General features: G+C 34.4%; 57 protein-coding genes and 1 pseudogene (2 of these 58 cut by a window edge). 18 read left to right on the top strand and 40 right to left on the bottom strand.

Annotation, left to right across the window (positions count from 1 at the left end; all coding sequences use genetic code 11):
• The 5 genes from BLT22_RS04825 to BLT22_RS04805 form a co-directional block, all read right to left on the bottom strand.
• Window positions 1-798: the 5' portion of an ion channel gene (locus BLT22_RS04825; RefSeq protein WP_091761230.1), read on the bottom strand. 195 nt of this gene lie to the left of the window's left edge; the window shows 798 of its 993 coding nt (coding positions 1-798); its start codon is at window positions 796-798; its stop codon lies off the left edge, out of view.
• 79 nt (window positions 799-877) lie between these two features.
• Window positions 878-2,431, bottom strand: coding sequence for a histidine kinase N-terminal 7TM domain-containing diguanylate cyclase (locus BLT22_RS04820; RefSeq protein ID WP_091761228.1), 1,554 nt, complete (start codon window positions 2,429-2,431; stop codon window positions 878-880).
• Window positions 2,432-2,634: 203 nt separating this feature from the next.
• Window positions 2,635-3,522: a glycine betaine ABC transporter substrate-binding protein gene (locus BLT22_RS04815; RefSeq protein ID WP_091761226.1), complete on the bottom strand. Its 888-nt coding sequence runs from the start codon at window positions 3,520-3,522 to the stop codon at window positions 2,635-2,637.
• A 104-nt stretch (window positions 3,523-3,626) separates the two neighbouring features.
• Entirely contained in the window at window positions 3,627-4,526 is a 900-nt protein-coding gene (locus tag BLT22_RS04810) for a glycine betaine ABC transporter substrate-binding protein (RefSeq protein WP_087057645.1), read from the bottom strand.
• Between the two features lie 490 nt (window positions 4,527-5,016).
• Window positions 5,017-6,000 (bottom strand): NAD(P)H-quinone oxidoreductase, encoded by a 984-nt coding sequence (locus BLT22_RS04805; protein WP_091761224.1) that lies wholly within the window; start codon window positions 5,998-6,000, stop codon window positions 5,017-5,019.
• A gap of 246 nt (window positions 6,001-6,246) precedes the next feature.
• On the opposite strand from BLT22_RS04805, the gene BLT22_RS04800 reads away from it, so the two are divergent.
• Window positions 6,247-6,681, top strand: coding sequence for a GNAT family N-acetyltransferase (locus BLT22_RS04800; RefSeq protein WP_091761258.1), 435 nt, complete (start codon window positions 6,247-6,249; stop codon window positions 6,679-6,681).
• A gap of 82 nt (window positions 6,682-6,763) precedes the next feature.
• Here BLT22_RS04800 and BLT22_RS04795 read toward each other — a convergent pair whose 3' ends face one another.
• The 9 genes and pseudogenes from BLT22_RS04795 to BLT22_RS04755 all read right to left on the bottom strand — a co-directional run bounded on the left by BLT22_RS04795 (window position 6,764) and on the right by BLT22_RS04755 (window position 15,187).
• Window positions 6,764-7,705, bottom strand: a complete 942-nt coding sequence (locus BLT22_RS04795) for an NmrA family NAD(P)-binding protein (protein ID WP_091761222.1) — start codon at window positions 7,703-7,705, stop codon at window positions 6,764-6,766.
• A gap of 121 nt (window positions 7,706-7,826) precedes the next feature.
• A complete protein-coding gene (locus tag BLT22_RS04790) occupies window positions 7,827-8,720 on the bottom strand; it encodes a LysR family transcriptional regulator (RefSeq protein WP_091761219.1) in 894 nt (297 codons plus the stop codon).
• 13 nt (window positions 8,721-8,733) lie between these two features.
• Window positions 8,734-9,426 (bottom strand): annotated as a pseudogene (locus BLT22_RS04785) (aspartate/glutamate racemase family protein).
• Between the two features lie 117 nt (window positions 9,427-9,543).
• Complete coding sequence (locus BLT22_RS04780; RefSeq protein WP_091761217.1) at window positions 9,544-10,158, bottom strand: P-loop nucleotide/nucleoside kinase family protein; 615 nt, start codon at window positions 10,156-10,158, stop codon at window positions 9,544-9,546.
• Window position 10,159: 1 nt separating this feature from the next.
• A complete protein-coding gene (locus BLT22_RS04775; protein ID WP_091761214.1) occupies window positions 10,160-11,026 on the bottom strand; it encodes a class II fructose-bisphosphate aldolase in 867 nt (288 codons plus the stop codon).
• A 19-nt stretch (window positions 11,027-11,045) separates the two neighbouring features.
• Window positions 11,046-11,450: a hypothetical protein gene (locus BLT22_RS04770; RefSeq protein WP_091761212.1), complete on the bottom strand. Its 405-nt coding sequence runs from the start codon at window positions 11,448-11,450 to the stop codon at window positions 11,046-11,048.
• A gap of 18 nt (window positions 11,451-11,468) precedes the next feature.
• The gene (locus tag BLT22_RS04765; protein ID WP_091761210.1) at window positions 11,469-12,758 is read right to left on the bottom strand and encodes a PTS sugar transporter subunit IIC; all 1,290 of its coding nucleotides are present in this window, start codon (window positions 12,756-12,758) and stop codon (window positions 11,469-11,471) included.
• A 22-nt stretch (window positions 12,759-12,780) separates the two neighbouring features.
• Window positions 12,781-13,089 carry a PTS sugar transporter subunit IIB gene (locus BLT22_RS04760; protein ID WP_091761208.1) on the bottom strand — a complete coding sequence of 103 codons (309 nt, stop codon included), beginning with the start codon at window positions 13,087-13,089 and terminating at the stop codon, window positions 12,781-12,783.
• Window positions 13,090-13,105: 16 nt separating this feature from the next.
• Window positions 13,106-15,187 (bottom strand): BglG family transcription antiterminator, encoded by a 2,082-nt coding sequence (locus BLT22_RS04755; RefSeq protein ID WP_091761206.1) that lies wholly within the window; start codon window positions 15,185-15,187, stop codon window positions 13,106-13,108.
• A gap of 219 nt (window positions 15,188-15,406) precedes the next feature.
• Between BLT22_RS04755 and BLT22_RS04750 the strand changes: the two genes are divergently transcribed.
• The gene (locus BLT22_RS04750; protein ID WP_091761204.1) at window positions 15,407-15,910 is read left to right on the top strand and encodes a kinase; all 504 of its coding nucleotides are present in this window, start codon (window positions 15,407-15,409) and stop codon (window positions 15,908-15,910) included.
• Window positions 15,911-15,968: 58 nt separating this feature from the next.
• Here the strand turns inward: BLT22_RS04750 and BLT22_RS04745 are convergent, their stop codons facing one another.
• The 4 genes from BLT22_RS04745 to BLT22_RS04730 form a co-directional block, all read right to left on the bottom strand.
• Window positions 15,969-16,640, bottom strand: a complete 672-nt coding sequence (locus BLT22_RS04745; protein ID WP_087057632.1) for a DUF6320 domain-containing protein — start codon at window positions 16,638-16,640, stop codon at window positions 15,969-15,971.
• Window positions 16,637-18,049: a condensation domain-containing protein gene (locus BLT22_RS04740; RefSeq protein ID WP_091761201.1), complete on the bottom strand. Its 1,413-nt coding sequence runs from the start codon at window positions 18,047-18,049 to the stop codon at window positions 16,637-16,639. Before BLT22_RS04740 ends, BLT22_RS04745 begins: the two co-directional genes overlap by 4 nt.
• A gap of 32 nt (window positions 18,050-18,081) precedes the next feature.
• Window positions 18,082-19,005 (bottom strand): alpha/beta hydrolase, encoded by a 924-nt coding sequence (locus BLT22_RS04735; protein WP_091761199.1) that lies wholly within the window; start codon window positions 19,003-19,005, stop codon window positions 18,082-18,084.
• Between the two features lie 240 nt (window positions 19,006-19,245).
• Window positions 19,246-20,433: an NAD(P)-dependent oxidoreductase gene (locus BLT22_RS04730; protein WP_091761197.1), complete on the bottom strand. Its 1,188-nt coding sequence runs from the start codon at window positions 20,431-20,433 to the stop codon at window positions 19,246-19,248.
• Between the two features lie 115 nt (window positions 20,434-20,548).
• Here BLT22_RS04730 and BLT22_RS04725 point away from each other — a divergent pair, with 115 nt between their 5' ends.
• Window positions 20,549-21,169: a DapH/DapD/GlmU-related protein gene (locus BLT22_RS04725; RefSeq protein ID WP_091761195.1), complete on the top strand. Its 621-nt coding sequence runs from the start codon at window positions 20,549-20,551 to the stop codon at window positions 21,167-21,169.
• A 76-nt stretch (window positions 21,170-21,245) separates the two neighbouring features.
• Here the strand turns inward: BLT22_RS04725 and BLT22_RS04720 are convergent, their stop codons facing one another.
• From BLT22_RS04720 to BLT22_RS04700, 6 genes are all read right to left on the bottom strand, one after another.
• Window positions 21,246-21,890: a DUF998 domain-containing protein gene (locus BLT22_RS04720; RefSeq protein WP_091761192.1), complete on the bottom strand. Its 645-nt coding sequence runs from the start codon at window positions 21,888-21,890 to the stop codon at window positions 21,246-21,248.
• 23 nt (window positions 21,891-21,913) lie between these two features.
• Entirely contained in the window at window positions 21,914-22,177 is a 264-nt protein-coding gene (locus tag BLT22_RS04715) for a hypothetical protein (protein ID WP_091761190.1), read from the bottom strand.
• Between the two features lie 28 nt (window positions 22,178-22,205).
• On the bottom strand, window positions 22,206-22,442 hold the full coding sequence (locus tag BLT22_RS12430) for a class I SAM-dependent methyltransferase (RefSeq protein WP_218127237.1): 237 nt from the start codon (window positions 22,440-22,442) through the stop codon (window positions 22,206-22,208).
• 36 nt (window positions 22,443-22,478) lie between these two features.
• Entirely contained in the window at window positions 22,479-22,805 is a 327-nt protein-coding gene (locus BLT22_RS12425; RefSeq protein ID WP_218127236.1) for a methyltransferase domain-containing protein, read from the bottom strand.
• A 33-nt stretch (window positions 22,806-22,838) separates the two neighbouring features.
• The gene (locus tag BLT22_RS04705) at window positions 22,839-23,702 is read right to left on the bottom strand and encodes an alpha/beta fold hydrolase (RefSeq protein WP_091761185.1); all 864 of its coding nucleotides are present in this window, start codon (window positions 23,700-23,702) and stop codon (window positions 22,839-22,841) included.
• A 101-nt stretch (window positions 23,703-23,803) separates the two neighbouring features.
• Window positions 23,804-24,373, bottom strand: coding sequence for a TetR/AcrR family transcriptional regulator (locus BLT22_RS04700; RefSeq protein WP_072693593.1), 570 nt, complete (start codon window positions 24,371-24,373; stop codon window positions 23,804-23,806).
• 150 nt (window positions 24,374-24,523) lie between these two features.
• On the opposite strand from BLT22_RS04700, the gene BLT22_RS04695 reads away from it, so the two are divergent.
• Together BLT22_RS04695 and BLT22_RS04690 are read left to right on the top strand one after the other, a co-directional pair.
• Window positions 24,524-26,590: an efflux RND transporter permease subunit gene (locus BLT22_RS04695; RefSeq protein WP_091761182.1), complete on the top strand. Its 2,067-nt coding sequence runs from the start codon at window positions 24,524-24,526 to the stop codon at window positions 26,588-26,590.
• A 16-nt stretch (window positions 26,591-26,606) separates the two neighbouring features.
• Entirely contained in the window at window positions 26,607-28,985 is a 2,379-nt protein-coding gene (locus BLT22_RS04690) for a YhgE/Pip domain-containing protein (protein ID WP_091761178.1), read from the top strand.
• Between the two features lie 79 nt (window positions 28,986-29,064).
• Here BLT22_RS04690 and BLT22_RS04685 read toward each other — a convergent pair whose 3' ends face one another.
• The gene (locus tag BLT22_RS04685) at window positions 29,065-30,030 is read right to left on the bottom strand and encodes an ABC transporter substrate-binding protein (protein ID WP_091761174.1); all 966 of its coding nucleotides are present in this window, start codon (window positions 30,028-30,030) and stop codon (window positions 29,065-29,067) included.
• On the bottom strand, window positions 30,027-30,773 hold the full coding sequence (locus tag BLT22_RS04680; RefSeq protein ID WP_091761170.1) for a polysaccharide deacetylase family protein: 747 nt from the start codon (window positions 30,771-30,773) through the stop codon (window positions 30,027-30,029). Before BLT22_RS04680 ends, BLT22_RS04685 begins: the two co-directional genes overlap by 4 nt.
• An 85-nt stretch (window positions 30,774-30,858) precedes the next feature.
• Between BLT22_RS04680 and BLT22_RS04675 the strand changes: the two genes are divergently transcribed.
• From BLT22_RS04675 to BLT22_RS04665, 3 genes are all read left to right on the top strand, one after another.
• A complete protein-coding gene (locus BLT22_RS04675) occupies window positions 30,859-31,572 on the top strand; it encodes an ABC transporter ATP-binding protein (protein WP_091761167.1) in 714 nt (237 codons plus the stop codon).
• Window positions 31,569-32,303, top strand: a complete 735-nt coding sequence (locus BLT22_RS04670; RefSeq protein WP_091761165.1) for an ABC transporter permease — start codon at window positions 31,569-31,571, stop codon at window positions 32,301-32,303. Before BLT22_RS04675 ends, BLT22_RS04670 begins: the two co-directional genes overlap by 4 nt.
• A gap of 92 nt (window positions 32,304-32,395) precedes the next feature.
• Window positions 32,396-32,599 (top strand): hypothetical protein, encoded by a 204-nt coding sequence (locus tag BLT22_RS04665; protein ID WP_087057026.1) that lies wholly within the window; start codon window positions 32,396-32,398, stop codon window positions 32,597-32,599.
• 84 nt (window positions 32,600-32,683) lie between these two features.
• Here the strand turns inward: BLT22_RS04665 and gloB are convergent, their stop codons facing one another.
• Both gloB and BLT22_RS04655 read right to left on the bottom strand, forming a co-directional pair.
• Window positions 32,684-33,385: a hydroxyacylglutathione hydrolase gene (gene gloB / locus BLT22_RS04660; RefSeq protein WP_091761163.1), complete on the bottom strand. Its 702-nt coding sequence runs from the start codon at window positions 33,383-33,385 to the stop codon at window positions 32,684-32,686.
• Window positions 33,386-33,487: 102 nt separating this feature from the next.
• Entirely contained in the window at window positions 33,488-34,198 is a 711-nt protein-coding gene (locus BLT22_RS04655) for a hypothetical protein (RefSeq protein ID WP_091761161.1), read from the bottom strand.
• A gap of 305 nt (window positions 34,199-34,503) precedes the next feature.
• Between BLT22_RS04655 and fabV the strand changes: the two genes are divergently transcribed.
• Window positions 34,504-35,700, top strand: a complete 1,197-nt coding sequence (gene fabV, locus BLT22_RS04650; protein ID WP_176935331.1) for an enoyl-ACP reductase FabV — start codon at window positions 34,504-34,506, stop codon at window positions 35,698-35,700.
• Between the two features lie 79 nt (window positions 35,701-35,779).
• On the opposite strand, the gene BLT22_RS04645 is transcribed toward fabV, so the two are convergent.
• Window positions 35,780-36,088: an MGMT family protein gene (locus BLT22_RS04645; protein WP_087057023.1), complete on the bottom strand. Its 309-nt coding sequence runs from the start codon at window positions 36,086-36,088 to the stop codon at window positions 35,780-35,782.
• A gap of 244 nt (window positions 36,089-36,332) precedes the next feature.
• On the opposite strand from BLT22_RS04645, the gene BLT22_RS04640 reads away from it, so the two are divergent.
• Window positions 36,333-37,664, top strand: coding sequence for a dihydrolipoyl dehydrogenase family protein (locus tag BLT22_RS04640; protein WP_091761159.1), 1,332 nt, complete (start codon window positions 36,333-36,335; stop codon window positions 37,662-37,664).
• Window positions 37,665-37,886: 222 nt separating this feature from the next.
• On the opposite strand, the gene BLT22_RS04635 is transcribed toward BLT22_RS04640, so the two are convergent.
• Both BLT22_RS04635 and BLT22_RS04630 read right to left on the bottom strand, forming a co-directional pair.
• On the bottom strand, window positions 37,887-39,344 hold the full coding sequence (locus BLT22_RS04635; RefSeq protein ID WP_091761157.1) for a DEAD/DEAH box helicase: 1,458 nt from the start codon (window positions 39,342-39,344) through the stop codon (window positions 37,887-37,889).
• Window positions 39,345-39,423: 79 nt separating this feature from the next.
• The gene (locus tag BLT22_RS04630) at window positions 39,424-39,972 is read right to left on the bottom strand and encodes a hypothetical protein (RefSeq protein ID WP_091761156.1); all 549 of its coding nucleotides are present in this window, start codon (window positions 39,970-39,972) and stop codon (window positions 39,424-39,426) included.
• A 435-nt stretch (window positions 39,973-40,407) separates the two neighbouring features.
• Here BLT22_RS04630 and gloA point away from each other — a divergent pair, with 435 nt between their 5' ends.
• Both gloA and BLT22_RS04620 read left to right on the top strand, forming a co-directional pair.
• Window positions 40,408-40,788, top strand: a complete 381-nt coding sequence (gene gloA / locus BLT22_RS04625; RefSeq protein ID WP_087057019.1) for a lactoylglutathione lyase — start codon at window positions 40,408-40,410, stop codon at window positions 40,786-40,788.
• Window positions 40,789-40,948: 160 nt separating this feature from the next.
• Window positions 40,949-41,623 carry a hypothetical protein gene (locus BLT22_RS04620; RefSeq protein WP_091761155.1) on the top strand — a complete coding sequence of 225 codons (675 nt, stop codon included), beginning with the start codon at window positions 40,949-40,951 and terminating at the stop codon, window positions 41,621-41,623.
• 200 nt (window positions 41,624-41,823) lie between these two features.
• Here the strand turns inward: BLT22_RS04620 and BLT22_RS04615 are convergent, their stop codons facing one another.
• From BLT22_RS04615 to BLT22_RS04605, 3 genes are all read right to left on the bottom strand, one after another.
• Window positions 41,824-42,363: a YcxB family protein gene (locus BLT22_RS04615; RefSeq protein WP_091761154.1), complete on the bottom strand. Its 540-nt coding sequence runs from the start codon at window positions 42,361-42,363 to the stop codon at window positions 41,824-41,826.
• Between the two features lie 29 nt (window positions 42,364-42,392).
• Window positions 42,393-42,923, bottom strand: coding sequence for a YcxB family protein (locus BLT22_RS04610; RefSeq protein ID WP_091761153.1), 531 nt, complete (start codon window positions 42,921-42,923; stop codon window positions 42,393-42,395).
• A 487-nt stretch (window positions 42,924-43,410) separates the two neighbouring features.
• A complete protein-coding gene (locus tag BLT22_RS04605) occupies window positions 43,411-43,695 on the bottom strand; it encodes a DUF234 domain-containing protein (RefSeq protein WP_143020626.1) in 285 nt (94 codons plus the stop codon).
• Window positions 43,696-44,117: 422 nt separating this feature from the next.
• Between BLT22_RS04605 and BLT22_RS04600 the strand changes: the two genes are divergently transcribed.
• Window positions 44,118-44,489, top strand: coding sequence for a helix-turn-helix transcriptional regulator (locus tag BLT22_RS04600; protein WP_091761150.1), 372 nt, complete (start codon window positions 44,118-44,120; stop codon window positions 44,487-44,489).
• The gene (locus tag BLT22_RS04595; protein WP_091761148.1) at window positions 44,482-44,943 is read left to right on the top strand and encodes an AraC family transcriptional regulator; all 462 of its coding nucleotides are present in this window, start codon (window positions 44,482-44,484) and stop codon (window positions 44,941-44,943) included. Before BLT22_RS04600 ends, BLT22_RS04595 begins: the two co-directional genes overlap by 8 nt.
• A gap of 390 nt (window positions 44,944-45,333) precedes the next feature.
• Here the strand turns inward: BLT22_RS04595 and BLT22_RS04590 are convergent, their stop codons facing one another.
• The 6 genes from BLT22_RS04590 to BLT22_RS04565 all read right to left on the bottom strand — a co-directional run bounded on the left by BLT22_RS04590 (window position 45,334) and on the right by BLT22_RS04565 (window position 55,014).
• Complete coding sequence (locus BLT22_RS04590) at window positions 45,334-47,556, bottom strand: N-6 DNA methylase (RefSeq protein WP_091761146.1); 2,223 nt, start codon at window positions 47,554-47,556, stop codon at window positions 45,334-45,336.
• A gap of 116 nt (window positions 47,557-47,672) precedes the next feature.
• Window positions 47,673-48,116: a hypothetical protein gene (locus tag BLT22_RS04585; protein WP_091488807.1), complete on the bottom strand. Its 444-nt coding sequence runs from the start codon at window positions 48,114-48,116 to the stop codon at window positions 47,673-47,675.
• A gap of 32 nt (window positions 48,117-48,148) precedes the next feature.
• Complete coding sequence (locus BLT22_RS04580; RefSeq protein WP_143020625.1) at window positions 48,149-49,087, bottom strand: abortive infection family protein; 939 nt, start codon at window positions 49,085-49,087, stop codon at window positions 48,149-48,151.
• 95 nt (window positions 49,088-49,182) lie between these two features.
• Complete coding sequence (locus tag BLT22_RS04575) at window positions 49,183-52,308, bottom strand: type I restriction endonuclease subunit R (protein ID WP_091761142.1); 3,126 nt, start codon at window positions 52,306-52,308, stop codon at window positions 49,183-49,185.
• Window positions 52,309-52,349: 41 nt separating this feature from the next.
• Window positions 52,350-53,522 (bottom strand): restriction endonuclease subunit S, encoded by a 1,173-nt coding sequence (locus tag BLT22_RS04570; RefSeq protein WP_091761140.1) that lies wholly within the window; start codon window positions 53,520-53,522, stop codon window positions 52,350-52,352.
• Complete coding sequence (locus BLT22_RS04565) at window positions 53,512-55,014, bottom strand: type I restriction-modification system subunit M (RefSeq protein WP_091761138.1); 1,503 nt, start codon at window positions 55,012-55,014, stop codon at window positions 53,512-53,514. Before BLT22_RS04565 ends, BLT22_RS04570 begins: the two co-directional genes overlap by 11 nt.
• A gap of 270 nt (window positions 55,015-55,284) precedes the next feature.
• On the opposite strand from BLT22_RS04565, the gene BLT22_RS04560 reads away from it, so the two are divergent.
• The 4 genes from BLT22_RS04560 to BLT22_RS04545 form a co-directional block, all read left to right on the top strand.
• Entirely contained in the window at window positions 55,285-55,734 is a 450-nt protein-coding gene (locus BLT22_RS04560) for a JAB domain-containing protein (RefSeq protein ID WP_091761137.1), read from the top strand.
• 3 nt (window positions 55,735-55,737) lie between these two features.
• A complete protein-coding gene (locus tag BLT22_RS04555) occupies window positions 55,738-56,043 on the top strand; it encodes a hypothetical protein (RefSeq protein WP_091761135.1) in 306 nt (101 codons plus the stop codon).
• Between the two features lie 124 nt (window positions 56,044-56,167).
• Complete coding sequence (locus tag BLT22_RS04550) at window positions 56,168-56,677, top strand: DUF1643 domain-containing protein (protein WP_236048804.1); 510 nt, start codon at window positions 56,168-56,170, stop codon at window positions 56,675-56,677.
• Between the two features lie 44 nt (window positions 56,678-56,721).
• Window positions 56,722-57,671 carry the 5' portion of a hypothetical protein gene (locus BLT22_RS04545; protein ID WP_091761130.1) on the top strand. 334 nt of this gene lie beyond the right edge of the window, so 950 of the gene's 1,284 nt are visible here — the first part of the coding sequence; the start codon lies at window positions 56,722-56,724; its stop codon lies beyond the right edge, outside the window.

Raw genomic sequence — 57,671 nt, 5'->3', positions numbered from 1 at the left:
ATACGTACCAATACTGGATTTAGTACTTTTGATCAACAAATTATTGGCTAAGTTTTCCTCTTTAAGTCCATACAATAATATAGTGAGAGTATCTTCTAAAGACGCTATTGCCACCGAAGCTGACTCTGTAGCTTTTCGACTATGATAGAAATGAAGCAAAGGATAGGCATGGTGTTGCTGTGTGAGCAAACTAATCTTAGCCGAAACATCCACTAATACTAGGTCTATATTATGGAAATCCTGACCATTCCAGGTTTTTGCTACAATGTCTGTACTTCTCAGACCTAAACTTGTTATACTAGTTGCCAGAGAACGCTTTTGCACTACAGCATCCACCACCGAAATAATATAGGATGCGCATAAAGTCAAAAATAATATCCCAACTGCAGAATTTATTGTAGTAATAATTTGCCAGAATCCTATTTTCGGAGAATAGTCTCCAACTCCTAACGTAAACAGAGTAAACCCAGTAAAATAAAAGCGCTCATACCAAAGAACTGGAGCGTCTGGGCTGGAACTATTAGTAATCGAATTTACATCGCCATTAAAAAAAAGTGCAAACCCTATCCAAATCAATAGCGACCACGATAGAAGTGTGCTCACCAATGTTATTGGACCAGTAAAATCATAAAACTTACTATTTTTCTTACCTAGTTTATCAAAAACTTTCCAAAGCGTCTCTGCTACTCTTTTAGATAAAGGACCTGCTTCACCATCAACCCATAAAGTCGTCCATACTAAATCAACTATAGTAAATACAATTATTGCAATACCAACAATATAAAATATACTTCTCATGCTAGTCAGTCATCCTTTTTAAAAACTTGTCTTCTACTCTATCATAAGCTGATAAAGCCAATTTTCCAAATAAGATGAACTAAATACCTATATTTCCTTTTAAATAAATACTGACTTTATTTCTCCCCGTACCTTTTGCTTGATATAAAGCTTTATCAGCTTTATTCAGTAAACTAGACACAGTTTCTCCAACACCTCTCTCTGCTTCAGCTATTCCTAAACTAAGTGTTATACTAATCTCACCTTCTGGAGAAACCATGGGTGTTTTTTCAACATGGTTACGAATCGTATTTGCTAATTCTTCCGCTTCAGCTTTCGTATAGTTGCTAAGCGAAAACACAAATTCTTCTCCCCCATATCTTGCAAAAACTTCTCCCTTATTTAAATATAATTGACAAATAGCCACTATATGCTCAAGCAGCTGGTCTCCTATATGATGACCATATATATCGTTAACTTTTTTGAAGTGATCAACATCCATTATCATAATTATAAAGGAAGTTCCCTTTTTTTGAGAGCGGGCAAGCCCTGTCTCGCATCGCTGTAAAAAAGCGCGTCGATTATAGATCTGGGTGAGCTCATCATAATAAGCTTGACGTTCTAATAACGTTTGTAGTCTTTTAATTTCTGTTATATCTGTAAAAATAATGAGATACCCATTTATATTTCTCAAAGGATCTAACATAGATAGGCGAACTTGATAAACCTTTTCTTCATTTAACTTAAGAGAGACTTCTGTAACCCCTATTTTCACAATAAATGGAATATTGAATAGTTCACTCCATACTTTCTCAATATTCATTCCAAGCAGCGAATGATTGAAGGAGGGAAACTGAACTTTACAGGCCCGATTTATCTCAACTAGCCTAAAGGATTCATCTAAGACCAGTACAGCATCATCTATACTATTAAAAATAACATCTTTAGCAACAGGCATAAGCTTAAAAAGACGAGAAGAATGAATCGCCCATAAATATACTAGACTTGATACCCAGATAACCATAGGAACAGGGTCAATTCCTTTAGGCGTTAGTCCGAGAAGATAAAAGAATGCAGTAACCATAGGCATTAACTGTCCGAACATTAATGCGATAATCTGCGATCTATACTGCTTTGACATCTCTTTATAATGAGAAATCAGTAATATAAATGCTGCTAACATAGTGCCAAAAGTTAAAATGCCTTGCACTAAATACCAAATCCCAATTTCTTGAAAAAAATAAGGAGCACCTAATAATGGATCTATTTCAAATCTTCTATAGTAAAGATGATGCCAATCATTAGTGGCAACTAAGAGGCTACTAATTGTTGGAATAGCGAGCATATAAATTATATGGATTCGTTTTAACTTTATGGCTAGATACTTTGAAATAAACATTAGTCCTAAAGGAGAAGCAAAAGGAAGCCCTAAATACATGATTGCTGTCCAAAACTTCAACTCTATAATATCTGTAGACATTAAACTGAATACAGACCCAAAACAGTAAATAATGATCGCAAAGACATAAGCTAGAAAATACGTTGAAATACTTTTGTATAGATGCCTTTTACGGAAAACGTAAGCAAATAGATATAAATTCAATACTCCAGAAGTTGCGATTATTGATATGTAAATCAGTAATTGTGCATGCATATATTCTACCCTCTAAACAATTGTTATTTATTTAACTATAGCATAACTATTCAAAATTATTACTATTAATTCATGACAATTATTTCAACATTCTTAATCGTACTATCGAAAAACAGTGAGTAGTAAATTCCCATTTATCAGAAATCACATACCCACTGTTTAGTTTATATTCGTATTAAATTATATCTTGATAAAAAATTAGCCTATTCAGATGCTGGTAAGTCTTCTATGGAATCAATCTCCATATAAGTCGGTACAACCAGCGCATTCATTGTCCCTTCAGCATTAGGACCTAAGTCCACAATACTTTCACCATACTCATCCATAAAAGCGCCATGAGTGTTAGGCAACCATGGGGCTACACTCGCATCTGCTTCTCCATTTCCAACTGCCTGAAACAGAATAGAAGGATCTACATTCGTTACAGTTACATCAAATCCGTGTTGCTCTAACGCTAAACGTATTACATTAGAAGATGCACGTTCTGAATCCCAAGGTACAGAAATGATATCGATAGGTTGTCCATCTACAGGATCTACCCCTTCAAGCCATCCGTCAACTTGGTCTTGATTTTCTTCTACCCAGTCTGCTGCGGCTTCTTCCATTTCAATATCTTGACCTTCATCAATAACTACCTGCATCTCCTCAACTGACCATTCAAAAGCGTCCAGAATGGCGTATGCTTCTGGCATATCTTCTTCTAAGCCTTCACGTGCTATCGTGTGGATGTCATCTCCTTCACCGAAGGCAAGTTCAGGATCTTCTAGCATTTTCAGATCATATCTTTCAAACATCCAATGAGGAGTCCATCCAGTTACTACAATTGGCTCTTCATTTTGAATGGCCTGATCTAATTCAGTCATCATTCCTCCTGTCGAGCTCTCTTGTAATTCCCAACCTTCCAGATTATCGTAAGTGTTCAGCATTTCTCTTGCTTGTCCAGTAATTCCTGCTCCTGGTTCAATCCCTGTTATCGTATACTCTAATTGTTCACCTAGATTAGCGTCTTCAGTCGTTTCGTTATCGCTGCATCCAGAAAGAATCATTGCTACTGTTCCAACTGCAATTAGTCCGCTTGTTTTGATATTCATTATTTTCCTCCTATTTTTTCCGTACGTTTTTTGTGATCAGTGCTCATACTGATATTCTGGTTCCTTTTTACTTTATCTATTTTAATTTTACCAATGAAATAATTTTATTCTCTTGCAGGTATTTCGTCTATAGAATCAATATCCATATAACTTGGCACTGCTATTCCGCTTCGTGAACCTTTTAAGTTGATTCCTAGGTCAACAAGATCTTCTTCGTATTCTTCATAGAATGAGCCGTGAGAACCTGGCAGCCATGGTGCTAAGCTGACATCACCTTCTCCAGTCGCTATTGCTTGAAACATTACGGCTGGATCTACACTTGTAATGACTGTATTAAACCCTTGTTCATCAAGTACGTATTTCATGACATTCGCTGAAGAACGTTCTGTATCCCATGGGGTAGAAACTAAATCAATTGTTTCTCCATTTCCACTATCTACTCCAGCCGTCCATTCATTGACTCTATCCTGATTCTCATTTACCCAATTTTCAGCAGCTTCTTCAAAAGGAATATCACGAGCCTCTAACATGACACCTTGCATATCTTCTACAGTCCAATTGAACCGGTCAACGATAGTATATGCAGATGGATATTCTTCTTCAAAATCTAATCTAGTGATTGTATGAATATTTTCTGTTTCTCCAAATGTGAGTTCCGGATCATCTAAAAATTTTATATCATATTCTTCGAATTTCCAGTGAGGCGCCCAGGCGGTTATAATAATCGGTTCTTCATTTTGAATGGCCTGATCTAATTCAGTCAGCATTCCAGCTGCAGAGCTTTCTTGTAACTCCCAGCCTTTTAAATTTTCATAGGTTCCTATAGTATCTTTAGCCATTTGAGTTAATCCTGCTCCTGGTTCTGTACCAGTGATGGTATAATCCAGTTGTTCTCCTAAACCAGCTTGTGCAACATCTTCTGCTTCGCCATCACTATTACACCCGGCAATTAACAAAGCTCCTGATATAACCGGTATAATTCTAATAGCTTTATGATAAAACATTCTTTTCCTCCTCCAGATTCTAGTCTATCTCAAAGCTTTCAAACCCTATGAACATAGGCAGATTTTCACTTTTAAAATCTTATTCGTCATAATCATTTCAAAGGCTTCAATAACAGACTCTGCATTTTATGTTAACATAATCTGTTTTCAGTATCAAAAAAAAGCTGATATATAGGCTTTTTATAATTTTTAAACTTGCTTATATCGTAGTATATCTCGAAGCACAAAGTATTATTCTAAATTATTATTTTATAATTATTTAAACTCACGAATATACTTACCTTGTTAACCTCTCAAACGCTTACTTCATTCTCAAAAAAACCAATCCTCCTAAAATTAGGAGAATTGGTTTTTTTATCAATATTTATACAACTAGATTTTTTTCTAATAAGCCTTTATTTTAATTATATTCTCTCTTAAACCCGTTCTCTTGAATTGTTAATTAATCAAATACTTTTTTGCCTTATACGTCTTCAAAGGTAAGCTTATTTTATTCTGATACTCTAAGAATAATTTTCCCCGTATTTTCATTATCTTCCATTTGACGATGCGCTTCTTTTGCTTCCTCAAATGGTAATACAGAATGAATAATCGGTTTTATTGTCCCCGCTTCAATCAAAGGCATTGCTTTTTCTACAAATTCTTTAGTCAATTCTGCTTTATAATCGTCACTTCGCGGAGTCAGCAATGTGCCTTTCAAGGAAATACGTTTCTGCATTAATTGCATGAGAGAAACTTGTTCTACAGTTGTTCCACCTAATGCTCCAATAAGTACCCATCTAGCATCTAACGCACAACTAGATAAATTCTTATCCCAATAAGAAGCACCTACGAAATCTAAAATAACATCTACTCCCTTATTATCAGTGAGATTGCTTACTATTTTATCAAATGATTCTTCTTTGTAGTTAATGACATGATCTGCTCCTAGTTCTTTAGCTACAGACAATTTATGATCTTGACCTGCCGTAGTAAATATACAAGCCTCACTTAAGTGTCGTGCCAGTTGGATAGCTGCTGTGCCTACCCCACTACCTCCGGCATGAATAAGCACTTTTTGTTTAGGTTTCAATTCTCCCAACCAATATAGCGTCTGATAAGCAGTCAAAAAAACTTCAGGAATAGCTACCGCTTCTTCCATCGACAATGAGTCATGAAATATAATTGCACGATCTGCAGGCATTGTGACGTATTCAGCATACCCACCATGATTGACCAATCCAGCAACTTTCGTTCCCGGATCAAGTCGTGAGTCAGATGATTGATTTTCGATGACAACGCCACTAACTTCTACTCCAAGGATCGGGTACGGCTTAGGAAGAGACTGGTTTTGTCTTGTCATAGTATCTGTCCTGTTAATACTCGCCGCTTTTATTTGTATTAAGATTTCTCCATCTTTTGGTTCTGGTCTATCTCTATTTTCTAATGTTAACTGCTCTCTTGAACCCGGTTCTTTTATTGTCCATACACGCACTGCGGCCAAACTCCTTTATATTTATTATTATAATATGTTGTTTTGATGCTTTATTCTGTCTAAAATCCATTCATTCATCTATTTAAAGAGTACTTGTATTATTTGGAGTAGTCAATTTTTATACTCTTTACTCCTTATAAAATACACTGTTTAGTTTTATAATAAAAGTGGAATTGATCAAATCTATATTTTAATTTTGCTCTCTGTTAAACTAATTTAAGGTGTATATGTATGGGAGATGGGTATATGTTAAGAGAAATCAGGATTTCAGACACAGAAAAAATCAGGCGGATCAACAAAAAAGAATTGGGTTATGATGTCACATCTAGTCTAGTCAGTCAACAGATCAAAACTTTAGCAGCTGATACTGCTCATCACTATTTTTTAGTCCACGAGGATGAAGAGACTCAAGAACTCACTGGATATGTACATGCAGAGGTCTATGAATCACTTTACGCTGAACCCATGTTCAACGTAATGGCACTAGCAGTAGACCAATCTCATCATAAAAAAGGAATCGGTAAAATACTGATGTTTGCTTTAGAAAAAGAAGCCCAACGTAGAAAACTAAACGGGGTTAGACTGAATTCAGGTGAAACAAGAACTGAGGCACATAATTTTTATGAACATATTGGATACGAATCAAACAAATATCAAAAAAGGTTCATTAAGTTTCTTTAACCAATAGTGCTTACAAAAAAAGAAGACTTAGCCTCTCATAAGTCTTCTTTCTTGATTATTTATTTAATAACTGCCCCAATTATTAGTCATCCGTTGAATTTCTTTGTCCTACTTGATAGTCATCTGAATGTGCAAACATATACGCTACAGTTCTTGGTTTTTCCCCGACTAATTTTTCAAAATCATTTGTGAAAGTAGATAGTTTTCCTTCACGAATTGCTTGTCCAAACGTTACCATACCATCACTTGAGTAAGGAGCTGGAGAATCTTTTTGAAATTCACCATCGGTAGTACGAGGAACGCCTAATGCATCAAAAACAGCGTAGTTTTCTTCATCTGTAGTCGCTTTGTAAGTAACATTATGTCCAGTTTCTTCATTACCAATTGCCACAAATTCACTCATCGTTAGTGATTCAGCACCATTTACATTTACGATTTCATTTTTTAAATCATCATTTACTAGTGCATACATCGCTGCTTTAGCACAGTCTTTGCGTGAAATAAATGGCATTTTCCCATCACCTGCATTATTAGCAAGTACGCCATCTGAATCAGCTGAGTTCAAATAAATTGTAATCATTGCTTCTGCATATTGAGAGTTTCTCAAGAATACATAATCTAATCCAGATTGTTCAATATATTGTTCGGTAAATGCATGATCAATTTTTTCAACACTTGGATTTTCCGGATCTTGAGCATTTACTAATGAAGTATACAGAATTCTACTTACCCCGGCTTTTTTCGCAGCATCTACAGCATTTTTATGAGCACGTTGTCTCTTTTCTCCCACAAAAGGAGCTGAGATGATCAGTAATGCATCTCCACCTTTGAAAGCTTCTTCTAATGTGTCTGGGTGATTAAAGTTTGCAACACGCGCATCAAATCCTTCATCCTTAAATCCCTTTAAACCTTCTTCAAAAGGACAAGTAAAAATCAAATTCTCTTTATCTGTCAATTTAGTTATATTTCGCGCAACATAACCCCCAAAGTTTCCGTCTACCCCTGTTACAATATACTTTGTCATGTGAAGCGACTCCTTTAACTATAAGATTGTGATACTTTTATCAATGATGCAAATTTAGTATAACACTCTATCTGAAGAATCAAAGGTACCATATTCTAATAAGCATGATTAGTAGAACTTATTAAGATACTGTACTGAAATAGTCTGAACATAAATCTATAAATACTTTTACATCTTCTCGAAGATTTCTTTTTCTTCTTCCTACTGCAAAAGTCGCTCCATGGTGCGAATCATTAATATCTAAAATATGAACTTTGTCTGTCTCGTTAATGACTTCTTTGCTAGTCCATGCAATTCCTCGGTTCAATCTAACATCCAAAATAAGCTCTTCCAAGTTGTCTGCATATTTCACAATGTTAGGCGTAAAGCCATCTTCTCTAAATGACCGCATAAAATCTGCATAGAAATTGGGTCCTGATTCTTTTGACAATGAAACCACTGGAACATTTTTCAATTCTTTTGAATCAATACTTCGGTGTTTAGCTAATGGATGTTCCGGTGAACATATCACACAAATTTTATGTTTGATTAATTCTGTTACAGCTATAGTGGTATGATAAGAAAGATCATTTGATATGCCAAAAGCTACATCTAATTCCCCACTTAAGAGTTGATCAACTCCTGATAAAAAAGTACATTTTGTTACCTTGATTACTTTATCTGGATATAACTTTTCATAGCGAACAATAATATTAGGTAGATGTTTTGACTCTAAGGGCCCAGTAATTCCGATATGCAGTATTTCTTCTTCTGTATTTGCAAGTTTGTACATCTCATTTAATACGTCAACTTCTTTATAGAGAATATCTTTGCAGAATGTATAATATTTTGCTCCTGCTTTTGTTAACCTTGGTTTATAAAACGTACGATCAAATAAAGGAATATTCAAGTCATTTTCTAAAGAAGCTACTTGCTGACTAATAGCTGATTGAGTAATATAATGAGCTTTCCCTGCTGCTGAAAAAGATCCCTCTTCTACTACCGCTAAAAAATACAAAATCCTTTTATCTAACATCTCTTTACCTTCTTTACTTTTTCAATGCCCAGTTGACTGACTCTGTTGCATGGATAATTGTCGTATCAAAGATTGGAAGCATACAATCTTTTTGTTTAATTAATAGTCCGATCTCTATACATCCTAATATAATACCTTCCGCCCCATTTTCAGCTAATTCTTCTATTGCTTTTTTAAAGTATTCACGTGCTTATACTCTGATCTCACCAAAACATCATTCATTAAATATGATCTCGTTGATTTTATTTCGTTTACTTTGAGAAGGCGTAACAACTTGAATCTCACTTTCTTCTATTTTGGAAATATAAAAATCTTGTTCCATTGTATAACTTGTTCCAAGCAACCCAACTTTTCTTATGTTAAATTTTTTCAATTCAGTTGCTGTAGCCTCCGCAATATGTAAAATAGGTATATTTACTTCTGCTTCTATTAATTCTATCACTTTATGCATTGTATTTGTACAAAGGACAATGAAATCAGCTCCAGCTCTTTCTAAAGAACTAGCTGCTTCAGCTAAACGACTACCCGCCTTATTCCATTCTCCAGCTTTCTGATAATGTTCTATTTCTTCAAAATCCACACTATACATAATGCATTCTGCTGAATGAAGTCCTCCCAATTCTGCTTTCACCTTTTTATTGATTAATCGGTAGTATTCTGTTGAAGATTCCCAACTCATTCCCCCAATTAAACCGATTTTCTTCATTTATAATCCCCCTATAAATTCTGAAACAATCTCTTTTATCAATTTTACTTTAAAACTATATAAATTAAAACAAAAAATTGATTTCTTCTATATTTAGAAGAAATCAATTTCTAACTACTAAGTGTTATTTATTTTTCTACTTAATATTTTTTTCAAGTTAGTATAATTTACTTTTGAAAAATCCGATACATCTATTTCATAAAGTTCTCCAATTTGAAAATTATTATATCCTCTTTTTGATATTATATTTTTGAATTCCTGTTTTGTAACTAAATTATCCGCTTTTGTCCTATCTTCCAATTTATCCCCATAATGATAATGGGTCTGTATATGACTTAAGTGCCTTGACGGCTCAATATCTCTTTTTCTTCTTCTCTCCCACAAAGTTTCAAAGTCTGCAACTAATCTAATTGTAATCACTTCATAATCATATTGATCTGCCAACCTTTTTAATCTTCCCTTTTGCTTATAACTAAATGGATACTCTGAAAGTATCACTCGCTTTCCGACTTCCATATATAAATCAAGCACACTATAGTAAAAACTCCAGACCTGATTTTCTAACTCTACTTTTTCTTCTAGAGTATTAAATCCCACAGAATCTGCTAGTATTTCCTTTCCTTCATCTGGCGTAATTACAAACATATCTGGAAAGATGTCTTTTAGCTGGTTGACTAAATATGATTTTCCCGTAGCTGGACTGCCCGCTAAAAGTATCAAGTAGTTTTTCATATTACTGAGCTACTTTAAGTGGACTATTTACATTCATAAATAATCCAATCTTATGTTTTATGATTTCTTTTACAGCTAGATTAGCCGGAATAACGTTGTGGCGTAAAGATTTATTAACAGGTGTCTCCGCAAAACATTCTTTCGCTTCTTTAGTCCAATTTACCAATAATTCAGTACCTACATTAAATTTACGAATACCATTGTTGATTAACTCGGGATAATCCTCTTCCTTGACACCCGTTCCTCCATGAATGACTAAAGGAATATCAGTCACTTTGTGAATTTCTTTTAACAGCGGAATATTAACTTCTGTTTTTGATTTAAACTGTCCATGATTTGTTCCTATAGCAATTGCTAGCGCATCTACCCCCGTTTCTTCAACAAACTCTAATACATCATCTGGACTAGTATAGATTTTATCAATTTCATCTACATGAATTCCTTCTTCTGTTCCACCGATTGTTCCAAGCTCTCCTTCAACTGATGCCCCAATCTTGTGAGCGTATTGTACAACCGCTCTTGTTTTAGCAATGTTTTCTTTAAAGGGCAGTTGAGAACCATCATACATAACTGATGTATATCCACTATCAATAGCTTCTTTAATATCATCAAAGTTCTTGGCGTGGTCTAAGTGTAAGGCTACATCCACCATTTCATCTTCTGCCAATTGTCTCGCTACCGCTACCATAACTCTGAATCCGATATATTTTGCTGTATCAACAGATGTTTGGATAATAATTGGACTGCCCATTTCTTTTGCAGCACGGATCATTTCAGGTAGCATTTCTAAGTTGTGGGCATTGAAAGCACCTATTGTCATATTTAAGTTTTCTGCTGTTTGAGTTACCTCTTTTAAAGTTGTGTACATCTACAATCTCTCTCCTTTTTCACCTTGAAATCGTTACTTTTTTGGCAATCTGTCTCATATCGTCCATTTTGTTCATGTAATAATCAATTCCACTATCATCGCCTTTTTTTGCAGCTTCTGCTCGTTTTGCGTTATAAAGACTCATTAATTTTTTATAACCCTCTCCAATAGTTAGTTTATAACTAAGACTTTTTTCAAGTACTGATATAGCTTCATTTTCTTGGTTTAATTTAGCATAAGCTAAACCTAACTTTTCACATATAAAAGCTAGCTGTTCTGGATTGTTTTCAGCAGTTAATTTTAATTCTTGATTTAGATCTTCTATTTTTTTCTTTAACTGTTCTTTTTGCTCTTCTGTCAAAATTTCTTCGGACACTTTAGGTACTTCTTTTTTTTTATTCTTATCTTTAAAAAGTCCAAACATATTTGTTCCTCCTTTTTACTAGAATGCTTTTAAAATAGGGCTTAAAATCCATGCATATAGTAAGGCTGCAAAAACGGTATCTACGTCGGTTGCAGTTGCATTTATAAAGCCTAGACCATTGAATATAGTAACAAGTAAGGCTGGCAGCAATGTTATGAAAAATCCATGTGCAATCCCTCCGATAATAGCACCTCTTCTTCCTCCCACAGCATTCCCGAATATACCTGCTGTACCTCCAGCAAAGAAGTTCGTTAGCATACCTGGCAAAATCATAGCTAATCCAAAAATTGGTAATGCAAACATTGCAATGACCGTTCCGATTGTAGTAGTAATGAATCCCAAGATTACAGCATTTGGTGAATAAGGGAAAAATACTGGACAGTCCAATGCAGGAATAGCATCTGGAACTAATTTCATAGCGATTCCTCTAAATGCTGGTACGATTTCACCTAGTAACAAGCGAACGCCTGCTAAGAGCACATAAACCCCTACAACAAATTGAATAGCTTGTATGAATGCAAACATGATATAGTTTTGAGAACCTGACAATGTAGATGCAAATGTATCCCCAGCAAAAGCAGCTGTTACAATATACAATGGAACCATCACAACCATAAGAGATAGGTAAGTATCTTGTAGGAACTCAAAAGACCCTGGCAACTTGATATCTTCGATAGATTTCTTGTTTTCTCCACGTTCTCCAAATATTCTAGCTACTCCAGCTTCAAATAAATATCCAATAGTACAAAAATGCCCTAATGCAATATCATTGGTTCCAGTTACTTTACGAATAATTGGTTGCGCTAGCGCCGGCATGGCTACTGCAAACACAGCCCCTACAAATCCACCAACCAGTATCAGTAGAATTCCTCTTAAACCGGCAAAATATCCAAATACCGTTGTCATAGTAGCCATCCATAAAATTGCTTGCCCAGTTAAGAAAATATATTTCCATTTTGTGAAGCGAGCAATCAGAATATTAAAGACGAAAATGGCTAAAAAAGTTAGTGCAATATCTCTTCCTAATCCTAGTTCATTCATTGCTTGTCCGTTAATTGCTTCTATAGAAGGAATAATTCCTTGCATATTAAAACCTACAACGAATATCTCACCAAAGTACGTTAAACTACCAACGATAATACTTGATCCGGCACTTAAAACTTGAAATCCAAGTAAAGTTTTTAGAGTACCTGATATCACTTGTCCCATTGATTTCTTCTGCAAAAGTAATCCCAGCATTGCAATTAAGGCTATAGTGATAGAAGCTTGCGTTAATATATTATCTACTACAAAATTTATAATTGACATATTTCTTCCTCCTATAATATTTCTAAATAGCACCTTTCGCTTCCAAAACAGGTGTTAATTTTTCCTCAATCTCTTGTTTAGATACAATATTTTTCAGATAAACAATTGAAGTTTTATTTTCATCAATATTAAATTTCTCAAATTGCGATCTGAAATTTTGAGCTGTTATAATAATATCTGGACTCATTGAAGCTGCACTAGAGATGTCTACATGATCCAATTTAGCATCTACACCTTTAGCATTTAGAACATCTTCCGCTGACATTTGTGCCGCAAAACTACTCCCTAACCCTGCTCCACAAACAAATAATATCGTTACCTTTTTCCCCATTGTTATCTCTCCTTTTTTAGTTTCCACTGTATAAAATTTCTTTAAACTCTGTAATATTTTTACATTTCATTATTTCATTAATCTTTTCTTCATCGTTGATTAAATCTATTAAATTCTTCATTATATTTAAATGAGAGTACGAGTCGACAGCTGCTAAGCAAAAAATAATTTTAACTGGATCATTATCATCATTACCAAAGGCAATCGGACGATCTAATGTAGCAACGCTGACACCTAACTTATTGACTCCATCTTCTGGTCTAGCATGAGCTAAAGCAATATTCTTTCCTATAACAATATAAGGACCATATTCCTCAACAGATTTAATCATTGCATCAATATAGCGTTCTTCAATTATATTTTCTCTAAGAAGAGGTATTGATACTCTTCTGATAGCATCTCCCCAATCTTCTGCTTTTTCTGAAAGTAAAATATCACTATCTTTTAAAACATCTTTCAGCATAGGTTGAATCTCCTTCTTATTCATTTTTAAGTTATGGGTATCAAATAGTTCCTCCAACGACTGATAAATTTCTTTAGACACTCTTCCACCACTCTCATTCAAAATGTCTATAAAAGAGTAAAAAAGCTTAGTAGCATCTTCAGAATTATGTGTCATTCTTTTGAATTGATTATTTTCTTGTAAGAAATTTCTGATTGTTTCTTTATCTTCTTCTTTTATAATCGGATCTAGCACTAATAACGGCTTCCCCTTAAAAGGGATATTTAGAGTGGAAAAAACAACATCTACATCAAGCTTGTTAATTAGATCTGTTTCTCTTGAACTCAAGACACCCACTGTGTCAATGTTAAATTCTTCCCTTAGATTTTCTGATAGCAATTTTCCAGTTATCATTCCATGATTGCATACAATTACTGCTTTATAGCTATATTTCAAGTCTTGCTTGATGGCACTAACCGAAGTGGAAAAGTGTATGGTCAGAAAAGCAATTTCATCTTCAGTCAGTTTTTTCCCTGTTACAGTTTCAATATTTGATGCGAATTTAGATATTGCTTGATAAATCGCATGATAATAATTTTGAATCGTTTCTTTTAGAGGATTAATAATTTGTATATCACTTTTCACTCTTTTGATTAATCCTAAAATATGTTTATATAAACCTTCTTGAAGAACCTCTTCTTTTCTAGAAAAGGGAATATTTGTCTCGGTTTCTACCCATTTAATTAATTGAATAGATAACATCTGTGCTTGAATCCATTCTATTGATTTTGTTACATCTTTTGCGCTAAATGAATCTAATATAAAATTGATATATTGTAGTTCAATTTCTGGCGGGTTAATTCCGAATGTTTCACAAACTTCATTTGTGAACGCCTTCATTTCTATTTTTTTATTACTGCCCTTTATAGTTGATAACCCGGTTACTGTATTCTGTAATTTATATCTGATTAACCATACTGAAGTAAATAAAATCAGTTGATTTCTATAAGCGCTCTCCTCAGTAGCAGAAATAGAATTATCATAGATTGTATCTAACTTTCTCAGGATGTTATTAGGTATATACTTGTATAAAATATTCTCTATAATCGTTTCTGAATGTCTTTTTTCATTTAATGCTACAACCCCAACAAATCGATTAATAATATCGTATACCATTGTCCGAATACTTCGTTCGGATCCTTGAAGTAAAATCCCTTGTTTTACTGTACTTAATACTTCTATACCATATTCTTGTAATATGTTTCGAACTCTTCTCATATCTTCATCCATTGTACTTTTAGATATTCGATATTCTTTTTCTTTTTGATGACAGAAAACATAGCTTTCTGATAATGAAAAGGACATAATCAAATCAAATATCCTCTCATCTCTAGATAAATAAATTGATGCATTTTGAAAATCGTTTATTTCTAGAATTTTCTTTTTTTGTTCATTGGTAACTTTTAGTACAAATCCTTTCCCTCTTATATTTTGTATCCTGGATATTCCTTCTCTTTCTAAAAAAAAGTTAATCTCATTTAATTCGTTCCTAACCGTACGTGAACTTACATTGAACTCTATTTTTAAGGTTTCCATAGATAAAGGTAAATCTGAATCTATTAATCTAATTAAGGTTTTTAAAGTTCGATCTTTCACCTTCCATCAGCTCCTTACCTGATTAAAGTATATACTGACATTTTAAAAAATATCAGTATATATTGTTGCATTATCTTTCGGTAAAAATGTAAGCGTTATTATTTCAGTCTAAAAAGTTACCTCTTTTATAGCTACTATTGAAACTTTATCTCCAAATTAATCTTCATTTATATTTAAAAGTAGTATAATAATACTACTATTTCATAATCTAAGGAGGATATGATGACGAAATTAATTATTATCAGAGGCAATTCCGGAAGTGGGAAGACTACTTTAGCTAGAAATTTACAGTTGTTACTTGGGAAGAATGCAATGTTAGTGTCTCAAGATATGATTAGAAGAGAGATGATGCGCACACCTGACGGTCCTGAGACTTTAATCATCCCACTGATTATAGAGATTGTTCGCTATGGACATACGGTATGTCCTTATATCATTATAGAAGGAATATTCAAAGGAGAGTGGTATAGTGAAATGTTTGAGCAGTTAGTTACCCTGCATGAAGGAAAGGTCTTGGCTTATTATTTTGAGCTTACTTTTGAAGAAACTCTACGAAGACACCAAACCCGAGATAAAGCTCAAGAATTTGGCGAAGAAGCGATGCACCGCTGGTGGAACGGGAAAGATTACATAGATTTTCTAAATGAACAAACGTTGACAGATACCGATGATTTATCTATGATCTTAGATAAAATCAAGGGTGACTTAAAATGTTTAAACTAAATCATAAAAAAAAGTACTGAAAAATTTCAGCACTTTTTTTATAACCTTTTATTTAAACTCATACATCTACAATTTTTCTTAACGTTTTTAAAATTTCCTTCCCATGTAAAACGATAACGGACCAGAACATTATAGTGCTGATCAAAAAGGAAATCCAACTTGGTAAAGGATGGGTCGTCCAGCCGAGTAGTAAAAAGACTAAAGGTATAAATCCAAGTAATGCAGCTGCCTGAAGATACAGTATATAATCTTTTGTATCAAGTCGTACAACTTGGATAGCTAAAAACATAGCGATTAATGCAGAAGTACAAATAATAGGAATTGAATAAGTTATTGACCAGGCCGACCATCCATTTAAATAATCAAAATATAAACTAATTACAGACAAAAAGATAATTAAATAAACGATTCCTTTGGTTATGTTTCGACGCTTACGAATAATAATCAAGACGACCATCCACATACTCATAATTCCATATAAAACATAATCCAATCCAAAAATCTGAAAAGACCAGAACCATTGAATAACAAAATAAGTCAGAATAACCAAGACAGATACTAGTGAAAGCAACTTAGTAACTTTTTCTCTGTTAAAACGTAAAGGAATAACTGGAAAGGGTCCTGGGTTTTCTTCTGCATTTTCCTTCTGTTCAGCCAATGAAACCTGACAAAGAGGACATAAGTCCCAATCACCTTTTACTTTCGCATGGCACTGTATGCATTGTTTCATTTTATTTTGCGCTCCAATTCTTCTTTAGTCACCCTGTTTGTTCCCACTATAACCTCTATAGATTGCTCGGTCAGTAATTCTACAAATTTTTTCTGAATATCTGTTTCTATAAAAGGTGTTGTAAAACTTAGGGTGAGGCAATCTTCATGACTGACCATACAAAACTGTGGACGAATTGCTGAAGTATGAAAGTAAATCCCCTGTACATATGAAGTGACTTCAGAAGGAAAACTCACTTTCCCTAAATTTGACATTGCAACGGTAACATTTCTATTATTAGAAAGATTAATCACTTTTAAAATTAAATCTTTCAATGGACGGACAGTCACCCTAATAAATGGATTTAACTCAAAAGAAATAAATCTGTCTACTCGTTTTTCCAGATATTCCCTGCTCGTCTGTGCCTTTAATTGCCTAGAAATTACCTGACAAATTTCTATAAGATCTAATTCCCTCTCGTTTTCAAAAGTTATTGCTAGATGCGTAGTTGTAAAAAAATTCCGAGCAGAATTGGAAGGAAAAAACTGACGAAGGTTCACAGGAACGGAAATTGTTACCGTTGTTTTTGATTTTTTCTCCTCTTTAGTTCGATAAATTGCGACAATATATAAAGCAATCAGATAGACTGTAAGTGAAACATTATATTGCTTTGCAAGCTCAATTATTTTTTTCAATGACAATTCTAACTCAATCACTCGCATACGATTGTCCGGAGTTCTAGTTCCTTTGATACGATAAATATGCTGATTTTTCTTATTTTTTCCTCTATTTGATTCTAACTCATTAGTCGTATCATCTGCGTGCGGCTCTAATTTATTAGTGTTTATTTCCTTACTTACTTCTCTATCTAGATAGACTTTTTCCAGTGCAGAGAGAGCTGCTTTAGTAAAATTCTTTTGGCGACTCTTTCTAAAATACCTTGCAAAACTATCTTCTGACTGATTCGTTATTCTTTTTTGATCTGAACTTTTTCCTGTTTTATTTGGTTTAAGATAGTTAAATGATACATATTCAGAAATTAGATCCTCAAAAAACCAAAGTGCTCCGGTTCCATCAGATAGTGCATGAAATACTTCTAAATGCACACGGTTCTTATGATACAAGACTCTGAATAATAATTCTTTTCGATCAAAATGATAAATAGGTGCACAAGGCGGCTTTGTTTCGCGCCTTACAACTGGCTTTAACTCACTCTCTTCTAAATAATACCAGAATATTCCTCTTCTAAGTACACTATGGTACAAAGCATATTGTTCATAAACTCTATCCAAGGCTCGCTGTAAATGTCTAGGATTAATAGCGTCTTCTAACTCAGCGCTCAAACGAAAGACCTTAGTATCTACATCATTTTTAGCCGCTAGAAAAATATTAGAAGCGTTATCAAGTCTTACCCACTTTTGTTTCTCCATCAGCCTCTCACCTCTCTATTTGAGCTGTTTTGTTATGTACGTGTCAAAAAATCATTCATGATTCGATAGGCTTCATCTAAGGGTGCCGCGAATTTTGGATAAGTAATAAATCCATGAACGGCATTATTGACACGATGCAGTCTCACTTTATTTCCAGCTTCAAATAGAGCTTTTGCATACGCCTCCCCTTCATCACATAGTGGATCATATTCAGCCGTAATAACAAGCGTTTCGGGCTGATTCGACAGATCTTCTGCCATCAAAGGCGCAACTCGGTAATCTTTTCTGTCTGTCTCATCTGGGACATAGAGTTTCATGTAACTCTGAATTTTATCAATTGTCAGGCCATATTCATGTCCATTAGCTCTTATAGATTCAAATGGCGACTGTTCAGAATGATCCCAATATGTTACGGGATAAAGTAACACTTGTTTATACGGTATTGTCAGCCCTCTATTTCTTAGTAATAATGATACAACAGCTGCCAGATTTCCCCCAGCAGAATCTCCCATAATAATCCATTTAGATACATCTCCTGGCCCAGTAAATTCTAATTGTTCCAGTAAAATTTCAGCAACCCGAAAACAATCTTTTAATCCAGCAGGATATGGGTATTCAGGAGCTAAGCGATAGTCTACCGAATAAATAGTGCGTCCCAACGTATCTGCCAGATTAATACAAGCTCTTGTATAGGAATCGATATCGCCGATGACCCAGCCGCCCCCATGAATATACAAAACCGGTTCACTATATTTTTGTTCCTTTGGTTGGAATACTCGAACTCCAATTTCATGTGACTGATCTTCAGCATAAATTTGATCGTCTAGTATTCTATATGTTTTTTTGGGTTTAGCATAAAAAAATTGTTGTAGTTTTCTTATTGATTGATAATCTTCTTGAATATCTATTCTCGGTGATGATAACAACTTTAAAATTATTTTAAAGAATGGATTCATATTGCAGCCTCTTTATCTTTTTAACTTTTCTTTAGTTTAGCATGAAAAGATTATAGAGACACTGAAAACAAAAAATACTATAGTGAATTATAGCAAAACAAACTGTTTATTCGCACAGTGGCCTAAATTTACATAAATAATTCAGGCATAGCACATACTCATTCCATTCATTTTTTTAGTCAAAAAGGCAAAGAGACTATAACCATTTTCTCTGTGCCTTATAAAATGCTTTTTAAATTATCATTTAATGATCTTCTTAACTTTTCGACGCTTTTTGTATTGCGGACGTTTTAACAGCCTGATCTTTTTAATATCATCCATTTGCTTTATTTTTTCAATTGCCTTTTCTATTTGACTCTGATCATTGTCAAGATCAATCAATACATATACGCATTCACCTTTACGATTCGTCATCATCTCACCTATTTTTAAATCAAACTGATTAAAAATCTGCATAATATCTGGTAGGATATCCATTGTTTCTTTATAAAATAGAGTCACTCGGTAAGGCAAATGAAAAAGCTGTCTCGCTTCTGGAAAGTTAACAGAATCTCTCACCGTTCCATAAATGAGGAAATCACTAAGTGCTTTTCTTGCTAATCTTTCTCCACCTTCTAAAGCTTCTTGTGTGTTCCCGCCAATATGCGGTAACATAACGACTTTATCGTTACCCAAGTAGGCTTCTTCCGGAAAATCAGTGTAATAGCCAGATAAGCTATCTCCTTCTAAAACTGCAAGCATGCCTTCAGCATCAACGATTGGGCCTCTGCCAAAGTTAAAAAGATAAGCTCCCTGTTTCATTTGCCGCAATCGTTCTTCAGATAACAGCCCTCTGGTCTCATCTGTTAAAGGAAGAGCAATCACCACAAAATGCGACTGTCTCAATAATTCATCCAGATCTACTTGTTCTAAAAAATCTAGCCCCTGATCTCGTCTAGCAAATCCTAAAACTTCCATTCCCAAATCATAAGCACTTCTTGCAATTTGGACTCCAATGGCACCTAATCCGACTATTCCAATGACTTTTCCTTGGAGTTCTCTTCCAATAAATGCTTCTCGTCTCGCTTCTGCCTGTATTAAAATATCTTCTCCACTAAGAGTCTGAACCATTTCTGCAGCTTTATTGAGCGGTCTAGCCACTGAAAACAGCGCACTAATCACTGCTTCTTTTACTGCATTAGCATTTACTCCAGGTGTATTTAAAACAGCTACACCCTGCTCTGTAGAGGCTTCGACATTGATTGTATTGACACCAACTCCTGATCTGGAGATGACCAGCAACTTATCCGTTATGAGCGAATCTGGAACAGTTGAACTTCTAACCATAATTCCATGCGGTTCATCTGTATCTTTAACATAAGCTTTCGCCAATTTCAAACTAGAAAGCTGCTTATTAGTGAAAGAATCAATCACCTTTATGTCATACATTTTATCGCCTCCTATGTAGAGTGTTTTCAACAAAAACTTTATTTCCTCTATTCCACTTTGCTTTTTATTCTATCATTGGTTACACTAAAATAAAAGTTTTAGGAGGGTGTTTGGCATGCATATTGAAACGATACAATTATACCCTGATCGTCCTGTCATTGGAGTTCATAGTCAGGTAAAAGATACCACTTTTGAAGAGTATGTGGAACTAGGAACATTTAACAGTGTAGACAATTCTAGTATTGGCGGTTATAGCTATACAGGAAGTTACTGCTATATTCAAAATTCTGTAATTGGAAGATTTGCCAGTATTTCTGATATGGTTCGAATTGGACCTACCAATCATCCTTACGAGCGCCCTTCTCAGCATTTATTTGCTTATAACGGCGAAGGTTATGGTTTCCCAAATAAAGATTCGCAATTTTTGGAAAGCAGAAGGCAGAAAGTTACCACGATTGGCAATGATGTGTGGATCGGTCATGGCGTAACAATCCAATCTGGCATTACTGTGGGAGATGGAGCCGTCATCGGTGCAGGTGCCGTAGTTACTAAAGATATTCCTTCTTACACAATTGTTGGTGGAATACCTGCTAAACCATTAAAAGAAAGATTCCCTAAAGAAATTCAAAAGAAACTTCTTCACATCAAATGGTGGAACTGGTCTAGAGCGGAGCTTGAAGAGCGTTATGAGGACTTGAAACTCCCTATTGAAGACTTTATTGAAAAATTCATCTGATTATAAAAAGACACTTTTCCCCTATTTCAATTGGTGAAAAGTGTCTTTTACTGATCTATTATCTATTGAAAGTATTTTATTTATTTCTATATCCTTTAATCAGCCAAAAGCCAAATATCAGATTCCATGCTGTCATCGTATAAACCGATAACCGTTCAAACACCGCAGAATGATCGGTATTAGTTAATAAAAATGTAACGAACATGATTAGACCAAAATTGCCTAACAGTAATGCGGTTGCTTTGACTATATACCCCTGTTTTTCCAGTTTAAGGTATATGCCCATTAATAATAAAGTACAATTTCCTCCTATAATCGCCATTGCTGCTCCAATAAGATGCATACTCGCATAGTCGTAAGTCTCTCCCGGAAAAAGACCCACAAGAACATTTCCGACTCCTTGAATGAGTGCGAAACTTAATACAGACCACTTTGCCTTATCTTTTATCAAAGGAAGGACAGCCATATAACTACTAGCAGAGAGCATTCCGTATAGTATAAATCCTGTATTCATAACTCCTGCTAAAGGAGAATACACTTCTCGCCCATCAATCATGAGTCTTTTAGATACACCTAAGTCACTAATATAATGAAAGCTGTAGCTATATTCCGGATCTGTCCAAGCTTGAGCAGAAATGGCTTCTGTAATTAGATAAACAGTAGAAGCCATCACAAATAATATCGCACCTCTCAGAATTCTTTTTGAAAGAAATTTCCTCATTTAATTACTCCTTGATTTTCTTGTTAAAAGCCAATATAAGTAAACGGTGATTGAACTCTTTTAGGATTACCTGAGTCATCTACGAAATGATATCCTGTAAATTTTATGTGCTTAGGAAATAGTTCAATCCCATTTATTTCATTGATAGCGATCCCTGAATCAGCAAAATTATATCGGATCTGTCTTCTCCCTTTACCAATATAAAAAATTGTTTTATCGTCTGGATTTACCAGTGCATAAACATAATATTGTAAATGATCTATAACTTCCTGAGTAAATGCCTTCATGATATTCCTTCTTCAGCCTATTTTTCTGTTAATTCTTCTGACTAATCGCGATAAACACATCCGCATCCTGATTCATGAACACGTCTTTCGCATGATGAAAGTTTCTAATTTCACTAGACTGAAATCCTATTTCAGAAAGAAGTCTCTTCAATTCATCCTGTTTGAATCCACTATGGACTTTAGGGTGTTTAACCTTTTCATTATAATCAAAATCAACAATGATTAGTTTGCCGCCTTTATTTAAAACAGAATAGACATTCTCCAATATTGCTCTAGTATTTGGAATATACAGTAATACCAATTACATCATAACAATATCTGCTTTAATCTCTGGTACTTCCTGGATGAAATCAGCTAGTAAGGTTCGGGTATTCTCTAATTTACTTTGTTTTATTTTTTCATCTACGATTTTTAACATTTCATTGGAGGAATCCACCATGATCAGTTCAGATACTTCATGTGCTAACTGCACACTAATCAGTCCCGTTCCGCTTCCGTAATCAATCATCGTTTTTTCTTGGCTATCTGCTAATTGTGTACTGACTTCTTTACTGATAATATTTGCCAACTTAATTCTTTCCGGCGTATCATATCTCTTTGCCATATCTTCAAATATGTTCTCATTCACTATTTATCATTCCTCTCTATGTTCTTTTATTTTTTATATTGCACTGATAAAATTAGTAATTAAATGGCTAATCTGTTCCGGTTTTTCATGATGTAACCAATGTGTAGATTCTCCTAGTAAGGTTCCTTGGCCTTGATCACAGAACTCTAGACTTTTTTCAGCCAGTTTCCAACTTAAAAATTGATCTTTCATTCCCCAGATAACGTAAGTCGGTACTGTAATCTGGTCTGTTACTTTAGCAGAGGCAAAAAATTTTAAATTGGCACGATACCAGTTGATCATCGACTGCATTGCGTTTGGCTTAGTCCAAGCCAGTCGATATTCTTTTAAGTCATTTTTGCTAAATGTTCCTTCATTACTTGTATTCTGTATTGCTTCTGTTGCTAGCTGCCAATCTGATCGACTAGCCATTTTTTCTGGTATCCCTCGCAACTGAAAGAAAAGAATGTAAGAACTTTTTAAAAGTTGCGATGGATGCTTTCTAACATGTTTACTCATTGCGGATAAATGCGGAGCATTTAAAATGACCAGCTTGTTAATCAGCTCTGGATATTCTTTCGCCACTTTCCAGGCAACAAGGCCACCCCAGTCATGACCCACAAGAAATACTTTTTCCTTTCCTGTTTGCTTGATTAATCCAACTATATCTTCAACCAAATAGTCCATCTGATATTCTCTAACTTTCTTTGGTTTATCACTTAGATTATAACCTCGTTGATCAGGAGCCCATACTCGAAACCCATTTCCCGCCAAAGCTGCTATTTGATGTTTCCAGCCATACCAGAATTCTGGAAATCCATGAAGTAACAAGACTACTTCACCCTCTTTTGGCCCTTTTTGAGCAACATGCAGCTTAATACCATTCGTTTCAACATATACGTGCTCTATCTTTTCCATATTCACTGCTTCCTTTCGCTTTTAGTCAGGATGCTTAAAGTTCATTACTTTTCTATACTATTATTATAATAAAAAGAGAAAAAAATCCATCCAATAACACTTTATCCTTCCTTATGCGCAGTGTTTCCTATAATTTTTTTGATGATTTCAGCAAGCTCTTGATGGGTTTGATTTTGTCCGGTTTCATACCATGTTTTGAAAGTTCCGATTACTCCACGAATTAGAAAAGCAGAAACTAGTCGATGATACTCTGGTTCAACTTCAGGAAAAGCGCTCTGTAGAATATTACGAGAATGATAGTCTACCCATCCATCTATTCTTGAAGAAAAAGAGCGACTACCGTTTGGCCCTAAAAGAATATAGATAATATCTCTCTTTTCAGACAAGCTAAAAAATAAGACATCTAGCAAAGATGCAGGGTTAATTTCTTTTGAGAGATTCTCATCATATTGGTCAAACATCTTTTCTAATTCTGTAAAAACATCATCTTCCAATTCATCCAATAGTTCATAAATATCAGAATAATGAAAATAGAAAGTTCCTCTATTAATTTCCGCTTTCTCTGTTAACTCTTTTACTTTAACTTGATGAATTGATTTCTCTTTCAAGAAATAAATCAATGCATCTTTCAAATTTCTTTTTGTTTTTTGTACACTTCGATTTTCAGTCATTTTTTTCCTCTTTTCAACACTTTCACTTTATTTGTTTAAATTTCAACAAATGGACAGTGACTGTATGTTGTACTTTCATCATTAGCTACTATAATTAACACTAGTTCAAATTTCAACATTTGTCAAAATAACAAGGAAGAAGTAGATTGTATGAAGGAAAGATTATTTAGAGCGATTGTGCATTATAGAAAGACAATTATTTATACCTTCGCTTTATTAGGAATTATATCCATATTCTTAGCAAGATTTGTAGGCATTAATAATGATATGACAGATTATTTACCCAATTCTTCTCCGTCCACCCAAGCTATAGATGTGATGAAAGAAGAATTCCCACCCCAACCATCCAGTATTCGTGTAATGATTGAGGAAGCGGATATAACAGAAGCTATCAAAGTGAAAGAAGCGCTCTTAGAGATCAACCATATTGATTCTGTTGATTGGCTAGATGATCATGAAGATCTCGAGAAACCGATTGAATTAATGGATCAAGAGACTGTAAAAGACTACTATCAAGATGGCAAAGCCTTAATGGCGATTTCCGCTGAAGTTGATGGTAACGAACAACGAGATGAACTGATTGAAAAAATTAGAAATGTGATCGGTAAAGAAGGAAAAATGGATGGGCAGCTCGTACAAGATTACGAACTGGATCAGCATACTAGTGTCGACTTATACTCTACGATCAGTTTTGCTGTTATTATTGCTTTTATTGTATTAATTTTTTCTACATCCTCTTGGATAGAACCCATTTTAATTTTAGGTACGATTGGATTAGCCATTTTAATTAATAGTGGGACCAATATCTTTTTAGGTGAAATTTCTTTTGTTACTAAGAATGCTTTCCCTATCCTACAATTAGGTGTTTCGATTGATTACTCTATCTTCTTACTACATCGCTATGAGGAGTATCGTCGAGAGGGTCTCATTCAAGAAGAAGCTATGGTCAAAGCTTTAAAAAATTCTTTAGGCTCTGTTTTATCTAGTGGATTAACGACCGTTATCGGCTTTGCTGCTTTAATATTAATGAAATTTGGAATAGGAGCAGACATGGGAATTGTATTAGCAAAAGGGGTAATCTTTAGCCTTCTTTCCGTGTTTATTTTCCTACCTGCGATGACTTTAGTCTGTGCAAATTTACTAGAAAAAACTATGCATCGTTCTTTTATTCCGTCTTTGAAGCCCTTAGCTAACCTTGTATATAAGGTTCGTTTTGTAGCTGTCCCATTAATAATTTTATTTGCAGGTGTCTTTTTTTTCGCTCAACATCAAAATGACTTCTATTACGGAAACTCTAGGTGGCTTCCATCAGACAATAAAGTCATGCAAGAACAGAATGCTATTGAAAAAGACTTTGGACATGAAAATCTGATGGCTTTAATGATTCCTAACGGTAATGAAGAAAGTGAAAAAGAAATGATTGAAGCCTTGGATGAATTTTCAGATATTACAGCGGTAGAAGCTTATTCAAATGAAGTTGGCTGGGCTATCCCTATCCAATATGTTCCTGAAGACACTAGAGAGATGTTGCATTCACAAGATTACACAAGAATGGCGATAGAAACCTCCTTACCAGCAGAAAGCCCTGAGACCTTTGAGATGATTGATACCATCAGAGCAAAAGCTGAGAACCTATTCGGTGAAGATTATCTTCTAGCAGGAGATAGTGTTTCGACTTATGATTTGAAAGATGTTATCAGTTCTGATCAGCGGATTGTAAATATCACTTCTATTATAGGCATATTACTCGTTATTATGTTTGCCTTTAAATCACTGATTCTACCAGCTATTCTCGTTATGAGCATTCAAGCTGCTATCTGGATCAACTTAGGTCTCCCTTATTTTAGAGGAAGTGCATTATTTTACATTGCCTTTTTAATCTTAAGTTCTGTGCAATTAGGTGCTACCGTAGATTACGCCGTTTTATTGACAGATCGTTATATAGAAGAACGGCATTTACACTCGAAAAAAGAAGCACTTCTAGCTTCAATAGAAAAATCTGGAGAAAGCATCCTAGTCTCTGGAGTTATTATGACTTTTGCAGGACTGCTTTTTGGAATATTCTCCACTAATCAAGTGCCCGCTCAAATAGGCTATTTATTAGCTCAAGGAACGTTACTATCTATGCTAGTTGTATTTTTTGGTTTGCCGATCCTACTATATATATCAGATAAGTGGATCGAAAAAACAACCTTAAATACAAATTTTGAAAAATAGAAGGAGAAAATTAAAAATGAAAAAAACAATTATTGGTTTAAGCTCACTTTATATCGCTGCTAGCTCTATTACTTTTCCTGTAATGGCTGAGGAAAATAGCGATGAGTCCAATTATTCAAAAGAAGAATTAGTCTACTCTACGATTGATCTTTCTGGAGACTTAAAAGAAATGTATGTAACAAATCTTTTCGAGATGGATGATGCAAATGAAATTGAAGACTTTGGGAACTATAATGAACTGCGACTACTCAATACTAAAGATTCTGATTTAAATTACGCTAATAAAGAAGCCCATATTCTTACCAACGAAAACCGAGTATTCACTCAAGGTGAAGTAGCAGATAAACAATTACCATGGACATTTGATTTCTCTTATACTTTAGATGGAAAAACAGTTGATCCTCATCAAGCCGCTGGTAAGAGCGGCCAAGTTACTGTTCAAGTATCCATTTCGCCTACTGATGAGTCCAATGAAAAACTAATGGATTTTTATGATCATTATGCTTTGCAAATCAGTACTTCGCTGGATCTTGATACTCACTATAACCTGAAAAGTGAGAATGGGATCATCAGTACTGCCGGAAATAAACAGCAGGTTCAATGGACGGTACTGCCTGGGCAAGATGATCCCCTTTCTTTCACAGTGAATACAACTCAATTAGAAGAACTAGATTGGTCAATCAACGGAGCGCCACTTAGCTTGGCTATAGGGGATGATCTATTTGATATTTCTTCATTCACGGATCCTTTGAAAGAGCTTGAAGATGGCATTACAACAATTAATGATGGTGCAAATTCCTTAAATAACGGCAGTACAGACTTAACGAATGGGATCCAACAGCTCCTAGGCGGAAGTAATCGTTTAACATCTGGGACTAATCAATTATCAAGTAAAAGTCAACTGCTTGTAGAAGGTACAAGTAAAGCCTATAAACAATCAGAAAACCTAGCATCTGGTCTAAACACTTTAAATAAAGGCAGCAATCAACTCGCTCAATCTACCAATCAACTCAAAACAGGTAGTCAGGAATTAAATGAAAAATCTACTCAATTATTCAACGGTCTTGATAAATTGGATAATGGAATCTCAGATCTATCAGGTGGCCTTGGAGAAATACAGCAAGGTTTAGCTACACTAGACGATAAATCTCCATCATTGACAAAAAATTCTGCTTTAATATTAACATCTCTACAAAAAATGCAAGCTAAAGTAGACGATATTAAAGTAGCGTTCAATGATGTATCAGAGCTCAGTAAAGCTGCGGAAGGAATTGGTTCTGGTCTATCATCTCTTGATAAAGGCATAACTGGAATCAACCAGACTCTTAATCAATATGATTCAAAACTAAATGAAGCAGGGTTAACGCCTTCAGAGTTAGCCGAACAGAATAAAAATACTCAAGAAAAAATTCAAACTCTAGAAAAACAAATTGAAACACTTCAACCTTTAGTTGAAGAAGGATTAATTGAACAAGCATTAGTGGATAACTTAACAAGCGCACTTAATCAGACCAAACAACTTTTAGCTGTTAACGAACAATATATATCCGGCAGCAATACACTTATAAATGGCGTTCATAATCAAGTGAAAGAAGATGGCGCTCTAAAAAGTGGAAGCAGCCAATTAGTTAAGAATTACCAAGACTTTCAATCTGCTATCAATGAGGTTGTAACTGGAATTTCTAACTTATCAAACGAACTTGTTCCTCTTCAAGAAGGAGTCGATCAGCTGACTGAAAACTATGGAGCTCTTGATCAAGGTGTACAAGACTATACGTCTGGGGTTCATCAACTTTCTGAAGGTATAAATAAAGTAACTGCTGCAAGTAAACAATTAAACACGGGTTCTACTAGTCTTATAAATGGTGGTGAAGCTCTTGGAAATGGCATTAATCAGTTATCTGACGGTGCTGCAAAACTAGATCAAGGAGCAGACAGTTTATCACAAGGAATTGGTTCTGCTCATACTGGTTCTCTTGCGTTTATAAACGGAATTAGCCAGCTTCATACTGGTACTGTGGCTTTACAATCTGGGGCTCAGGATTTATTTGTTGGAGCTGATAAACTATCTGATGGTATCAGTAAAGCAGAGACTGGTTCAACAGATCTTTCTAATGGGACACAAGAATTAGCTAACGGAACTTCAGAACTTCACAGTGAAACAGCAAACTTACCTGATAAAACTAAAGATAAGATAGATGATGCCATTGATGAATTTTCTAATTCAGACTACGAAGTTCATTCTTATATGGATGATCGAAATGATCAAGTTGATAATGTTCAATTTGTTATTCAATATCGTGCTCAAGAAGAAGATACAGAAGACAAAACTATAGACAATCATTCAGAAGAACATGTAAGCTTATGGCAAAAACTTTTGAATCTATTCAGTTAAATCAGATTCCTACAACATTCACTCAGATATTTATACTGAAAAAGGCTAACCGGATGGTTAGCCTTTTCTTTTATCTTTACTATTCTTCTAAATAACTAAAATCGGTTAATTCATCATACGAATATACCTGATTTATTTGCTCTTTATTTTTTGTCCATTCAATAATTTCATTAAACTGATCTTGATCAACCGCTTGTGCATGTGGATAATTTTCTTCCTGAGTATCTAAATACGTACTCATAGCATCTGGGAACTGATATTCTGATAAGATATCAGCATATTCACTGGCTTCATGTTGATTCATATAATCAATCGCTTTATTGTATGCGGTATAAAATGCCTGAATATCTTGAGGCCGTTCCTCTAAAATGCTATCCATGAACTGAATCGTTCCTCCATTAATGCCTGATGTTTTTGAACTACCTAGTATAACAGCACCTTGTTCCGCCAACATGCTAGCTTGTGGTTCAGTATAAACCGCTGCATCAACTTCTCCTTTTAATAAAGCCTCAGAACGAGTCGCAAATGAGGGGATGTCTACAACTTCATATGTAAAGCCTTGTTCCTCAGCAAAAACATCCATTATATATTCCAAAATAAAGTTCGGAACTAAAGTAACTTTTTTATCGGCTAATCCTTTCATCTCTGTAATACCCGATTGAGGTGATGCCAAAACTTTAAAATCTTCTAGAATACCAGAAGTAATCGTCATATCTGTTTCATTTTGCTTAAAGGTAGCTTCCGTCATAACATCACTAATGGTACCGTCTAATGCTTTTGATTGTATAGCTACATTTCGATCATTAGGTGAAGAAAAGGATTCTATATCAACCTTTGTCCCTTCTTCTTCAAAAAAACCTTTTTCATTTGCTAGTATAATGGGAATAGCAGATTCAGCAGGTAAAACGCCAAATTTAATTGTTTCTCCCGTAACTTTATCTTCATCTTTTGCTGCCGGAGTTGCTTCATTACTTTCTTGTGTACCACAAGCTGCTAAATTAGCTGTTGTAAAGAATGCAAACAAACTCAATACTAATTTTTTCATTTTTGCTCTCCTAACATTTCTTTAAATTTATCTATCGGTAACCCTTCCATTACGATATTTCGATGTAACTCTAATGGAGGTGTAATTCTGGTATTGATTCCTGGCTCTGTTGTAAAAGCCAATTTGAAATTTAGATTTGATAGCGTCTGAACATTATCCTGATGATACAAACCAAAAGGATAGGCAAAAACATCTTTTTCTTCTACCTGTAGATTACACTCATCTAGATCCTGAATAAATAAAGCTTCTGATTCCCACATTATTCGACTTTTTTCTATTCCCTCTCGTTGATGAAAATGATGAGTATGGTTGGCATATGTAAAGACATCTGCCATTTCTTCTAATTCCTTAAAACTCAATACTTGAGAAAATGCTTCTTTGTAACTCTGTTCTTCCTCAAAAACCCAACCCGTTGGCTCAAAAGATACTGCCTTAATACCCATTTCTTTAAGTACCGGATACGCATATTTTTTCTGTGATTGATAGCAATCATCAAACGTAATCAAAACAGACTTTGCTGGTATATCTTTATTCTCATAGTAAAATTCTTTTACCTCATCCAATGATAAGAAATAGTATCCTACATCTTTTAAGTAGCTCAATAATTCACAAAAGAAATCAAGACTATTGTATAATGGCATCGGTAAACTATCCTGATAACCATCTGCTACTAAAATAGGTCTCGCTCCTGATGAAATTTCATTTTTGGGCCGTATTTCATGAAAAACTAACGTCGTAAACAATGAATTCTCCTCCTTTTTTCCTTTAATAGTATAACATAATTGTGTACTATTAAACTAAGTAAATTAGATTGAAGGCGAATATTCTATGAGCATTATCATTAAGAATTTAAATTTCATTTATGAAAAAAATCAGATATTTCAAAATACCGATTTTCAATTTGACGATAATAAAATCTACACTCTATTAGGTCCCTCCGGCATTGGAAAGAGCACTTTGTTTGATTTGTTAACCGGTTTCAAGAAACCTCAATCAGGTACCGTGGACTATCAAAATGTACAAAGATCAGAAATATTAACCGTTTTTCAAAATAATCAGATTTTCCCTTGGTTAACTGTTTCTGAAGCACTAGCTCTACCCTTGAAAATCAATAAAGTTTCCAAAGGACAGACAGGTTCCAGAGTAAAACAACTTTTAAAACAATTTGGATTAGAAGCATTAGCTCATAAAAGGCCGCACGCTTTAAGTGGTGGTCAGCTTCAGAGAGTGGCTATCGCTCAAGGATTAACACTAGATCCAAAATTTCTATTATTAGATGAACCAACCTCTTCGCTGGATCAAGAAGCGAAAGAGGAAATTCAAGATCGTTTAATAGAGGAACAGCATACTAGAAAGAGTACTATGATCATCATTACTCATGATATTGAAGAAGCTGCTTATCTAGGTCAAGAAATTATACTCGTTACCAATCAGAGATTACAGAAAATAGCGAACCCAACATTCAATAAAAATAATCGACGACAAGCTCTGGAGTTCTATGAATTCTGCATCCAATTAAGAAAGCAGGTTAGACAACTATGAAAAGAGCCCAATCCAATTTTTTCCGTTCATTATTTCTAGGTATCCTCTCTTACTTGGCAGTATGGATTCTACTGTATATCCTTTCAAACAATCATGCTATTCCAAGTCCTATAGTAACTGGCATTAAAATGTGGGACATTAAAGAATTATTGGGGTTACATATCATTGCTAGTAGTTTAAGAATTTTTATTGCTCTTTTACTAGCGGTTTTGGTTGGGCTTCCGATCGGTATTCTGTTAAGTATGTTTCCTAAATCTGATCGTTTACTCTCTCCCTTGTTATATTTTTTGTACCCTTTACCAAAAGTCGCTTTCCTACCCGTTTTCATGTTATTCTGGGGCCTAGGTAATTTTTCTAAAATATTATTACTATTTTCTATTATTGTTTTACAAGTGATTATCTTAGTAAGAGATGGCGCTAAGACGATTCCTGAAAATTACCAACGTATTATGACAAATTTCCAAGCTAGTATCTGGCAGCAAATTCGCTATCTGATTCTACCCGCTATTTTTCCAAATATCCTTGCTAGCTTACGGGTCAGTATCGGAATCGCTTTGGCTTCACTTTTTTTCGCGGAAAATTATGCTACAGATTATGGTTTAGGATACCTCATTTTAAGTGCTTGGACAAAAATGGATTATCCTGAAATGTTCGCAGGAATCTTCTGTATTGCTTTGCTAGGATTTATCCTTTTTCGAGTGATTGATTCTTTAGAACGATTCAGTTATTAACTGTAAGCATATTCACTTAAGCTTATTATTTGAATAAGCTATTCTCTTTTTATATGGTAATAATTAGTCATATATCAAAAAGGGTGAGTTGGATGAGTCAGAAATTTAATGAACTGAAAAGACAAGTTCAAAATATTGATAAAGATAAAGTTGGACAGTTAGTTAAAGAAATTAAACAGGCTTTTGAAGATGGAAAAATTAATGAAAATGAACGCAACGAATTAATTAGTACTGCAAAGCAATCATTTAGTGACATCGACTTGGGCGGCTTAGGCGGATTCGGTAAAAAAGAGTGATAAATAATGATTAAAGAAAAGAACTATAAACCTCTGTAAACAGGCCTATAGTTCTTTTTCATTTTTTTGATCTTTTTTATCCATTTAAAAGTTGTCTCGTGCTTTACGTAGATCAATAAATTCTTCTAACGTTTCGGATTTTAGCAATAAATTGATATTCTTTTCTTTTCCAATTGTAGATGGTAACGTTGGAAGATTTTTCTCTCTCAGCTTATTGACCTCATCTAAATCTTGCAGAACTGCTTTGTTCCCAGGCTCAACTGACTGAGCAAAGCGCAAGTTCGTTTGCGTATATTCATGCCCTGCATAGACCCGTACATCTTCATCTAAAGCTCTGAATTTCTGTAAAGCATCATATTGTGCTTTATAATCTCCTGTAAATACTCGACCACAGCCTCCAGAAAACAGCGCATCCCCACAAAATAAGTTTTTGTCCATCAAAAAACTAATATGTTCATTGGAATGACCTGCTGTTATAAAGACTTTAAAATTATGCCCCAGTAATTCAAAGGAATCTCCATCTTGAACGGTATAGTCATTTAGCTGGGCTGTTTCCTTTGGTCCATAAACTGGTGTGTCGATATAATTAGCCAACACTTCTTTGACTCCTCCGATGTGATCATTATGTTCATGCGTTAGCAGGATTGCTTTAAGTGTTAATTGCTTTTCTTCCAAATAACGTAAAACCCCTTCAGATTCTCCTGGATCAACAATGAGTGCTTCGTTTCCTTCTTCAATAACCCAGATATAATTATCCGAAAATGCTTCTATAGGATGAATATTCACATTTATTTCTCCTTTGTTCAGTTTGTTTTTTGTATTTTATTATTCAGAGTGAATCCCCTCAAAAATAGAAATTTTGATGTATCTTTTTAATTTTGTCCTGTTTTAGTTCGTGTTCTGTAATATATCTTGTATCTTATCGGTATAAATTTTGTCTAAATCCTTCGTAGTAAGCTCGAAATTTTCCATACTGGAAACCTTTAACGTTCCTCTATTCACAAGTTTATCATCAATTCTTCTAATAACAAAAAAATCATGTTCATCATCTTTCGTTCCCCCTACCCTATTTAAGTGAACTTTTTGACCATTCTTTAATTCAAGAATATAAAAAAATTCTCCTTTAGATTGTTTCAGTGGGATGAGTGAATTTCTGCCATAAACTCCTGTATTAATTTTTATTATATTATCATAATCAAATACTTGACCTTGAGGATGTAAAAAGGAATAATCAATGATTCTGTTCTCAGTTATAACCGTAACAGATGAAATGATCATATAAAATAACATTACGTTTATAGCAATAAATAACCTAATGTTAGATTTTCTATTCTTGTTTATAAAAGAGTTTCTTGGCCGAAACTCTCTATATATACTCCTGAATTTCTTACGAAAAATATAAAACACACCTAAAGTTAAGTATACTTGATAAATAAATATACCTAATGACGCTGGATACTTGAACGTCCACATTAAGAAGTCATCTGGTACAAAGAGCATTTCTTGAATCACATTAATCAATATAAAGATTCCTAAAGTGAATATAACTGAAACAACCAGTAAAAAAATAGAGAGTAAAATTGATTTGATTTTTTTCAAATAAAAAGCAACTCCTAATGTTTTTTGAGTGACTAAGTGATTTTTATAGTGAACTTGGGTTTATTTATATGTTTTTATTCCTTTTACTTTTATGTTCCTTAACCGCTCTCTAGAGATTAATAACAAAATTTCATATCTATACTTTATAGATAGCATATCTTTAAATAACTATATTTTCAACCTATCTATAGCATATGATGATATATTAAATCTCGTTTGAAAATATAAATTTCACAAGTAATTTCTCTTAAAATTCTTTTTTCTGATATGATATTACTATAATAATTTAATGGAGGAATTTGAATATGATCCAATTTAAACAAAATATTCGCGGAAATGTGGCTTTAGGTATCAATCCCGTTGGGCTTAAGCAAGAAGTACTAAACCAAATTAATTATGTAAAAAACAAGGGAACTTACGTGGGACCTAAAAAGGTATTAATCATTGGTGCTTCATCCAGTTATGGGTTAGCTACCCGAATCAATCTTGCTTTTGGAGCAGGAGCAGATACAATTGGTGTTTCATTTGAAAAAGGACCAAAAAGTGAAAAAAATCTAGGTACAGCTGGCTGGTACAATAACATTGCTTTTAAAGAAGCAGCTGAAAAAGAAGGCTTGGTTGCTAAAAACTTTGTACAGGACGCATTTAGTCATGAAAGCAAGCAAGAAGTTATCGACTATATCAAAAATGAATTCGGCGGTAAAGTGGATTTAGTTGTCTACAGTTTAGCTAGTGGGAGAAGAACAGATCCCGATACAAAAGAAACCTATACTTCTTCCATCAAAGCCATTGGAGAGCCTGTAGTCGGCCCGAACATCAACATGCAAAATGAAGCATTCTATACCGAAACGCTAGATCCTGCAACAGATCAGGAAATCCATGACACTGTAAAAGTAATGGGTGGAGAAGATTGGGAATTATGGATGAAAGCACTAAAAGAAGCAGATGTGTTAGCAGATAACGTTCTAACGACTAATTATTCTTATTTAGGCACAGAGCTTAATCGACCTTATTACGGGGGTGGTACTCTCGGCCGTGCTAAAGCAGACTGTGATGAGAAAGCTGAAAATATTAACGAATTACTAAGGGATATCAACGGTAAAGCACTAATTGTAGTGGCTACTGCTGTCACCACCAAAGCAAGTTCTGTTATTCCTTTCTTCCCTGTATATTGTATTGGTTTGTACAAAATTATGGAAGAAAAAGGCACTCATGAAACACCCATCATGCACCAGGATCGCATCTATCGAGATATGATTTATGGAAACAATCCTGAGTACGATGAAATCGGTCGTTTAAGACCGGATAGCTGGGAACTGGATAGCGATACCCAGGCTAAAACAAAAGAATTGATCCTAAAGCTTAATCAAGATAATTTCAATACGGATCTGACTGCTTATGACCTCTTTTATAAAGAATTCTCAAATCTAAGTGGCTTCATGGTGGATGGTTATGTTGAGCAAGAGGTAACTATAGACGAATTAAAAGCGCTGAAATACTAATTCCTTAATAAACTAAATCAAAAAAGGGATGGCAGACTAAAGCCATCCCTTTTCTGATTTTAACTATTGTAGACTATCCTCATTCATCCCATAGACACATTTTCAAATTAACATACATAGCATTTTTCATTGGTATGTCTTCTGCTTCAAGTAATCCTTTCTGTTCTTTCCATCCTGGCGCTAGTCTGCCTGCATGATTGACTACTCTGTGACAAGGATATCTTCCATAAAATTCAGCCATACTTAATACTCTACCGACAAGCCTAGCATTCTTTTCCCTCCCAATCAGTCTCGCAACCTGACCGTACGTCGCAACTTTACCCTCTGGAATCTCATCAACCACCGATAACACTTCATAAATCAAGTCCTCATCCAATACATGACTCATTATTTCACCTCATAATTTCAAATAATCTATTACTCATTTGTGATTATGGAATTTCATACATTCTATTGTATAAGATAACTGTCTGAAATAAAACCTACTCAAAGGCAGCCTCTTCTTAAATCTATTACTTGATTCAAATAAAATGAGATTTTTTAGGTTATTTCATTTTCACTATCTCTCTTTGTGTGTTAAAACCAGTATATAGACGATACTCGAAAACGAATGAATAGAGGAGATTCAAATGATGAGAAAAGAATTTGATATAGTTATTATTGGTAGCGGGGTAGCTGGAATGACTACTGCTTCTAATCTAGCTTCAGCTGGCAAGCAAGTCGCTATAGTAGAAGAAGATTTATGGGGCGGTACTTGTCCAAATCGAGGCTGTGATCCCAAGAAAGTATTGATTTCAGCGGTTGAAGCTAAAGATCACATTCAACAACTACAAGGAAAAGGATTAGATACGATCCCTAAAGTGAATTGGCCGGATCTAATGGCTTTTAAGGAAACATTCACTTCCCCTGTACCCAAACAAAGCAAAGAAAGTTTAGAATCTACCGGTGTAGAAACATTCACTGGTAAAGCAAAGTTTATCAATGATCATCGATTAAAAGTAAACGAAGATGAACTAACAGCGGAACAATTTATTATTGCTGCTGGCGCACGACCTTCTATACTAGACATTGAGGGAAAAGAACATTTTCTAACAAGTAAAGACTTCTTATCGCTTCCAGAAATGCCTGAGACTATTACTTTAGTGGGTGGCGGTTATATTGCTTTTGAATTTGCAGCCATCGCAAATGCCGCTGGAGCTAAAGTTCACGTTATTCAACACAACGATCGACCACTTAAAGCCTTTGACCGTGAATTAGTTGACCTGCTAATGGAACAATTAAAATCTAAAGGTGTCACTTTTCATCTAAATATAGAGATTTCCAAGGTTGAAAAAACTTCAATTGGCTATTCACTTAGAGATGATTCAAACTTCCAATTAAATAGCGATTTGGTTTTTTGTACTACTGGACGGATACCCAACACAGATACATTGAACCTTGAAAATGCTGGAGTAGAATACGATAAAAAAGGCATAACCGTTAATGAATTTCTCCAAACCAGCAATCCAGCTATTTTTGCAATTGGAGATATTCTATCTAAAAGTCAACCGAAACTCACTCCTGTATGTAGTTTCGAAGCAAGTTATGTAGTGTCGTATTTGACTGGAAAAGATACTGCATCCATATCGTATCCAAGCATCCCAACGATGGTATTTTCTGGTCCTAAACTAGCTCAAATTGGTGTAGTGATTGACGAAAGTAATGATGACTACGAACTATCCACCATTGATGCCACTAAGTGGTTCAGCTATCACAGAACCAATGAACCTATTTCAAAAGTCAAGATTATCACTGATAAGAAAACAGGTCTACTAGTCGGCGCAGCTTGCCTGAATAATGAAGCAGATGAACTAATCAATTACTTCAGCCAGCTGATTGAGAAAAAAGTTTCTAGTTCAGAAGTCGCTAAGCATATCTTTGCTTATCCGACCATTGCTAGTGACTTACCTTCACTATATTCTTAAACTGAGCAGAATAATTTATAGCTATCACAAAAAGGTCGATTCTCTGTTTAAAAACAGAGAATCGACCTTTTTAGTAATGAAAGTCTCATTTATTCATGCTACTACAGTTTTAACCCATTATGATTAGCCTACCCCTAGTAAAAAACTCTCAATTACTATAACGGAACACTCTCTATACATTTAAATCATTGTTTAAATTGCTTCTTCAAAGGGGGCTTCTGTTTACTTGCGTGCTTTATTGACTTTTAACGTTTTTCCTTTAATTTTGCGGTTTTGCATTTCAGAAATAACATAGGGTCCTTTACCGTTCATGATTTCTACATAGGTAACATTTTCCTGGATCGTGATAATACCAATGTCTTCGGCTGAGATATCCCTGATACTCGTCAGTGTCCCGACAAAATCAACAGCACGAAGTTTTTTCTTTTTCCCACCATTAAAATATACTTTAGTAATATCTTTATTCAATTCTTTATTACGAGCTATTTTTGGAGCCAGTCGTGTGTTAATTTTCTTTTCAAAATCTGCCTTGGCCCGAGTGACCGCACGTTCATTAGGTGTAAATACTTCTGTAAGCTCATGACTGTCATCAAAAGCATAATCATGAATTTCCTGCCAGCGTTTTTGGTCAGCAGGACTTACCATCGTTAATGCCAGTCCTGTTTTACCAGCTCGACCTGTCCGGCCTGTCCGATGCGTATAACTCTCTTTTTCAACAGGAACATCAAAATTGACGACATGCGTCACATCGTCAATATCTATTCCACGAGCAGCAACATCTGTGGCTACTAAGTAACGAAGCTTTCCAGAGCGGAATTCGTCCATTACGTCTAAGCGATCGTCTTGATCCATCCCGCCATGCAATTTATCAATCGGCAAGCCAGCTTTTTTCAAATAACTGACAACCGTATCTACTGCATCTTTCGTATTACAAAAGATGATACAAGCATCCGGGTTCTCGATAGTCAATAAGTTTAACAGTTGTTTTTCCTTCGTTGTCTCTTCAACATTAATATAAGAATGCAAAATCTTAGGCGTATTCTCCACTGATGATTCCATTTTGACAGAAGCACGCTCAGGAGTCATATAGAAGCTTGCTAAACGATCTATTTGTGCAGACATAGTAGCAGAAAACAGCATCGTTTGACGTTCTTTCGGTAAATAATCGATAATTTCTTCCACCTGTTCAATAAAACCCATATTGAGCATTTCATCTGCTTCATCTAAAACTAAGCTACTAACCTTATCTACTACCAACGTACCTTCTTTTAAATGTTCCAATATCCGACCCGGAGTTCCAACAACAATATGGCTCTTTTGCTTGAGCTCAGACTTCTGCGTTTTAAAAGATGACTTGCCGAATACTGCAGTAACCTTTATCCGCTTCAAACGACCAATATTCATGATATCGTCCTTGACTTGCAGCGCTAACTCCCGAGTTGGAACCAAAATCAAGGATTGAGGTTTATTTTCTTCCCAAACTGCTTGTTCACAAAGTGGAATACCAAAAGCAACAGTCTTCCCACTACCCGTCTGGGACTCTACGATGATATCTTGTTTCTCTAAAGCCAACGGAATAACCGCTTCCTGTACTGCTGTCGGGTTAAAGTAACGCAAGCTTTTTAATGCTTTTAATATTTCAGGATCGATTCCAAATGTCTCAAATGATGTATTATTCATATGCCCTGCTCTCTTTTTTGCTTAATTTTTTTTATGTTTCTATTTAACCATGCATTCTTTCAAGAACACATTCAACCAATTATTCTTCTTCAAGTCTAAAATTCAACATACTTTTTCCAGTAACGGTTTTTCCGTCTTTCCATAAGAATTGAACAGCATATTGTTTACCAAGTTCATTTTCACCAATTTTTATGTTAACAACCTCTCCTTCAACAACTTTACTTTCAACCACTGTCTCAGAATGTTTTTTTACTTGCATTAAACTGACTTCACTTGGCTTGGGCTTGATCATACTCCAATCAATATAGATAGTATCCCCAATTTCAATTTCTCCAAAATGTACTTCGGGAAAGTTGTAAGGTACATTATTTTCGGTAGAGTTCCAAAATATTTCTGTATAAACACTATCAAACCCTACTTTTAAGTCCTCATTGGTGCTTATACGTTTTATAGAAGGAATCTTCGTATTGAAAGAACTACCTTGTTTGTCATTTTGCAAAACAACCTCTTCTTTAATTATTTGTTCCTTGTTTTCTTGTTTACTTTCTTGACTTACCGGGGCTTCTTCCACGCTAGAACAGCCTGAAATAATCAATAAAGTTAATAAAATTATTACAATTTTATTCATCGCACTACTCCCAAGTATCTATTCGTTTTTGGATTGCTTGCTTAGTCTACTATCCGTCTCCTTATGAAAAGTATTCCTTACTTATATCTTAACTAAGTCATCATCCTTTTACCAGTATTCTCAAAAACAATAAATTTAAATTCTCTACCTTAAGAACCATCTAGTATATGGGACTTCAAATATTAGCTTTTATTTATGTATGATAAGGTTCTGCGTAATCTGTCTAAAACAAATTTTTTGAATTGCTATTTGGAAAGTCTAGATATTCGTCTACTTCAGTATTTATAGATTGAAATAGTCTATATAGTGGTTTTTTAGGCATAATTTAAAGTAGTATTTCTAAACGTGTTATTTTCAGCTTAAGATAACATGAGTATGCCTATATAACCTATTCATGTTAAAATAACAAATAAGAAACTATTGGAGGATGATATTATGAACCAAGTACTTGTTGAAATTTGCCTGCGTGTCAGAGACATTGAGGCTACTTTAGACTTTTATACGAATCTATTTGATTTTGAAGTTGCCAGCCGCAGGGAATTCCCTGAAAATAAATTTGATTTAATTTATCTAAACTCTCCTGGCTCTTCTGTACAAATTGAACTTACTTACAATTACGATGCCGAGCCATATAATGTTGGAGATGGCTTCAGTCATTTAGGCGTAACGGTTAGCGACTTGGAAAAAATGCACAAAATCTGTAAAGCTTCTGCTTACGAAACCGGTGAGTTAAAAGGACTTTCAAGCGGCACACCGTCTTATTTCTTTGTGACGGATCCAGATGGTTACCGAATCGAAGTAAAGCGCGCAAAATAAATTTCGAACACCTTTAATATAAGCCTACTAGTTATTGCCAACGGGAGTGTCAAGAAGTTTGTGTAAATATAACGTTCCTTGTAAGTAGAAAGAATCTATCGACAGCTGCCACAAGAGTTAGTCGCAATAAAGGAGCAACTGGGATAGACGCTATGACAGTTTGAGAAGTCGAGGAACATCCAGAATACCTATTTCTCCAATCTTCTCAGGATTAGCAGGCAATATTGTACTAGATGGGGAAGAGCGTACAATCCTAGATACTAATTTATTAAAAGTCACTTATAGTTCTTCTAAAGAAGTAACTCAGGGTGATGATGATGCAAATATTATTTATGTAATTGATGGACAACCAGCAGATAACCCTTTCAAAGCATCCGTATTAGGAAGAATTCAAGGGATGGATGGACTTTCAAATGAGATTAAAGTCGGAAGTGAAGGAATGGTAAATACTCTTGCCACTAATGTAGGTAATGGTCAGATCAAAACATCTATCAGCGCAGAATTTGGACAAATTGTTTACACCTATGAAGTAATCGTAACTGATATTGAATTGCCTTTTACTACAAACGCATCCGCGTCAATTATCTTAAAAGTATATTTAAAGACTTCTAATTTCCCACCAGAATACCCAGTACCCGTAGCAGTCACAGGGAAAATAAATGAAGTTTCTACTGAAGCATTTAATGGGGAAAAGGTAGCAGCAGCTATAGTTGGAGTTGTAGCAATAGTAGGTATAGCGCTTTTGGCGATATATGCAGCTCCAGTGGCATTAACTACCCTGACTAATCTGGCAAGTTCGTTTACTGCAATTACTGCAGCGCTATTGGGAAGTTAAAAAGCTAATAGATAATATACGAAGCTAAGAAAAACTTCACAGAGGAAATTTTTAAAAACTCCCCTTAAAGTATAGAAATTTGAGACTACTTCAGGGGGAGTTTTTATGTGTTTAATATTTGGTCACTATTGAAAAAATGTAGAGAAGAAAATACAAAGTAACGTTATTCTGAATTTATCTCTTTTTTTATTCCATATATATTAACGCGTCCTAAATTTAGTTTTTTGCAACAAGAGTGTGCTAAAATCTTTAACATCTTCCGGCGTTTCAAAGAAATACTTTGGAATATAAATAACGACTATAGGATTTACATATACCAAAAACATATCACTAAACTCGTATGACTTAAATACATCGCTCCATTCATACCATTGCACGACTTCGTTTATCATTTCAATTTTTATCCCAAGGTCATTTGCACTATGTGTAGCTTCCTTACCTGCAGATGGCGACAGTTCATAAAGGGTTTTTGTACGCTTTTTGATTAAAAAATACAAAGCAATTATACCGCCAATAAGACCTATAGCTACGGTAAACGCAGTCCATATAATAGCACTTTGTTGAGAAGTAGATTCATCTTTAAAAGCGTTGTAAAGGATAAAAGACATTACAGACACCATAATACCAAGATAGGTCAGTGGGTATTTACGTCGGATGATCCAATGATAACGGGTAGCTTTGTATAAGTAGTCTAGACTTAAAGCTCCTGTAAAAACGATTTGCTTATTTTCTTCTTTCATAAGTATCTCCTTATAGTTTTTTTATTTATCTATTTTTTTGGTTTTTGTAACAAGAGCGTACTAAATTCATTAATATCTTCCTGCGTTTTAAAAAAAGACTTTGGAATATAAATAATGGATATGGAGTTTACGTATATCAGAAACATATCACTAAATTCGTATGACTCAAGTAGATCTTCCCATTTATGATATCGCACCACTTCACTCATCATTTCGATCTTTAGCCCATCGTCATTCGCGGTATATTTAGCTTCTTTACTTATGATAGGATCCATTTTATAAAGATCTTTTGAACGTTTCTTATATATATAATATGCAGCGATCGCAAGGCAAATCAGCCCGACAGCCATTGTGCCCATTGTCAGTATAATGGCTGTTTGTTGGGAAGTAGATTCATCTTTAAAGGCATAGTAAAGGAGAAAAGACAGTGCACTCATCGTAACAACCAGATAGGTTATGGGATATTTGCGTTTGACAATCAATTGGTAGCGGGTAGACTTATGTGTGTCGTCTAGGCTTAAAGCTCCTGTAAAAACGATTTGCTTGTTTTCTTCTTTCATAAGTATCTCCTTTTTGAGTAGTTGATTCTGAACTTTATAATTAACAGCTAATAGAAAGACCTTTGTTTTATAAAATTGTAGTTCTTTATAATTGTTTGGGAGCGTCAAGAAGTTTGTGTGAATAAAGAGTTTCTTCTGTAAAAAGAATTTAACTCTCTGCTAATGTTCCAAATATTTCCCATAGCTCTGTTTCAGCTTGCTGGAAACCGCGGGGCTTAGGGTTAAAAATTTCTGACTGTACAGACTAAAAAGCGATCCATAGATTCTCGATTCAGAAATAAAGCTATCAGACTTTATTGGTTTAAAACTCAACCATCAATTCTTCAAATAGAAAACAGCTTTTCAAGGTCAATTAATTGAATATTTGGGTTGTCTTTAGACTCCTTAAAAAGAGTATAAACTATTTCTTTTTTTGTGAGAAAAATTCGGATTTATTTTTTAGATCATTTAAAAAATTCATCTCAAGTAGCTGATTTCTCCATTTAAATTATCCAAAGATGATCTCATTATCACCTATTGCAACTAAGTCAATCTCCTCTTGCCGTTTTTCACAGGGGTTATTCCCCCACCAGACGCCGTGCTCATGTATATAGAAGGGAAATTTATTGGATTGAATTAAATATTCCAAATATACTCTAGCCATCTGTTCAAAGGCAAATCCCATAAAATTAGAAAGAACTTCTTTTACTCTTTCTTGATAAATGGTTTCTGCTTGTCTTAATTCAATCGCTTGAATATTCGGGCGAACGAGCTGATGCCAAAAGCGATACATTCCATCTACAATCACATAAATTGATTTTTTATATCTTTTAATTCATAACTTCTTCCAATAAATTCCATTTGTGAACCCGCCTCCTAACATTAGTACACCCCCACTAATCTAATTAGCAATATCGTGATTATTTAAATTGCGATATTGCTAATTTTAATTAACCATATTTTTCTCCTTTGAAGTAATAAGAAAAAGCATAACTCATCAAGATATATTTATCTAAAAAATTAGTAGACCATCATACTCGCTTTAATCATTTTCATTGGTTAAAGCGAGTATGATGAATTGAAAAAAAGGGAAATATTAAATCCAATACTACTTATACTATTGGTAATCTACTGTTAAATTAACTACAATAGTGGATAATAGATAACTATAATATAGTGGTACAGTGACTAGCTATTTGAAAGGCGGCGTTAAAAATGTCAACACAAAAAGAAACTTATATCAGATTGATTAATAAGTCTGAAGATTATATCGAACAACATTTAGACACATCAATTGCGCTCAAGGATTTAGCTGAAAATTTTAGTTTCTCAGAATTTCATTTTCACAGGATTTTTAAAAAGTTTTCAAATGAAACTTTAAAAAAGTTTATTTCACGATATAAATTAGAACGTGCTGCAATTTTTATTTGTGTTAATCATTCAATTTCATTAACAGAAGTTGCATTTTTTTATGGCTACAACGATGTTAGTTCTTTTAGCAGAGCTTTTAAACACCATTTTGGAACTAGTCCGTCAATTTATAAAAAAGAGCAAGAAATGACAAGGAAACAAAGAAGTAATATGTAATAATTTAAAGATTATTTATATTCGTTTCAGAGGCAGCTACGTAGAATTCAGAAAGATTAGTCGAAAATTGTTTAATGAGTTGTTTGAATTCGCAACTGAACAAAATTTAATTGATCCCGAGATTACAAAAGTTTTGACTATATATGATGATAATCCATATATAACTCGTGAAGAAAACTTACGAACTAGCGTAGCAATGATTATCCCAAATGACGCAGAAGTGAAAGAACGAGGTGAAATATGTGTATCTAGTATCTCAGGTAAATTTGGAGTAGGTCACTTTGAATTATCTGCTAAAGAATATGGTAATGCTTGGCAATATATGTACCAAGATTGGCTTTTTAAAAAAGCAGAGAAAGCTAGAGACGCTGCTCCTTTTGAATTATATGTTACTGAACCACCTAAAAATTTTAAAGATAAAAGCCTGACAGACATTTATATTCCTATTAAATAAAGATTAAAATTATATGTTCGTTTTTAAGAAAAAACAACCATGACTTCAGAATTAGGAAGTAAAAAAACTAAAAAAATCATCACACCTAGCAGTATCAATATAAGGTTTGTATGTTTCTTCATTTTAAACTCTTCCCTATATAGGTAAATTGATATATCAAAATTATTTTATTATACACTTATTCCATATAAAGACAGCATTAAAGACACACTGCTTTGCAAAAATGTGCAGGGTAGTGTGTCTTTGTAAACCTCATTTACTTATGGTACGGTTCTCCGTATCATTTTACGGTGATAAATTTTATCAGGGTGTAAAATTAAGTAAGATGCTATACTTTCGAAATTAACATCTAACTATTAGTAAAAGAAACTATTCGCATACATTTAATTTCTATTTTAAATCATTAATTAATGTCTCTAGCACGCTATCGTGAATAGTAACTTCAGCATCTTGATCGAAATAATATGAAACCATTCTTATTCCATTACGATCCAATCTATTATAATAATAACAAGCATTTACTTGGGTTTTTGGACTTGGCATGAGCTTAATAAATGGCAGTAATTTAAGTGGGTCATAACCATCTTCCTCAAGTAGATATAAGTTCTCAATATCTAGTCCATTTGAAACTTCAATACTCTTTTCAACAAATGTATTTCTAGTTCCTTTTACTAACCTACAATTACAATTATAGAAACCAGAACTAAAATGTCCATTTCCTGGTTGAATTAGCTGGTATCCTTCGTATATATCACCAATTACTTTTCTTAATGCATTTAGCTCTCTTTCTAGCAACATCAGTCTATTCTTGACATCTCCCTCACTTTCAACTCCTCCGTGACCTTTCCAATCATTTCTGTAGCTTCTAGTTCTATCTAATATTTTATATACTTCCTTGGATGATATTATTTCAATAAAACTTTTTCTTTTTTGTTGAAATAATCGTAAACATTGATCAGGGTATTTGTCCATTAATTTTCTAAGCTTCTTAGCTATATTTTCTCCAATATGAACCCATGTTCCAAATGTTGCATTGGCTAATCTATCGGCATCTATTTCATAAATATACTCTTTATCTATAATTTCACCATTTTTCGCATAGGCACTCATCATTAATACAACTTGAAATTGAGCGAATGCTTCAAAAAAATGTAGCAAAAATTCTTTCTTTGAGAATACATCAGTTTTAGCATAGTATTTATACAGAATAGATGCTAGAGGAAAAGGTAATGTTTCTATCCATTCTGTAACTCCATCTTCTCTGTTTAGTTTTTCTAATCGTTTATTTAAATGCTCATGGCTATTGGGATAGTTCCATGCTTTGCTTTCAATACTGAATAATTCATTTCTTAATTCATCTACCTTTGATTGAATATCTAATATTTCTTGTTGTATACTCTTTTCAGGAAGATATAAATTAGCCGATTCTAAAGTACTTTTATTAATTTTTCCTACGTAGGCTCCACTCGTTAAGCTATCTCTAAGAATCAGACCTACTTCTGTATTGAACCACTTTGCCAGATAAATAGAGTTTATACTATCTTTTAGTACAATTTGAAAATAATTATGAGTTTTATTTTTCATTTCACTTTGATCATTGACTGCATCAGAACGACCAATATTAGGCAAATATACTGAATTAGCATGTTCTTTAAATTGACCAATTTCTTTTTTTACGCTATTTATTTGTAATGCAATATCAGTAATTGGCACTTCTATTAAATTAGCTTTTTTAACAAACCTCTCTATTTCTAACTCTTTTTCCAACTTTCCATAAGATAAGAAGGACTTATGATCTACTAGCTTTCCATTTGTTAGAACTTTACTATCTTTTCTATTATTCCATCCTGATATTACTTGTTCTAAATTCTCATTTTTTAATTCACTAATAAATAAGTCCCCGTACTCTTTTTTACTCAATACTATTAAATATGTTCCTATATTTGTGTTGACATGAGTTCCTGGAGGCAAATAAAAAGCTGCATCTAAAAAAATACCCTTGTCTTCTAATATTGGCAAAATGGAGTTTCTCAATTTTCTATTAAAAAAATTATGATTAACAACAAAAAACATTCGACCGGATTCTCTTAATTTATAGGACGCTTTCAATATTAATAAATGAGCTAGTTCTGCTCGAATTTTTTTGTTATTTACTGTTGTTTCAGCTTTTATCCCCATTGGAGGAAAGCTACATATCAAATCAAACTTAAATTCCTTCATTTTTTCTAATTCAATTAAAGGATCACCAATAATGCTTTGATATTTATTATCTTTCAACATCATGCCTGTTATAGTAGCCCATTTATCATTATTACTAATCAATACACTACTATCAGTATTTATTGATACTTCCCCTAACAACTCCCCATATATATTCCATGGTATTAGCACATCACTCTTATTTGTAATTACTTTTTTCATAAATTCAGAAACTATTTTAGGTGTGATTCCATGACTATATTTATTATGCTTTTTAAGTATTTCGCGAATATCGTCATAGCTTAAATCAATATGTTTTTCGAGCCCACGTTGAATCATTTCATCTTGATTATTAATTTTTTTACCCGAATAATAATCAGTACTCTCATATAATTGCTTTAATTTATTATTCATTTTTTACCTCCTATATGAATTTAATTAAAATACCATTTCTTCATGACTAATAGTTAATTAGTTAACAAATTTCATCTGAGTTAATAATCAGATTTTATACTATCGGTTCACTCATGTTATTCTTCTTTTTCTAGTGCTTCTTTTATTTTTTGGCCATTATCTTTTAATTTCAGTAATTCTGGTTTAGTTTCTAACTTTTCACTTACCTTATTTTTTCTCATAAAAACACCTACATCTACTTGTGAGAACCCCTGAGATATTAAATGCCTTTTTAACACTTTATAACAATACTGAATTTTTTCATATCGAAGCCACATTGCAGCATCATCCATACTTATATGCCAATACTTGTTCAAGAGCTCTATGATTTTTCTGTCTTCGACACCTGCATCATATAAACTAACTATATTCCTTTGCAGACCAGCATCTAAACCTTGAATATGTGCATCTAGTTCTCTCTCACTCATTACTTCTCTAACGCTTTCTATCACAATATTAGACAGATCTCTTCCATAGCTCTTAAAACGTTCTATACTTGAAGTGTCATCATTATTATTCATTTTAATCTCCTTTTCGAATGTTTAGTCATTTTTTAGAATACCGAATGTTTATCCTGATACGTCTCCCATAAAAAATATACTATTGTCGTAGATGTTCCTACTGCTAGACGGGCATATCTAGGCGGCAAAGAAACAAACGTTTTTGCTTTGCCATGGCCATCACCGAAAATATTCCTTAGTTCTGCCATACTCTGTGGAATTGCATTTAAATTTCCTAATATTTTGGCTGCAATTTTTCCGGACTCTTGCTCTTTTTCCTGTGTATTAGCTGTTAGTCCTAACTCTTTCATTACTAATTTTAAAAGCGGGCTAAACTCCATTTTTCTATCATATTCACTACCTAGTTCGTCTAATATTGTCTTTGCACATGATTCCATTAATTCCTTAGCTTTGCCAATAGCTACATTCGGATTTGACTCAATATTTTCTAACATTATAGAAACCTGTGAATCAATATAATCTGAACTAAACTTAACTTTTAATTCTTCAGTGTAATCTTCTATCCATCCTCCATTTGTGATTGCAACAATCTCATAAACTGGTCTACCACTAAATTCTTTGGTAACTTTCAATTTCATTTTATCAAATTTTAATATTTCATTTATTTTATTTAAATAGTTTTTCCATTCCGATACCTCATCCCTAACTAACGGGTGAAATATGTTATTAATGAACTTTACAAATAAATCATTATCATTAGTTAAATTTAATCTCTCATCTTCAAAGACCCAATCGATATCCCAATCATCATTATTTATAGTGTGTTGTCTTATGTCCTGTTTCATATTGCTAAATCTAGAATCAGATGAAGGCAACTCATCTAGATTAATTATTCTGTTAAGAAAAGTTATTTCACTATATTTACCAAAATACTGAAATTCCAGCTCATATAAACCAACTCTTAATAAATCTAAAATATCTCTTTTCGATAAATCAGAGATTATTAGTTTTCCTTCTTGTGTTCCATTCAACACATCAAGCCTCCTTAATTGACAAGCTAATCATATTCATCTTAAAAAATCCCCATACCCGTACTTATAGTAGGATATGGAGATTTACTTTTTTATTACATTTTCGCCATCTGCCTACCATCCCAGTGTTCTGCTTGTTTAATGACCAGTTGAATAGCTTCTTTGTAGTTGCCTGGATATTTGTATTTCTTCAGCAATCTTTTAATGGTACGGTATACATTCGCTCGTCCGGATTCTCTCATCATCCAGTCGGAGGTCATTTCTTCTGAAATGGATTCAGCTAATTCTTTCGTTAACTCAATCAGCTGATCATCTGTATAGAAATCCTGAACATTTTTTGGATTACTTATGGCATGATAGAAAGCCATTTCTGCACGAGATAAGCCTAAGCTTTTATGCTCTTCTTCCAATGCCAATGCTTCTTTTGCTAACTTAACAAGCTCTTCTCTTGTGTTCTGCACATTCGTAGCTTTATATTCATCATAATCTTCATTTAATGTATCTGCAAAGCCTGCAAAACGGTCCAGCGATTCTGCATTATCTACTAAACCTTCTCGATATTTTTTCATAATTCGACGAAGACGTTCAGAAAATTCAGATCCCTTAACTACATCTGTACGTAAGATAGAACGTATCTCATCAGTTAATAATTTATTTAATAACTCAACAGATAAATTCTTCTGTTCCAACTTCTCAATCTTTTCTAGGAAGTTGGGATCAAACAGACTAAAACCACGCTCAAAGTCTTGAAATAGATTTATAACACCTTCACTTTGTATCGATTGGTGTAATAGTTCGCTAATCTGTTTATTGATTTCTTTCCGTGATAGTTTCGTAGTTGTACTGGTGATTCTATTGAGACTGATGCGGATAGCTTCGATATAAGCAGCTTCCCTTTGTTCTTGCTCTGTTGTTACAGAGGAACACAGAGTATGCGCTTGCTTTAATTGATAGGATTGATCCTTGAAATCTTTTTGTTTCTCTACATTCATGCTTAACATATGATTGATACCCTCACGAATAAGATCTGCCATATCAGCATCTGTCGTCTCTTTTGAGAAAATCCGTGAATAATTAAAGCTGTTAAAGAACACATTCCGACAAACTTCTAGTTTTTCTTGAAACTTAGGATAAGCAGAATCTCGTATGTTCGCATTATCAATAGCTTCTTGGTCAGCTTTAGTATAGTCGCTCATTGCTTCTTTCAAGGCTTTACCAATGCCGATATAGTCAACTATCAATCCGCCTTCTTTTTCTTCAAAGACTCGGTTCACTCGTGCTATTGCCTGCATCAAGTTGTGACTTTTCATTGGTTTATATACGTACATCGTAGATAAACTAGGGACGTCAAAACCGGTTAACCACATATCAACCACTATAGCGATTTTCATCGAGTCATTGTTGTCTTTAAACTTACGAGCTAATTCATCCCGATCAGCTTTTGTGCCAATGACTTCTTTCCATTCTTCAGGATCATTGTTATTCCCAGTCATAACAACTTCTACCATACCCTGCCAGTCTGGACACAATTCGATCATTCGTCTGTATAGTTTCATAGCAATACGGCGATTATAGGCAACCACCATTGCTTTCCCTGTTAACAGCTTTGCTCGGTTACCCTCGTAATGCTCAAGAATGTCTGTTACTAACGTATCAATCGCTTGGTCAGAACCTAATAGAACTTCTAAGCGGCTCAGTTCTTGTTTGCTTTTTTCGATTTCAGATTCTTCAGCCAAATCAGCCAGTTCATCATACTTTGCATCGATTTGTTTCAATACCTCATCATTAAGATTTAAATTAATAACTCTATTTTCATAATAAATAGGTTTTGTGGCACCATCTTCTACTGATTGAGACATATCATAAACGTCAATATAGCTCCCAAAGACTTCTTGGGTATCCTTGTCATTTTCTGTAAGCGGCGTTCCTGTAAAGCCAACATAAGTGGCTTTTGGTAGCGACTCACGAACGATACGTGCCATACCTCGCTGGATTTTCCCATCTCGAGACACCTTTTCTCTTAATCCATACTGAGAACGGTGAGCCTCGTCTGTCATTACAATAACATCTTTTCTGTCGGTCAAAGGTTCATCAGACTCTGCAAACTTCTGCATAGTTGAAAAGAAGATACCATTCGACTTTCTCTTATTAAGCAGCTCTTTTAAGTGAGCTCGGGAATTTGCTTGAAGTGGTGTCTGTCTTAAAAACTCCTGTACTCTTGAAAATTGCCCGTAAAGCTGATCATCTAGATCATTTCGATCCGTTAATATTACAAAAGTCGGTTGATGCAGTTTGCGTGTTACTAACTGTGTGTAAAACACCATCGAAAGTGATTTCCCAGATCCCTGCGTATGCCAAAACACACCGCCACGTCCATCTCCCTCTTCCATCGCTTGAAAAGTAGACTGTACCGCCTTATGGACAGCAAAATACTGGTGATACTGTCCCATTATTTTGACCGTATTACCTTCTCTATGCTCAAAGAGAATAAAATTCTTAATTATATCTAATAATCGTTCTTTTTGTAGAATACCGGTAAGTAGTGTACTGTAGTCGGCAAACCTCGTACTCTCATAGTTCCCGTCCGTTGTCTTCCACTCTTTATACCATGATTCATTAGATGTAATTGTTCCTACTTTTGTATGAGTGAAATCTGAAATGATATTAAATGCATTATAGACAAAGAGTTCTTCTATGTCGTATTGATAGTTTTTGATTTGTCTGTAAGCACTTGATATGTCTGCTTGAGTTGTTGTAGCGGATTTTAATTCAATCACTACAATAGGAAGCCCATTCAGGAAAAGAACAATGTCGGGGCGCTTTTGTTCTTTCCCTATTATCGTATATTGGTTAGTAACTAGGAATTCGTTCTTATCAATGTCCTGGTAGTCTACTAAATGGACGCGAGTTGTCTTCTGTTTACCTTCCTCATAATGACCAACTTCTACGCCATTTTGTAAATAGTCAAAAAAGTGTTCATTCCGATTTTCTAACAATCCTGCATCGATATGTTGTATTTGATAAAGTGCTCGATCGATTACATTTAAAGGTTTATTGGGGTTAATATTAATTAAACTTTCTTTCAATATTTCTTCTGCAATAGGCATCTTATAGTTTGGACGAATGATTTCCTGGTTCGGAACAAACTGATAACCTAGATTCTGAATTTCTTTGAGAAAGACTTTCTCCAGTCCGTCTTCTAAGAATTTCACTTCTGCCATTTTGTCACCTCCTAGATAATTTTGTCAATTTTCAGCACCTTCTATTTCATCTCAATTACTTCATCTACTTGAATGTCTCCTGACATTAACTTTGGGAGCAGTGTGTTACGGGTTTCTGATAGTCTATTGCTCTCTCTACGTAGATTAATAGAATATAATCTCATATTTTTTAAAGCTTTTAAATTTTTATCCGTTTCAATATTTATAGGTAACATTACTTCAAGATTATTTATATACTCTTTATTAGCATGTGGTATAGCTGACCCAGTATTTTGGTTTCTAACGTGATCTTGATTAATAAGTAAATACCAATAGATATATTCGTTGACCATATCACGATCGGTTTTAAGCCAACTAAATGTAGAACCAATGATTCCTTTATATCCATAGTAAATATTCCCTGAGTTTGCCCCATCCATTAACATGAAAACATCAAGGTCCTCTATTAGAACACCGTCATTTCTAGGTGCAAATGTAACCTCATTGCTATCTATATATTTTTTTACAAGATATGGTATATAATCTTCTTTTGGCTGATCGCTAATATTTTTCGGTTTTCTTCCCTTTACAAATTCAAATAATTCTCCAAACTTCTGATTTTCCAACTTATTCTCTTTAGATAAATCAATATTCATATATTTTTTTTCAAAAATTAGCTTGGCTTGTTCTTCAAGGTTTGCAATGATTGCATTGTTATTCTCGATTTTATCATCTAATGATGAGAGTATACTTGCGATTTTATTTTGAGTACTAATTTCTGGAAGAGGTATTTCCATATTAAATAGATCAGTTTTTCTTATACTTGGTTGAGAAGTACCTCGATTAAATTGTTTTATTGACTCTTGTTTATAAAGCAAGAAATAATATAAATATTCATTTATCATTTTACTATTACATCTAAGGCCTAATGTGTTTTGTACTATAACACACTTTTCATCTGGCACCATTGTAACGTTCCCTATTCCGTTACCTACTAGAGTAATTAACACATCATTTTTTTTAAGATATCCTCTCAAAAAATTATTATAATCTTCTTCCGATAAAAATCTTTTAACACTACTTAAATTCGGAAATTTATTATTTTTAATTAAATAATTATCAATTACTGGATGTATTGATTCTTCCATATAATTTTGGGGATTTCTTCCCCGATTATCTATTTGTAAAGAAATAATTTCTTTAAACAGTACATTGTTTCCTTCTTTATAAATCAAAGCCAATTCCACCTAACTGTTCTCTTATTTCCTCTTCTAATTTGTGAGACTGATTTAAAAGTTCTCCAAGTTCTGCTGTTAAATTATCCATCTTCTCTTCAAATGGTATACCATCTTCTTCAACTTCTTCTAATCCAACGTATCGTCCAGGTGTTAAAACAAAGTTGTTTTGTTCAACTTCTTCTAGAGCAGCGTCATGAGCGTATCCCATTCTTTTTACATTTTCACCTTTGACAAAATCATGGTATGCATTAGAGATTGAATCTATATCTTCTAATGATAACTCTCTATGAGCCCGCGATACCATATATCCGAGACTACGTGCATCAATGAAAAGTATTTTTCCTTTTTGTTTTTTATTTTTATTTATTATCCAAAGAGAAACCGGGATTCCAGTTGAATAAAATAATTTTCCTGGCATTGAAATAACCGCTTCTACTAAGTCATCTTTGATAATGTTGGAACGAATATCTCCTTCTTTACCACCTGAAGATAATGAACCGTTTGCTAAGATAAGACCCATTTTTCCATTCGGAGCCAAGTGGTAAATCATGTGTTGCATCCAAGCAAAGTTTGCATTTCCTTCTGGTGGTGTGCCGTATTGCCAGCGAACATCTTCGGCTAGTTTATCTCCTCCCCAGTCGCTCATGTTAAAAGGAGGATTGGCTAGAATATAGTCTGCACGCATACTTTGATGCTGATTATTGTAGAACGTATCCGCAGCTCCTTGACCTAAATCACCTTCTATACCATGAATAGCTAGATTCATTTGTGCCAGCTTCCATGTATTGGCATTAGCTTCTTGTCCGTAGATTGACAACTCATTTATACGACCTTGATGGCGTTCCACAAATTCTGCTGATTGGACGAACATTCCACCTGCACCACAGCATGGGTCATAGACTCTTCCTTCATAAGGTTCAAGTATTTCTACAAGTGTCCGAACAATACTTGATGGCGTGTAGAATTCTCCAGCATTTTTACCTTCTAAACTTGCAAATTGAGCAATCGCATATTCATACGTGCGACCTAAAATATCTTTCGAATTACCATGTTCCTTTAATTTTAAATTGTTAAATAAATCAACTACTTCTCCTAACCGACGTTTGTCAAGCTCGGGACGAGCATAGTTCTTCGGAAGAATACCACGTAAGCGATCATTTTCTTCTTCGATTAAAATCATTCCCTGGTCAATAACTTGTCCTATTTCAGGTTCAGTCGCATGTTTGGCTATGTAGACCCATCGTGCTTTTTCAGGTACAAAGAAGATATTCTCAGCGAGGTATTCATCTCGATCTTCCTCAAAGCCATCGCCTTCTTCTTTAAGTTCGTTGTAACGTTCTTCAAAACTATCTGAAATATATTTCAAGAAAATCAAACCTAGAACGATATTTTTATACTCTGCAGCATCAATGTTTCCTCTTAACTTGTCAGCTGCTTTAAAAATTTCTTTTTCAAATCCTAAATCTGCACTATTTACTTTTTCTGTCAATGAAATCGCTCTCCTTCAAAATACTTATCATCATTATAGCACAGGCTATCCTGGTATTTAATTCATTCTCTAGTATTATTATATTTAAGCATAAGTAAAATCGTTATGATCAATTTCTCAAACATATATTATAACTTTGATTTCACAAATATAGTAAGGAGGAATATCATACTTAAACAGTCAGGTTTTCATCCCCCATCGACAAATGTCGATGGGGGTATTTTTTTGCCAATGCTTACTCGCGGCACTTAAAACTAAAGGAGGAAAAACATGGATTACATTCCATTCATTAAACTAAAGCAAGAAGTCGTTCATGAAACATCAATAAAAAGTAAGAAGCTCACATCAGCAATTACAGTTGCCAGTTATGCCCAAGAGCTTATCGGAAACTGCGATAGAGAGACGGTGATTGTGTTCGGACTAGGTACGAAATCAGATATTAATTTTATTTCGACTGTGTCAGTTGGATCTTTAAATACTTCCATCGTACATCCTCGAGAGATATTTAAAGCCAGCATTGCTTCAAACTGCGCTCGACTAATTATTGCTCACAACCATCCCTCTGGCGACATCAGTCCGTCAGATGCTGATCATAACTTTACTCGTCGAATTTGCGAAGCCGGTGAACTGCTTGGTATAGAAGTATTAGACCATGTCATTGTCTCTCCTACTGAATATTACTCTTTCGCAGAATACGGTCACATCAAAAGGGAGGCATAGCTTATGGACTATTCTGAACTCGCTCTCGACATGCTGAGCAAACACTTAGGAGAGCCAATAACTTTAGAAGACGCAGGTTACGAATCATATAGCTTTGAAGTCGTTGAACTAGATATGTCAATCATTCCGATGAGTTATCAATCGTACCTTTCAAGGTTTCAAAACGTCATGACTCATTTGTATGTATATAAAGAGCTTGTAGCATATATACTCTATCCATTAGCCGATTCAGCTTCCGATCCGAAATTAGTTGGCTTGCTTTACGAGGATAAACTGCTTGACTACCGCATTATTACAGGAGGTATTTAAATGTTCACACCTATTCTCATTTTAGAAATTATTGCATTGGTTGCTACTTCTGCTGCTAGAGAATTAAAAAAGAAAAAATAATCTAAGGAGTCTGATATATATGGTAAAAGAATTATCTGCAAGCATGACAACAAAAGTTATCGAAGAAGATTCAGGCACACATCGTTACGTGTTAGAACGGGCGTGGAATAAAAAAGGAAAAGCCAAAATGGCCACTGTTATTACCCTATATCCCAGCACCAGTGAGCTTATACTGACTGACACCACTACAATGCTAATTACGAACAACATTTACAAACTTGGCTATGATGGCTTTTTTTCTGTAAACCTATATTCTAAAGTGAACCTTCCCGTTTCCCCGTCCAAGTCTGGAAGTAAACGCAACTTTAAGAATGCCACTAATGCGACAAATGACAAATATATTCTTGAATGTGCAAAAAATTCGGAAATTGTTATATTAGCGTACGGGAGTTTACCTTCAAAGAATAAACAAGTGCAGCAACGATTAGACAAGGTTCTGAACCTGCTTGAAAAAGAAGGACTAGCAGAAGTAACAAGAGTCCTTACAGATCCAGAGAAAAAAACTTGTGTTCATCCCTTAGCATCCAAGGCAAGGAATAACTGGACATTCTAGTTCGTTCTTCGTATCCTTTAAATAAATGATACGAGGAGGAAGCCATGAACACATACGAACTGTACAGAAAAACAATACGATTAAATACTACTAAACCAAAATTAGTACATGAAAATGGATCTTCATTTTTAGTGAGAAATGCATACATCGAAGAATTCGATAATAGGAGTGGCAGCACTCGAAGAACCTTTTCTAAAAATCTCTTTCATAGCCTAGTTGCTGTTGGAACCACTAATAAATATCAAGAATTAGAGGATGATCCGCTAGAATGTATATTTTACAAAGCCTCTTTATCAAGAGAAATAATGGAGAAATTTGAAAATAATCACGATGAATCATCCGCCATGGGCAGAAATTTTTCATTATTAAGCGCATCAAAAAAACTAAAGCAAGCAGATATCAACACGATAATAAACATAGAAGAAACAGAAATCAACAATCCTTCAGTAAGTTTTTTGCTTTACTTTATGACATCATTCTCTAACTTAAACAGTCTTATTGAAGATTTTCAAAAAATATATTTAAAGCCGTCAACTGAAAGATGGGAAAAAACAGGGTACATCCATCAAAGCATTTCTGAAATCTATCGAGAAGAGTTCCTATTCGCTTTACTTCTTGAATTTTTAAATGTTGCTAGTTTTGGTTGGGATGTCTGTACGGTAACATCAATTGATAAGAATGATCCCGATGCTATTAAGTTTCAAAAAATTTACAATGCATATCTCAACTATTACTCCGACCGCTTCCATAAATATTATGAACATAAAAACGAGGAAGAAAGACAAGAAGAGCAGTACAACTCATTTATTTATTATGGAGATGAAAACATTCTTAGAGCTCCAGTGTTCGACAAAACAGTTCGTGGCACGTTGGAATACCCTAATTATGACAATAAACACTACAGTCAATATAGTTTTCCAGATGAAGTCATGCATTTGTCCGAGAAAGAATCTAAACAAGCTCTTTCATTTATCCTTGAGTTATTTGTACTCTC

The sequence above is a fragment of the Marinilactibacillus psychrotolerans genome (genome assembly GCF_900101525.1).
GTDB classification, from domain to species: domain Bacteria; phylum Bacillota; class Bacilli; order Lactobacillales; family Carnobacteriaceae_A; genus Marinilactibacillus; species Marinilactibacillus psychrotolerans.
Note: the sequence above shows the minus strand (reverse complement) of the source record. Positions and strands in the feature narration are given on the sequence as shown.

Coding starts and splice junctions, on each gene's coding strand:
- BLT22_RS04795 (WP_091761222.1), bottom strand. CDS start 7,705: ATGACAAAGTATATTGTAACAGGGGTAGACGGAAACTTTGGGGGTTAT.
- BLT22_RS04615 (WP_091761154.1), bottom strand. CDS start 42,363: ATGAAAGAAGAAAATAAGCAAATCGTTTTTACAGGAGCTTTAAGTCTA.
- BLT22_RS04585 (WP_091488807.1), bottom strand. CDS start 48,116: ATGAATAATAATGATGACACTTCAAGTATAGAACGTTTTAAGAGCTAT.
- BLT22_RS04600 (WP_091761150.1), top strand. CDS start 44,118: ATGTCAACACAAAAAGAAACTTATATCAGATTGATTAATAAGTCTGAA.
- BLT22_RS04770 (WP_091761212.1), bottom strand. CDS start 11,450: ATGTTTGGACTTTTTAAAGATAAGAATAAAAAAAAAGAAGTACCTAAA.
- BLT22_RS04670 (WP_091761165.1), top strand. CDS start 31,569: ATGAAAAGAGCCCAATCCAATTTTTTCCGTTCATTATTTCTAGGTATC.
- BLT22_RS04575 (WP_091761142.1), bottom strand. CDS start 52,308: ATGGCAGAAGTGAAATTCTTAGAAGACGGACTGGAGAAAGTCTTTCTC.
- BLT22_RS04610 (WP_091761153.1), bottom strand. CDS start 42,923: ATGAAAGAAGAAAACAAGCAAATCGTTTTTACAGGAGCTTTAAGCCTA.
- BLT22_RS04725 (WP_091761195.1), top strand. CDS start 20,549: ATGCATATTGAAACGATACAATTATACCCTGATCGTCCTGTCATTGGA.
- BLT22_RS04590 (WP_091761146.1), bottom strand. CDS start 47,556: ATGAATAATAAATTAAAGCAATTATATGAGAGTACTGATTATTATTCG.
- BLT22_RS04630 (WP_091761156.1), bottom strand. CDS start 39,972: ATGAATAAAATTGTAATAATTTTATTAACTTTATTGATTATTTCAGGC.
- BLT22_RS04690 (WP_091761178.1), top strand. CDS start 26,607: ATGAAAAAAACAATTATTGGTTTAAGCTCACTTTATATCGCTGCTAGC.
- BLT22_RS04760 (WP_091761208.1), bottom strand. CDS start 13,089: ATGGGGAAAAAGGTAACGATATTATTTGTTTGTGGAGCAGGGTTAGGG.
- BLT22_RS04815 (WP_091761226.1), bottom strand. CDS start 3,522: ATGAATATCAAAACAAGCGGACTAATTGCAGTTGGAACAGTAGCAATG.
- BLT22_RS04775 (WP_091761214.1), bottom strand. CDS start 11,026: ATGTACACAACTTTAAAAGAGGTAACTCAAACAGCAGAAAACTTAAAT.
- BLT22_RS04695 (WP_091761182.1), top strand. CDS start 24,524: ATGAAGGAAAGATTATTTAGAGCGATTGTGCATTATAGAAAGACAATT.
- BLT22_RS04685 (WP_091761174.1), bottom strand. CDS start 30,030: ATGAAAAAATTAGTATTGAGTTTGTTTGCATTCTTTACAACAGCTAAT.
- BLT22_RS04550 (WP_236048804.1), top strand. CDS start 56,168: ATGACAACAAAAGTTATCGAAGAAGATTCAGGCACACATCGTTACGTG.
- BLT22_RS04820 (WP_091761228.1), bottom strand. CDS start 2,431: ATGCATGCACAATTACTGATTTACATATCAATAATCGCAACTTCTGGA.
- BLT22_RS04800 (WP_091761258.1), top strand. CDS start 6,247: ATGTTAAGAGAAATCAGGATTTCAGACACAGAAAAAATCAGGCGGATC.
- BLT22_RS04700 (WP_072693593.1), bottom strand. CDS start 24,373: ATGACTGAAAATCGAAGTGTACAAAAAACAAAAAGAAATTTGAAAGAT.
- BLT22_RS04715 (WP_091761190.1), bottom strand. CDS start 22,177: ATGAAGGCATTTACTCAGGAAGTTATAGATCATTTACAATATTATGTT.
- BLT22_RS04665 (WP_087057026.1), top strand. CDS start 32,396: ATGAGTCAGAAATTTAATGAACTGAAAAGACAAGTTCAAAATATTGAT.
- BLT22_RS04740 (WP_091761201.1), bottom strand. CDS start 18,049: ATGGAGAAACAAAAGTGGGTAAGACTTGATAACGCTTCTAATATTTTT.
- BLT22_RS04705 (WP_091761185.1), bottom strand. CDS start 23,702: ATGGAAAAGATAGAGCACGTATATGTTGAAACGAATGGTATTAAGCTG.
- BLT22_RS04555 (WP_091761135.1), top strand. CDS start 55,738: ATGGACTATTCTGAACTCGCTCTCGACATGCTGAGCAAACACTTAGGA.
- BLT22_RS04720 (WP_091761192.1), bottom strand. CDS start 21,890: ATGAGGAAATTTCTTTCAAAAAGAATTCTGAGAGGTGCGATATTATTT.
- BLT22_RS04605 (WP_143020626.1), bottom strand. CDS start 43,695: ATGTATCGCTTTTGGCATCAGCTCGTTCGCCCGAATATTCAAGCGATT.
- BLT22_RS04640 (WP_091761159.1), top strand. CDS start 36,333: ATGAGAAAAGAATTTGATATAGTTATTATTGGTAGCGGGGTAGCTGGA.
- BLT22_RS04810 (WP_087057645.1), bottom strand. CDS start 4,526: ATGTTTTATCATAAAGCTATTAGAATTATACCGGTTATATCAGGAGCT.
- fabV (WP_176935331.1), top strand. CDS start 34,504: ATGATCCAATTTAAACAAAATATTCGCGGAAATGTGGCTTTAGGTATC.
- BLT22_RS04560 (WP_091761137.1), top strand. CDS start 55,285: ATGGATTACATTCCATTCATTAAACTAAAGCAAGAAGTCGTTCATGAA.
- BLT22_RS04765 (WP_091761210.1), bottom strand. CDS start 12,758: ATGTCAATTATAAATTTTGTAGTAGATAATATATTAACGCAAGCTTCT.
- gloA (WP_087057019.1), top strand. CDS start 40,408: ATGAACCAAGTACTTGTTGAAATTTGCCTGCGTGTCAGAGACATTGAG.
- BLT22_RS04735 (WP_091761199.1), bottom strand. CDS start 19,005: ATGAATCCATTCTTTAAAATAATTTTAAAGTTGTTATCATCACCGAGA.
- BLT22_RS04745 (WP_087057632.1), bottom strand. CDS start 16,640: ATGAAACAATGCATACAGTGCCATGCGAAAGTAAAAGGTGATTGGGAC.
- BLT22_RS04675 (WP_091761167.1), top strand. CDS start 30,859: ATGAGCATTATCATTAAGAATTTAAATTTCATTTATGAAAAAAATCAG.
- BLT22_RS04730 (WP_091761197.1), bottom strand. CDS start 20,433: ATGTATGACATAAAGGTGATTGATTCTTTCACTAATAAGCAGCTTTCT.
- BLT22_RS04790 (WP_091761219.1), bottom strand. CDS start 8,720: ATGTTAGATAAAAGGATTTTGTATTTTTTAGCGGTAGTAGAAGAGGGA.
- BLT22_RS04750 (WP_091761204.1), top strand. CDS start 15,407: ATGATGACGAAATTAATTATTATCAGAGGCAATTCCGGAAGTGGGAAG.
- BLT22_RS04780 (WP_091761217.1), bottom strand. CDS start 10,158: ATGAAAAACTACTTGATACTTTTAGCGGGCAGTCCAGCTACGGGAAAA.
- BLT22_RS04645 (WP_087057023.1), bottom strand. CDS start 36,088: ATGAGTCATGTATTGGATGAGGACTTGATTTATGAAGTGTTATCGGTG.
- BLT22_RS04635 (WP_091761157.1), bottom strand. CDS start 39,344: ATGAATAATACATCATTTGAGACATTTGGAATCGATCCTGAAATATTA.